Source organism: Actinomycetota bacterium (assembly GCA_005888325.1).
Lineage (GTDB): Bacteria > Actinomycetota > Acidimicrobiia > Acidimicrobiales > AC-14 > AC-14.
Map to the genome: position 1 here is coordinate 1 of VAWU01000072.1, position 57,671 is coordinate 57,671.

51 protein-coding genes and 1 pseudogene (1 of these 52 running past the window's edge) are annotated in these 57,671 nt (G+C 69.3%); 20 read left to right on the forward strand and 32 right to left on the reverse strand.

Features of this window, described 5'->3' with window-relative positions; translation table 11 throughout:
- Positions 1–353 precede the first annotated feature (353 nt).
- On the forward strand, positions 354–1,697 hold the full coding sequence (locus E6G06_21275; GenBank protein TML86015.1) for a hypothetical protein: 1,344 nt from the start codon (positions 354–356) through the stop codon (positions 1,695–1,697).
- On the opposite strand, the gene E6G06_21280 is transcribed toward E6G06_21275, so the two are convergent.
- Genes E6G06_21280 through E6G06_21300 form a run of 5 tightly spaced genes read right to left on the reverse strand, consistent with a single transcriptional unit; the run spans position 1,669 to position 5,208 of the window.
- A complete protein-coding gene (locus tag E6G06_21280) occupies positions 1,669–2,838 on the reverse strand; it encodes a xylose isomerase (protein TML86016.1) in 1,170 nt (389 codons plus the stop codon). The two genes, E6G06_21275 and E6G06_21280, sit on opposite strands and share 29 nt — an antisense overlap.
- Before the next feature lie 48 nt (positions 2,839–2,886).
- Positions 2,887–3,660: a UDP-galactose-lipid carrier transferase gene (locus tag E6G06_21285; protein TML86017.1), complete on the reverse strand. Its 774-nt coding sequence runs from the start codon at positions 3,658–3,660 to the stop codon at positions 2,887–2,889.
- Complete coding sequence (locus tag E6G06_21290; protein ID TML86018.1) at positions 3,638–4,231, reverse strand: hypothetical protein; 594 nt, start codon at positions 4,229–4,231, stop codon at positions 3,638–3,640. Before E6G06_21290 ends, E6G06_21285 begins: the two co-directional genes overlap by 23 nt.
- A 42-nt stretch (positions 4,232–4,273) precedes the next feature.
- Entirely contained in the window at positions 4,274–4,594 is a 321-nt protein-coding gene (locus E6G06_21295) for a hypothetical protein (GenBank protein TML86019.1), read from the reverse strand.
- Between the two features lie 56 nt (positions 4,595–4,650).
- Entirely contained in the window at positions 4,651–5,208 is a 558-nt protein-coding gene (locus E6G06_21300) for a hypothetical protein (GenBank protein ID TML86020.1), read from the reverse strand.
- Positions 5,209–5,363: 155 nt separating this feature from the next.
- Between E6G06_21300 and E6G06_21305 the strand changes: the two genes are divergently transcribed.
- Both E6G06_21305 and E6G06_21310 read left to right on the forward strand, forming a co-directional pair.
- Complete coding sequence (locus tag E6G06_21305; GenBank protein ID TML86021.1) at positions 5,364–6,500, forward strand: DUF1565 domain-containing protein; 1,137 nt, start codon at positions 5,364–5,366, stop codon at positions 6,498–6,500.
- Between the two features lie 3 nt (positions 6,501–6,503).
- Positions 6,504–7,457, forward strand: a pseudogene (locus E6G06_21310) (NAD(P)/FAD-dependent oxidoreductase).
- Between the two features lie 789 nt (positions 7,458–8,246).
- On the opposite strand, the gene E6G06_21315 reads toward E6G06_21310, so the two are convergent.
- The 9 genes from E6G06_21315 to E6G06_21355 all read right to left on the reverse strand — a co-directional run bounded on the left by E6G06_21315 (position 8,247) and on the right by E6G06_21355 (position 21,663).
- Complete coding sequence (locus E6G06_21315; protein ID TML86022.1) at positions 8,247–9,386, reverse strand: thiolase family protein; 1,140 nt, start codon at positions 9,384–9,386, stop codon at positions 8,247–8,249.
- Positions 9,383–9,814 (reverse strand): DNA-binding protein, encoded by a 432-nt coding sequence (locus E6G06_21320; protein TML86023.1) that lies wholly within the window; start codon positions 9,812–9,814, stop codon positions 9,383–9,385. Before E6G06_21320 ends, E6G06_21315 begins: the two co-directional genes overlap by 4 nt.
- Positions 9,807–10,199 carry a hypothetical protein gene (locus E6G06_21325; protein ID TML86024.1) on the reverse strand — a complete coding sequence of 131 codons (393 nt, stop codon included), beginning with the start codon at positions 10,197–10,199 and terminating at the stop codon, positions 9,807–9,809. Before E6G06_21325 ends, E6G06_21320 begins: the two co-directional genes overlap by 8 nt.
- 73 nt (positions 10,200–10,272) lie before the next feature.
- A complete protein-coding gene (locus E6G06_21330; GenBank protein TML86025.1) occupies positions 10,273–12,783 on the reverse strand; it encodes a hypothetical protein in 2,511 nt (836 codons plus the stop codon).
- Between the two features lie 56 nt (positions 12,784–12,839).
- Entirely contained in the window at positions 12,840–14,291 is a 1,452-nt protein-coding gene (locus tag E6G06_21335) for an aldehyde dehydrogenase (protein TML86026.1), read from the reverse strand.
- 59 nt (positions 14,292–14,350) lie between these two features.
- Entirely contained in the window at positions 14,351–15,787 is a 1,437-nt protein-coding gene (locus tag E6G06_21340) for an aromatic ring-hydroxylating dioxygenase subunit alpha (protein TML86027.1), read from the reverse strand.
- Positions 15,696–17,411, reverse strand: coding sequence for a D-aminoacylase (locus E6G06_21345; protein TML86028.1), 1,716 nt, complete (start codon positions 17,409–17,411; stop codon positions 15,696–15,698). The genes E6G06_21340 and E6G06_21345 overlap by 92 nt, the downstream gene beginning before the upstream one ends.
- Positions 17,412–17,463: 52 nt before the next feature.
- A complete protein-coding gene (locus E6G06_21350) occupies positions 17,464–18,588 on the reverse strand; it encodes an LLM class flavin-dependent oxidoreductase (GenBank protein ID TML86029.1) in 1,125 nt (374 codons plus the stop codon).
- A gap of 171 nt (positions 18,589–18,759) precedes the next feature.
- On the reverse strand, positions 18,760–21,663 hold the full coding sequence (locus tag E6G06_21355) for an EAL domain-containing protein (protein TML86030.1): 2,904 nt from the start codon (positions 21,661–21,663) through the stop codon (positions 18,760–18,762).
- 248 nt (positions 21,664–21,911) lie between these two features.
- On the opposite strand from E6G06_21355, the gene E6G06_21360 reads away from it, so the two are divergent.
- Together E6G06_21360 and E6G06_21365 are read left to right on the forward strand one after the other, a co-directional pair.
- Positions 21,912–23,465 carry a carbohydrate kinase gene (locus E6G06_21360; protein ID TML86031.1) on the forward strand — a complete coding sequence of 518 codons (1,554 nt, stop codon included), beginning with the start codon at positions 21,912–21,914 and terminating at the stop codon, positions 23,463–23,465.
- Between the two features lie 28 nt (positions 23,466–23,493).
- Positions 23,494–24,885: an aspartate aminotransferase family protein gene (locus E6G06_21365; protein ID TML86032.1), complete on the forward strand. Its 1,392-nt coding sequence runs from the start codon at positions 23,494–23,496 to the stop codon at positions 24,883–24,885.
- 27 nt (positions 24,886–24,912) lie between these two features.
- On the opposite strand, the gene E6G06_21370 is transcribed toward E6G06_21365, so the two are convergent.
- Positions 24,913–26,052, reverse strand: a complete 1,140-nt coding sequence (locus tag E6G06_21370) for a PQQ-dependent sugar dehydrogenase (GenBank protein ID TML86033.1) — start codon at positions 26,050–26,052, stop codon at positions 24,913–24,915.
- A gap of 87 nt (positions 26,053–26,139) precedes the next feature.
- On the opposite strand from E6G06_21370, the gene E6G06_21375 reads away from it, so the two are divergent.
- Positions 26,140–26,772, forward strand: a complete 633-nt coding sequence (locus E6G06_21375; protein ID TML86034.1) for a hypothetical protein — start codon at positions 26,140–26,142, stop codon at positions 26,770–26,772.
- Between the two features lie 84 nt (positions 26,773–26,856).
- Here E6G06_21375 and E6G06_21380 read toward each other — a convergent pair whose 3' ends face one another.
- The gene (locus E6G06_21380; GenBank protein ID TML86035.1) at positions 26,857–27,420 is read right to left on the reverse strand and encodes a class I SAM-dependent methyltransferase; all 564 of its coding nucleotides are present in this window, start codon (positions 27,418–27,420) and stop codon (positions 26,857–26,859) included.
- A 189-nt stretch (positions 27,421–27,609) separates the two neighbouring features.
- Between E6G06_21380 and E6G06_21385 the strand changes: the two genes are divergently transcribed.
- Positions 27,610–27,891 carry a hypothetical protein gene (locus E6G06_21385; GenBank protein TML86036.1) on the forward strand — a complete coding sequence of 94 codons (282 nt, stop codon included), beginning with the start codon at positions 27,610–27,612 and terminating at the stop codon, positions 27,889–27,891.
- A complete protein-coding gene (locus E6G06_21390) occupies positions 27,888–28,988 on the forward strand; it encodes a hypothetical protein (protein ID TML86037.1) in 1,101 nt (366 codons plus the stop codon). The genes E6G06_21385 and E6G06_21390 overlap by 4 nt, the downstream gene beginning before the upstream one ends.
- Before the next feature lie 584 nt (positions 28,989–29,572).
- Here E6G06_21390 and E6G06_21395 read toward each other — a convergent pair.
- The 3 genes from E6G06_21395 to E6G06_21405 all read right to left on the reverse strand — a co-directional run bounded on the left by E6G06_21395 (position 29,573) and on the right by E6G06_21405 (position 31,321).
- Positions 29,573–30,478, reverse strand: a complete 906-nt coding sequence (locus E6G06_21395) for a hypothetical protein (protein TML86038.1) — start codon at positions 30,476–30,478, stop codon at positions 29,573–29,575.
- Between the two features lie 47 nt (positions 30,479–30,525).
- Positions 30,526–30,852 carry a hypothetical protein gene (locus tag E6G06_21400; protein ID TML86039.1) on the reverse strand — a complete coding sequence of 109 codons (327 nt, stop codon included), beginning with the start codon at positions 30,850–30,852 and terminating at the stop codon, positions 30,526–30,528.
- 112 nt (positions 30,853–30,964) lie between these two features.
- Positions 30,965–31,321, reverse strand: a complete 357-nt coding sequence (locus E6G06_21405; protein TML86040.1) for a helix-turn-helix transcriptional regulator — start codon at positions 31,319–31,321, stop codon at positions 30,965–30,967.
- On the opposite strand from E6G06_21405, the gene E6G06_21410 reads away from it, so the two are divergent.
- The 6 genes from E6G06_21410 (at position 31,277) to E6G06_21435 (ending at position 35,840) form a co-directional block, all read left to right on the forward strand.
- The gene (locus tag E6G06_21410) at positions 31,277–32,257 is read left to right on the forward strand and encodes a hypothetical protein (protein TML86041.1); all 981 of its coding nucleotides are present in this window, start codon (positions 31,277–31,279) and stop codon (positions 32,255–32,257) included. The genes E6G06_21405 and E6G06_21410 overlap by 45 nt on opposite strands.
- A gap of 14 nt (positions 32,258–32,271) precedes the next feature.
- Positions 32,272–33,243: an MOSC domain-containing protein gene (locus E6G06_21415; GenBank protein TML86042.1), complete on the forward strand. Its 972-nt coding sequence runs from the start codon at positions 32,272–32,274 to the stop codon at positions 33,241–33,243.
- Positions 33,244–33,417: 174 nt separating this feature from the next.
- A complete protein-coding gene (locus E6G06_21420; GenBank protein TML86043.1) occupies positions 33,418–33,894 on the forward strand; it encodes a hypothetical protein in 477 nt (158 codons plus the stop codon).
- Positions 33,891–35,120: a divalent metal cation transporter gene (locus E6G06_21425; GenBank protein TML86044.1), complete on the forward strand. Its 1,230-nt coding sequence runs from the start codon at positions 33,891–33,893 to the stop codon at positions 35,118–35,120. The genes E6G06_21420 and E6G06_21425 overlap by 4 nt, the downstream gene beginning before the upstream one ends.
- A complete protein-coding gene (locus tag E6G06_21430; protein ID TML86045.1) occupies positions 35,120–35,512 on the forward strand; it encodes a hypothetical protein in 393 nt (130 codons plus the stop codon). The genes E6G06_21425 and E6G06_21430 overlap by 1 nt, the downstream gene beginning before the upstream one ends.
- The gene (locus tag E6G06_21435; protein TML86046.1) at positions 35,499–35,840 is read left to right on the forward strand and encodes a hypothetical protein; all 342 of its coding nucleotides are present in this window, start codon (positions 35,499–35,501) and stop codon (positions 35,838–35,840) included. The genes E6G06_21430 and E6G06_21435 overlap by 14 nt, the downstream gene beginning before the upstream one ends.
- Positions 35,841–35,864: 24 nt before the next feature.
- Here E6G06_21435 and E6G06_21440 read toward each other — a convergent pair whose 3' ends face one another.
- Entirely contained in the window at positions 35,865–38,162 is a 2,298-nt protein-coding gene (locus E6G06_21440) for a hypothetical protein (GenBank protein TML86047.1), read from the reverse strand.
- A 99-nt stretch (positions 38,163–38,261) separates the two neighbouring features.
- Here E6G06_21440 and E6G06_21445 point away from each other — a divergent pair, with 99 nt between their 5' ends.
- The 4 genes from E6G06_21445 (at position 38,262) to E6G06_21460 (ending at position 42,888) form a co-directional block, all read left to right on the forward strand.
- Entirely contained in the window at positions 38,262–38,939 is a 678-nt protein-coding gene (locus E6G06_21445) for a response regulator transcription factor (GenBank protein ID TML86048.1), read from the forward strand.
- On the forward strand, positions 38,939–40,303 hold the full coding sequence (locus E6G06_21450; GenBank protein ID TML86049.1) for a HAMP domain-containing histidine kinase: 1,365 nt from the start codon (positions 38,939–38,941) through the stop codon (positions 40,301–40,303). Before E6G06_21445 ends, E6G06_21450 begins: the two co-directional genes overlap by 1 nt.
- A gap of 48 nt (positions 40,304–40,351) precedes the next feature.
- Positions 40,352–41,797 (forward strand): hypothetical protein, encoded by a 1,446-nt coding sequence (locus E6G06_21455; GenBank protein ID TML86050.1) that lies wholly within the window; start codon positions 40,352–40,354, stop codon positions 41,795–41,797.
- A 149-nt stretch (positions 41,798–41,946) separates the two neighbouring features.
- Complete coding sequence (locus E6G06_21460; protein TML86051.1) at positions 41,947–42,888, forward strand: hypothetical protein; 942 nt, start codon at positions 41,947–41,949, stop codon at positions 42,886–42,888.
- 9 nt (positions 42,889–42,897) lie between these two features.
- On the opposite strand, the gene E6G06_21465 is transcribed toward E6G06_21460, so the two are convergent.
- The 6 genes from E6G06_21465 to E6G06_21490 are packed head-to-tail and all read right to left on the reverse strand — an operon-like array spanning position 42,898 to position 48,970.
- On the reverse strand, positions 42,898–44,136 hold the full coding sequence (locus E6G06_21465; protein TML86052.1) for a cytochrome P450: 1,239 nt from the start codon (positions 44,134–44,136) through the stop codon (positions 42,898–42,900).
- 10 nt (positions 44,137–44,146) lie between these two features.
- Positions 44,147–45,397 carry an amidohydrolase gene (locus E6G06_21470; protein TML86053.1) on the reverse strand — a complete coding sequence of 417 codons (1,251 nt, stop codon included), beginning with the start codon at positions 45,395–45,397 and terminating at the stop codon, positions 44,147–44,149.
- A gap of 1 nt (position 45,398) precedes the next feature.
- A complete protein-coding gene (locus tag E6G06_21475; protein ID TML86054.1) occupies positions 45,399–46,175 on the reverse strand; it encodes an acetoacetate decarboxylase in 777 nt (258 codons plus the stop codon).
- A 25-nt stretch (positions 46,176–46,200) separates the two neighbouring features.
- The gene (locus E6G06_21480; GenBank protein TML86055.1) at positions 46,201–47,442 is read right to left on the reverse strand and encodes an amidohydrolase; all 1,242 of its coding nucleotides are present in this window, start codon (positions 47,440–47,442) and stop codon (positions 46,201–46,203) included.
- Positions 47,443–47,455: 13 nt separating this feature from the next.
- Positions 47,456–48,331: an SDR family NAD(P)-dependent oxidoreductase gene (locus E6G06_21485; GenBank protein TML86056.1), complete on the reverse strand. Its 876-nt coding sequence runs from the start codon at positions 48,329–48,331 to the stop codon at positions 47,456–47,458.
- A gap of 24 nt (positions 48,332–48,355) precedes the next feature.
- Positions 48,356–48,970: a TetR/AcrR family transcriptional regulator gene (locus E6G06_21490; protein TML86057.1), complete on the reverse strand. Its 615-nt coding sequence runs from the start codon at positions 48,968–48,970 to the stop codon at positions 48,356–48,358.
- 80 nt (positions 48,971–49,050) lie between these two features.
- On the opposite strand from E6G06_21490, the gene E6G06_21495 reads away from it, so the two are divergent.
- The gene (locus E6G06_21495) at positions 49,051–50,124 is read left to right on the forward strand and encodes an amino acid ABC transporter substrate-binding protein (GenBank protein ID TML86058.1); all 1,074 of its coding nucleotides are present in this window, start codon (positions 49,051–49,053) and stop codon (positions 50,122–50,124) included.
- A 148-nt stretch (positions 50,125–50,272) separates the two neighbouring features.
- Here E6G06_21495 and E6G06_21500 read toward each other — a convergent pair whose 3' ends face one another.
- From E6G06_21500 to E6G06_21510, 3 genes are all read right to left on the reverse strand, one after another.
- Positions 50,273–50,749, reverse strand: coding sequence for an HNH endonuclease (locus E6G06_21500; protein ID TML86059.1), 477 nt, complete (start codon positions 50,747–50,749; stop codon positions 50,273–50,275).
- A 312-nt stretch (positions 50,750–51,061) separates the two neighbouring features.
- On the reverse strand, positions 51,062–51,967 hold the full coding sequence (locus E6G06_21505; protein TML86060.1) for a hypothetical protein: 906 nt from the start codon (positions 51,965–51,967) through the stop codon (positions 51,062–51,064).
- A gap of 51 nt (positions 51,968–52,018) precedes the next feature.
- Positions 52,019–53,257 (reverse strand): EAL domain-containing protein, encoded by a 1,239-nt coding sequence (locus E6G06_21510; GenBank protein ID TML86061.1) that lies wholly within the window; start codon positions 53,255–53,257, stop codon positions 52,019–52,021.
- A gap of 231 nt (positions 53,258–53,488) precedes the next feature.
- Here E6G06_21510 and E6G06_21515 point away from each other — a divergent pair, with 231 nt between their 5' ends.
- Positions 53,489–55,705, forward strand: coding sequence for an EAL domain-containing protein (locus E6G06_21515; GenBank protein TML86062.1), 2,217 nt, complete (start codon positions 53,489–53,491; stop codon positions 55,703–55,705).
- Between the two features lie 57 nt (positions 55,706–55,762).
- Here E6G06_21515 and E6G06_21520 read toward each other — a convergent pair whose 3' ends face one another.
- The 3 genes from E6G06_21520 to E6G06_21530 form a co-directional block, all read right to left on the reverse strand.
- Entirely contained in the window at positions 55,763–56,074 is a 312-nt protein-coding gene (locus E6G06_21520) for a hypothetical protein (GenBank protein ID TML86063.1), read from the reverse strand.
- A 115-nt stretch (positions 56,075–56,189) separates the two neighbouring features.
- On the reverse strand, positions 56,190–56,654 hold the full coding sequence (locus tag E6G06_21525) for a hypothetical protein (GenBank protein ID TML86064.1): 465 nt from the start codon (positions 56,652–56,654) through the stop codon (positions 56,190–56,192).
- A 60-nt stretch (positions 56,655–56,714) separates the two neighbouring features.
- On the reverse strand, positions 56,715–57,671 hold the 3' portion of the coding sequence (locus E6G06_21530; protein TML86065.1) for a hypothetical protein. The gene runs 840 nt beyond the window's last position; only the last 957 of its 1,797 coding nucleotides appear in the window; its start codon lies off the right edge, out of view — the gene reads right to left on this strand; the stop codon is at positions 56,715–56,717.

Genomic DNA, 57,671 nt, shown 5'->3' on the forward strand with positions numbered 1-57,671 from the left:
GCGACGCAGTGGGTGGCGATACGCCGCCTTCGTCGGGGGGAAGGCGCGCCTTGGGACCGGGTGCTCGGGGGTCTGGGCGCGACCATGGTCGTCGGATACTTCGCGGAGGCGCTCGTGCGGCGGCGGTTGCAGCGATCGGGCTACGACGCGGTGGAGACATCGTTGGTCGCCGTCGCCATCACCCTTTCGGGCGCGATGGCCGTGCTCGGGCTCAGGTCGCGAAGCAACGAGGGCGTTCGCACTTGACGGACCTGCACGACACAGGTGCGCCCGTCACCGTTGAGGCACGGCGCACGGGCCCGACGTCACGCGGCCCTCTCGGCGCAGTGTCGCCGGCGCAACGTCTGGCGCTCGTGGTCATTTTCGGGGTCGCCCTCGCGCTGCGGATCGCCTGGTGCGTCCACTCGGCTCGACCACCGCACATCGGCGACCCGGTCGCCTACTACTTCTACGGCAACCAGATCGCAGAGGGACACGGCTACCACAGCTTCACCATCTTCCTCGGGCGGATCAGCGAGATCGCGCACGGAGGGCCCCGCGTCTTCCCCAATCACAACGTTCCCACGGCCATGTTCCCGCCCGGCTATCCCGCCGTGCTCGGCGCCCTGTTCTGGTTCGTCATCCACTCCCCACTTCCCGACAACCTGGTCGCGGCCGCGGTGTCGCTCAACGTCGCGCTCAGCGTGGCGACCGTGCTTCTCGCGTTCGAGATCGCCCGCCGACTCTTCGACGTTCGCGTCGGGCTCGTGGCCGCTGCGCTGCTGGCCGTCTACCCGAACCTCATCTACTACACCGCCACGCTCCACTGGGAGACCACCTTCGTCTTCATCGCGTTGGCCACGGTCCTCGTGGTGCTCAGACAACCGTGGGTGGACGGTCGTCTGCCGACGCGCACCCTCGTCGCGTTCGGCGTGCTGCTCGGGCTCTCCGTCCTGATCCGCCCGATGTCGCTCGGCTTCGTGGCGGCCCTGTTCGTCGCCTCGACGATCGCCGGCGCGGGGATGCGGCGCGCGTTCACCCAGTGCGGGATCGTCATGGGCGTGGTGGCGCTCATGGTTCTCCCGTGGACGGTCCGCAACATCGTGAAGATGCATTCGCCCGTGGTGATCGCCACCGAGCTCGGACCCACGTTGTGCGTCTCGCGTCAGCCCGGCGCGCGCGGCGACAAGGACCTTTCGTTCATGCACCGGTACTGCGAGCCCCCAAGCACCCAATTCCCGATCGAGCGGCGCGAGGTGAAGGCCAACGACCACGCCTTCGCAAAGTCGATCGAGTTCGTCGTCCACCATCCGCTCCGCGAGCTGCGGCTCTGGGTGCCGCGCACGCGCTACGCGTACGAGCAGGACCACGACGCGATGGACGACGTGAGCTGGTTCATCTCCCCCCGCTCGGTGCGTGCTTTGAGCCGAGTCGCCGACTGGTTCTACTTCGGCGTGCTGACGCTGGCGGCCGCAGGCACCTGGGCGTTCGCGCGCCGAGCCGAGCCGCGCCGGATCTTGTTCCTCATCGCGGCGGTCTCACTCGCCGCGACACCGATCTTGCTGTACGGCGCGCCCCGCTACAAGGTGCCGGCAATGCCACTCATCACGATCGTCGCGGCCGCCGGGGCGGTGACGATCGTCGACGGGCTGCGGGCTCGAGCGGCTCGGCCACCGACCGCGTATCCGGCTACCGCGCGCCGAGAAGCAGCTCGTTGACCAGTTGGTCGAGACGTTCGTGGCCGTAGCCGCGCCCGGCCAGCGCATCGAGATCGAACCGCTCGGCGCGCAGAGCTGCGAGCGCTCTGGCAGACGGCCCCTGAGGCAGGGTCGGCTCGCGTAGGCGGTCGACCTGCGCGACAGCCAGCGCGGCGGTGATCTCGGGGTCCTCCCGGAAGCGACGGGCCTTCTCGGCCAGGATGAGGTACGTGCGCATGCAACCCCTCGCGAAGTCCCACACGCCGGCCGCATCCTCGGTGCGGTAGGCGTGCGCGTCGAAATGACGCATGCCCGGCCAGTCCGCGTCCTCGAGGAGCTTCACCGTGTAGAACGCGTCGCGCGCACCCTCTGCGCCGAACCTGAAGTCCTGGTCGAACTTGCCGATCCGCTGGGCGTTGAGGTCGATGTGGAAGAGCTTGCCGGCCCAGAGCGCCTGCGCCACCCCGTGGTGGAACGACAGGCCCGACATCGTCTCGTGGGCGAACTCCGGGTTGAGGCCGACCAGGTCGCGGTGCTCGAGCCGCTCGATGAACGCGAGCGCGTGCCCGACCGTGGGGAGGAACAGGTCGCCGCGGGGCTCGTTGGGCTTGGGCTCGAGCGCGAAGCGCAGCTCATAGCCGCGATCGACGACATAGGCACAACACGCGTCGACGGCCTCGGCGTAGCGGTCGAGCGCGGTGCCAACGTCTTTGGCCGCGTCGCACTCGACACCTTCGCGCCCACCCCACATGACGAAGACGTTGGCCCCCAGCTCGACGCCGAGCTCGATCGCCTCGAGCGTCTTGGCCAGCGCGTAGCGACGCACCGAGGGTTCGTTGGCGGTGAAGGCGCCATCCTTGAACACCGGGTGGCTGAAGAGGTTGGTCGTGGCCATGGGCACCTTCATGCCGGTGGCGTCGAGGGCCCGGCGGAAGCGCTTCACGATCGACTCGCGCTCGCTCGGCGACGACCCGTCCGGCACCAGGTCGCTGTCGTGGAAGTTCACGCCGTACGCGCCCATGCCGGCCAGCTCGTGCACCGCGTCGACGGGGTCGAGGACGGGGCGCACCTCGTGGCCGAAGGGGTCGCGCCCACGATTTCCCACGGTCCAGAGGCCAAACGTGAACCGGTGCTCGGGCCGAGGCTCGTACGCGTCGTTCATCCTCGCGACGGTAGCGTTTGCGAGCTCAGGGCAGGACCGAGCTGACGGTTATTTCAGCGGCAACCCGCGCGCGGCCATGCCGTCCTCGATCGATCGGCACACCGTCTCGATGACCCGCACGCGCGCGTAACGCTTGTCGTCGCCCTCGACGAGGTGCCATGGCGCGGCGTCGTGGCTGGTACGGACGATCATCTCCTCCACCGCCCGTTCGTACTGCTTGCGCTTCTTCCGGTTGCGCCAGTCCTCGTCGGTGAGCTTCCACACACGCAACGGATCGTCTCGTCGGCGCTCGAAACGGCGCAGCTGCTCGGCATCGGAGATGTGCATCCAAAACTTCACGAGGATCATCCCCTCGGCCACGAGCGACTCCTCGAACTCGACGATCTCCTGGTAGGCGCGCGTCCACTGCTTCTCGGTGGCCAGCCGCTCCACCCGCTCGACGAGCACGCGCCCGTACCAGGAACGGTCGAGCACGGCCATCCCGCCCCAGCCCGGTAGCGCGGGCCAGAAACGCCAGAGGAAATGGTGACGTTTGGCATCTGGCGTCGGCGCTGCGAACTGCGCCACGCGCACGTGCCGGGGGTCGAGGCGGGCCACCAGCCGCTTGATCGCCCCGCCCTTGCCCGAAGCGTCCCAACCCTCGAACAGGACGCACAGCGGCGGGCCGAGCCCACCGCCGCCGATGAGGCCGCCGAGGACGAGACGAAGGTGCAGCAGCCGGAGCTGAGCCCGCTCGAGCCGCTCGGCCTCCTCCCGACGCGACAGCTTCAGACTGAGGTCGAGCTTGGCGAGGACCCGGTCAGCGCGGTCGCGTGTCGGCATTCTGGATCGCGCGGATGACGTCATCACCGACGGGCAGCGGATCGCACCCGTGGGTGTGCTCGCACACCATGTCCCACTTCGCGTCGGCCTTCGCGTGACAGCCGAAGCAGTTGCCTCCGAAGCGGTTCACCGTCTCGGTGGCGCCGCGTGTCACGATCTCGGTGCCTGCCGCCGATGTCTTCATGAAGAAGAACTCCCAGTCGTGTGTGGTCGGGTTCCAGCCCCTGGCCCGTTTGACCATCGCCTCCTGCGGGACGAGCTGGAGGATCGTGCCGACCGGGTACACGCCACCATTGGGCGAGTTCGCCACCCGCAGCGCCTCCGGAAGGTGCCCCAGGCGGTTGTCGACGAAGAAGCCGCGCACCTTCGTCATCGTGCTGAGGTTCCGGAAGTCCGCCGGTTTCATGTCGAGGTCCTCGGGGGGCGCGGTCGACGACGGGCGCGGCGCGACCGCGTGCTCAGTGCCTCCCCCGCCTCCGCCGCCACACGCACCGACCCCGGCTGCAACGACGACCGCCATCGCGATGCTGGCCGCCCACACGTTGACTCCCTGCCTGAGGTCGCTGCTCATGGTCTTCCTCCACGGGCCCCAGACGGTCGTCGGTCGAGGACCTCAGCAGGGTCGCTTGCCCCCGGTGAGCTGCAGGCAGCGCTGCTCGGCCAAGCGTCGCGCCTCGGCGGCCTCGAGGAAGGATTTGCTCAGGGCCAGGCGCACCAGCGGCGGCACGGTGCTCGTGGTCGCCGGGACCGTCGTGGTGACCCGCGCCGGCGTCGTGGTCGTGGTCGTCGTGGCCGCCCTTGCCTTGCCGGTGGCCACCGCCGCCCTGAACCACCCGGCCACCTGTGCCTTCGACGCTTCCTTCTTCTTCCCCGCGCACCCGATCAGCCCCGGCACCAGAGCTATCAGCAGCAGTACCCCCGCCATTCGTCGCACGGCTCCAAGGTAGCGGCCGCGGAACGATCCGTCCTGCCGGGCTCGGCTTTTGTGGTCTACGGGTGGCGGTCGAGCACCAACCGGGCGAGCGGGATCAACCGCTGCTCCCCGTCGGGCTCGGGGACGAGCGCGGGCGTGGCCGCGACGTCGAAACCGAACACGCCCCTACGTACCCACAACCGCCCCATCAGCGCGCTGTAGTACGCCTGATCGCCGACACCATCGACGTCACGGACGCCGCCAGGTGCGGTCAGCTTCCCGGTCTCGAAGCTGGCGATCGTGACCTCACCCTGGATGTGAAGCGTCACCACGGGCGCCGCCGGGTCGACCGGGCTCGCCCCGGCTCGGAACTCGCACTGCGCCACGGCGCCGGCCACGGGTGTGCCTGTCGCGAATGGCATGCCGAGGGCGTTGCTCACGTCGGTGTGCGTCAGCAGCTTGCACGGGTCGTCGCCCGGGAGGTCGGTCGTCGAGGTGGTTCTGACGGGGTGCTTCGGGAGCACGATCTTGTTCGGGCCACCGCCGCACCCCGCGAGCGCGGTCGCGACGACGATCGCAGATCCCGCCGCGACGGTGTGCCAAACCCCACGCCGGGCAACCCGGGTGCATCCCATGACAGCTCCTGACCACCGACTCCCTGGCGTGGGGTTCTACCAGACAACCGCGCTTCGCTGGTGGCACCGCCGGGTTCGAACGTGGCGCGTGTTTGACCGGTCGAGACGGGCCCGCGTAGGTTCGACCGCTCGCGGCGATTCCGAGGAGGGGAAACATGCGACGTCCGTTCAGTACCCGTCGCGCGGCCGCGATGCTGGCCGTGGGGATGGCCACCGCCATCGTCGGCGCGGGCGCGCCGGCTTGGGCCGACCGGACCACCCACACGGTGCACCCGGGTGAGTCCATCCAGGCCGCGATCGACGCCGCCCAGCCGGGCGACAAGATCCAGATCCGGGCCGGCACCTATCACGAGAACGTCTACGTCACCAAGGACGACATCGAGCTCGAAGGCGCGGGCGCGCACAAGACCACCCTGCTCCCGCCGGCCGCGGCGACACCGAACCCGTGCGTGCAGGACGACGGCACGATCTTCGGTGGCGTGTGCGTGGGCTTCTCCCAGAACGCGATCCGGGGCTTCAAGCTCCAGGACATGACCATCGAGGGTTTCGCGAACGGTGCCTTTCTGGTGAACACCAAGGACGCCGAGGTCAAGCGCATGGTGTTCGCGAACAACGAGGTGTACGGGAGCTTCTACAACAGCTCCACCGGCGGTGACTTCCACGACAACGTGGCATACGGCAGCGAGGAGGCCGGGCTCTACTTCGGCGACGCGCCAAACGCAGACGTGAGCGTGAAGGACAACGAGGTCTACGACAACGGCAACGGCATGTTGCTGCGTGACGCCTCGAACGGCAGGGTCGAAGACAACGACGCGCACGACAACTGCATCGGCGTTCTGGTGGTGAATACCGGCGAGCCCGGCGACGCCAGTCGCTGGAGGCTCGAGGACAATAAGGTCGTGCACAACGACAGGGCGTGTCCCGCAAGCGACGAGGCTCCTCCCACCTCTGGGCTCGGCATCGGGCTCGTGGGCGCGACCGAGGTCGTCGTCGACGACAACGTCGTGAACGACAACGTGGCCTCCGGCCCCTCGCCGTTGGCGTGGGGGGGGGTCGCGGTGGTGTCGTCGATCCCCTTCGGCGGCTCACCCGCGTCGGACAACCGCATCACCGACAACCGTCTCCACGGGAACGAGCCCTTCGACCTCAGCGACGACGGTGCGGGCACGGGCAACCGCTTCGACGGGAACCGCTGCGACACGTCGAGCCCGGCGGGCCTCTGCGACCACCGGAGCGGTGACCACCACGAGGGTGACGACCACGACGGTGACGGCCACGACGGCCGCGTCTGACCGGTGATCGACGGGGAGGCCGCCCGGGCCCGCCTGGGCCGGCTCGGCCTCCCCGCACCGCTCACCGAGCTGGCCGCTCGATCGTGGGACGCGATCGTGGTCGGCGGCGGGCACAACGGCCTCACCGCCGCCGCCTACCTGGCGCGTGCGGGCCATCGCGTCCTCGTGCTCGAGCGACGTGAGCAGATCGGGGGGGCGTGCACCCTCGAGCAGCCGTTCGCCGACCCCGACTGGCTGGTCAGCCCGTGCGCCTACCTCGTCGGCCTGCTCCATCCGCTCGTCGTCCACGAGCTCGATCTCGCCCGCCACGGCTACCGCGTGCAACGCGCCGACCCGCACCTCTGGTGCCCGTTCGAAGACGGCACGTCGATCGCGTTGTGGGACGACCGCGAGCGCTCGGCTGCGGCGGTGGCGGCGCTGTCGCCCGCCGACGTGGACGGCTACCTCGCCTATTCCGATTTGTTCACGCGCATCCGTCGGGCGCTGCGCGATCGGCAGCCCGAACGCGACACATGGCTCGGCGACGCTCCGGCGCGCGACGAGATCGAGGCGCGGCTCGGCCACGACCGAGAGGCGATCGACGCGCTGTTCCACGCCTCGATCGCCGACGTCGTCGAGCACCACGTCCGCGACGAACGGCTGCGCACCGCCCTGCACGGCCAGGGCATCATCGGCACCTGTGCCGGCCCGCGCGACGCGGGCACCGCCGGCATCCACGCCCACCACTCCCTCGGGATCCTCGACGGCATGGAGGGTGGATGGGGCTTCGTCGACGGGGGCATGGGGCGCGTGTCCTTCGCCCTCGCCGATGCTGCGCGCGAGGCCGGCGCGCTCATCGCGACCGGCGTCCCGGTCGCCGCCATCGTCCCCGGTGAGGGCGTGGCCCTCGAGGGCGGCGAGCGGCTCCGCGCCGCCGCGGTGATCTCGAACGCCGACCCCAAGCGCACCCTGGCCCTGTGCATGGCCTCAGCGGCCGGGAGCGGGGGCATGGCCTCAGCGGCCGGGAGCGGGGGCATGGCCTCAGCGGCCGGGAGCGGGGGCATGGCCTCAGCGGCCGGGAGCGGGGGCATGGCCTCAGCGGCCGGGAGCGACGGCGTGCCCGACGAGTTCCGAGCCCGCGTCGACGCCTGGCGCACCGACAGTCCGGTGCTCAAGGTCAATTGCGGCTTGAGCCGCCTTCCCCGCTTCACCGCCCGCTCCGACGACGCGGTCCCCCACCGAGCCATGGTGACCATCAGCACGAGCGTCGACGACACCCAGGCCGCGTGTGAGGCGAGCAGGCAGGGCCAGCCCGCGCCCGCGTGGTGCGAGCTCTACTTCCAGAGCGCGTACGACTCGAGCATCGCCCCCGCGGGCAAGCACACCATGAGCGTCTTCGCCCAGTACGTGCCGTACACGCTCGCCGACGGCAGCTGGGACGATCGGCGGGAGGAGATCGGCGACCGCGTGCTCGCCACCATTGCCCGCTTCGCTCCCGACGTCGCCGATGTCGTCGAGGCGCGCGAGGTGCTCGGGCCGCCCGACATCGAGGCGCGCATCGGGCTGACGGGAGGCCACATCTTCCAGGGCGACTGCCTCCCGGACCAGATGTGGGCGCATCGGTTCCCGCCCCGCACGCCGGTGCCGGGGCTCTATCTCTGCGGTGCCGCGACGCATCCCGGCGGCAGCGTGATCGCCGCCAACGGGCGCAACGCGGCAATGGCGGTGCTGGCCGACCTCGCCGCCGCCCGACGCTGAGCGCCGGCGTCAGGCGTTGGCGCGCAGGATCACGACACACGCGTTCGCACCGCGTCCCACGGTGTGAGCCAGCGCGACGCGGGCCCCGTCGACCTGCCGGCGGCCGGCGCGACCGCGGAGCTGGAGGACCAGCTCGACGACCTGGCCGAGCGCAGACGCGCCGAGCGGCTCACCCTTGGAGAGCAGGCCTCCGCTCGGGTTCACGGGCAGCCGGCCCGTCATCGCGGGGGTGCCCGCGTCGAGAAAGCGCGCCGCGTCACCCGGCGCGCACAGCCCGAGCTCCTCGTAGGAGAGCAGCTCACGCGCCGCGTCGGTGTCCTGGCACTCGACCACGTCGAGATCGCCGGGCTCGATTCCCGCCTCGGCGAACGCGGCCTGGGCGGCGAGCCCGGTCGGAGACGGGAAGCTGTCGTCGACGAGGCCGGCCATCGGTGTCGCCTCCCCGAGCACGCTCCCCGGGAGATGGGAGCGCAGTGCCGCGGCTTCGACGGTGACGCCGGGCCTGGAGCTCGCGCGCCTCAGCACGACCGCGGCCGCGCCTTCGTCGGGCGAGCACAGCATCCACAGTCGGAGCGGCTCGCACACGACGCGAGAGGCCAGCACGTCATGCGCGCCGACGGCCGACCGAAAGAGGGCGTCGGGATTGTGGACCCCGTTGTGGCGGTTCTTCACCACCACCTCCGCCAGGTGGTCGACCGTTACGCCCGAGTCCCGCATCAGCCGCTGGGCGCGGAGGGCGAAGTAGGCGGGTGTGGCCGCCAGGCCCGCCTCCTCGCGCCAGGGCTCGAAGAACGACGAGCGGATGATGCCCTTCGGCATCTTCTCCATCCCGAACACGAGCACCGTGTCGTACTGGCCCGACCGGATCGCGCCCGCGCCGAGCATGAGCGCGGCACCACCACTCGCGCAGCCGGCTTCCACGTCGACGATGGGCATGCCCGTCAGGCCCAACGCCCCCAGCACCTTGTGGCCGGCCGCGACTCCCGAGTACGCGGTGCCGCAGAACGCAGCCTGGAACTCCCCGCGACCGACGTTCGCCTCCCGCAACGCGGCCCGCACCGCGATGACGCCCAGGTCGGTGACCGTCGCCCCCGCGAAGCGACCGAACGGATGGAGCCCGATGCCGGCGACCTCGACGGCCGGGCTCACGGCCGGTCACCGACGGGCGCGAACGCATAGGTGACGACGGACCGGCCTTCGTCGTCGACGTGCAAGGGTGCGATCACCAGGCGCATCGCCTGGCCCCGCTCGAGCCGGTCGGGCGCGGGCTCGGTGAGGCGGGTGACGACCCGGAGGCCCTCGGGCAGCTCGACGATGCCGAACCCGAAGGGCACCTCACCGCGATACCCGGGCGGCGCGGTGGTGACGGCCGTCCATCCCCAGAGCGAGCCGACGCCCGATAACCGCGCCTCAGTGACCGCTTCCGACGAGCAGTACGGGCAGGTGGTCAGGACGGGGAAGTGGTACCGGTGGCAATCCGCGCACAACCCGCCGATGAGTCGCGGCGTTCCGTCGTCGGCGGTCGTGAACAGCCCGTCGCGTACCGGCGCGATGCCGAGCGCGCCTTCATCAGACATGCGGGTCGTAGATGAACCCGAACAAGTGCCAGTAGATGCCGATCGAGGCCGCAATCACCAACACCGCGAGCACGATCACCACCTTCGTGACCGTCAGTCGAAACTGCACCTTGTCGCGGCAGACGACCAATGGCGTCTTGTGGGTGACTGCGGTGATCGGATACGCGTTGACGATGATCAGCGTGTCGCGGGCCCACTGCGTCTTGAGCGCCTTGGGGCTCCGATAGCGGTGGAACGGCGAGCCGCAGTTGTAGGATCGCTCGCCCTTGAATGACGCGTGGACGGGGAAGAACGAGCTGGCGAGCGCGAGCACGATCACCGCGGCGCCGGCCGCGCTGAGCATGATCAACTGCCGCTTGCGTTTGACGTCGGGGTCTCCGGCCACGACTCTCGAGCATAAGCGACCCGGCCCCACCCGTCGGCTCGTTCGGGGCGCCGTCGCTGCAGTTGTCCCACGGTCATGCCTGTGCGCCGACTGCTCCGATGCGTGCCGGTTCAGGAGGCGCGACGACGGCTTCGTCAACGACGACCGCCCGGTCGGGCCGCGAGCGGGCGATGACAGCCATTGCTCCCGCAGCCATCGCGTATGCCACGAAGCCGCACCAGAAGGCGATTGAGATCCCGAAGAAGACCGCGATGACCATCCCGAACACCGAGGCGCAGACCGATGTCGCACCGTTGATGCCCCACAGGAACGCGGTGGGCGCGCCGGGACGGGACGCCGCGACACGCATGCCGATCGCGAAGGGCATCCCCATGAGGAAGCTGAGTGGCGCGAGCAGGCCGATGGCCGTCGCGATCCGAACGGGTGTGGTCGCCGCGTCCATGCCGTGCACGACGGCCGGGGTCAGGACCCCGAATGCCGCCACCGCGCCCAACAGCACGATGAGCGGCACCACCATCGAAGTCGGTCGGTCGGCGCGTATCACCCGTTCGGTCGCCATGCTCCCGAGCCCGCTGAAGAAGAGCACCGAGAACAGCACGACCGTGAGCGCGTAGATCGGATGCCCGAGGAAGATGCTGAGCCGCTGGAGCTGTGACACCTCGACCAGGAGGAAGCCCAGACCGATGCCGGCGAAGTACGTGTAGAAGGGACGCATGCCCCGATGTGCGGTGCGCTTGGTCGTGAGGAGCAGGGGCACGACGATGCAGCCGATGGCGAGGCCGAGCACCGTGATCGCGAGCATGCCGAGCACGAGCACCGGCCGCGTGGCGAAGTCGTCGCGGAAGCCGCCGCCGCTCAGGAAGGTGTGGAGGTTGGCCATCTGGAAGAAGAACGGTCGGTTGTCGCTCGGCGGGGAGATGTCCTCGGAGAACGCCTTGACCGCGGCGCCAGGGCCCTTCGGCGAGGTGAGCGCCGCGAAATGCGGGTCGACCGCCTCCCGACGGGTGAGCACCGGTGTGAACTCGAGTCGTTGCGCCTCGCGCGCGATCGTCGTGCGGGTCGCCTGCGAGAAGGGCTGAGGGCTGACGAGGATCGTCGCCGTGTTGACGTTGTTCAACCCGACGCTGTACTCGGGTCCGTGGTAGATGAGGATGTGATCGCGGGGATTGGCGACCCCGCGCTCCTTCAGCGTCTGCGCCGCGAGCGCCGTCGTCCGGTACGTCTCGAGGGGTTTCTGACGGTACGACAGTTCGTACCAACGGGAGACCGAGAGGACGCCGCCCGGCTTGAGGCGGTCGAAGAAGATCTTCCAGGCGTCGGTCGTGTAGAGCGAGTTCTCGGTCAGCGCGTACGCCCCCGCCGACGTCGCCGCCCAGGTGTCGATGAGTGAGATCTGGATGATGTCGTACTTGCGATCGGTGCGCGCGAGGTAGCTGCGCGCCTCGTCGTTCACGAACTTGACGCGGGGATTGCGGTCCAGGTGTCCGGTGAAGTCGCCGTACTTGTGGTTGGTGATGTTGAGGATGTTGTTGTTGATCTCCACCCCGGTGACCGACTTCTGCCCGAACTCCAGCGCGCCGAGGATGTCGCGCCCGCCCCCGACGCCGATGACGAGCACGTCGCCGTGAGGCTTGGCCCAGTGCGCCAGGTTCGTGATGTCGTAGCGGAGGAAGTCGGTCTCCGCCGGGTTGCCGGTGTACCGGGTGAGCATCGTGCCCGCCGTGCTGTCGATGACCATCCCCAGCTGGTTGACGCGGAAGTCACCGGGAAGCTTGGTGCTGTACCCGTACCCCGCGGGCGGCTGGGCGACGTTCTCGAAGCCGTCGACGGTGACGCGCGAGAAGGCGTTCCACTTCTCGTACCTGTGCTTCACGTCGGGGGCCTCCTTGGCCCAGATGATCCGCAGGAAGGGATTTCCCCTGGAGTGCAGATATCCGTTGAAGGCACCGAAGCCGCCGAGCACCACCACCACCCCGACGGCGAGGCGAACGCCGCGCCGGCTCCCCGCGTCGGACGCGAAGGCGACCGCGCCCAGGCCCGCGAGCGCGCCCACCACGATGACCGAGCTGGGCCCGTCGAGCCGGCTGAGCAGCACGACGAGCAGGACGCAGCCGATGGCGGCACCGATGAGGTCCGCGGCGTAGAGCCGGTTTACGCGACCGGGGAACCGGGTGAGTGCGAGGCAGACGACGATGCCGCTGAACACGAAGGGGATCGAGATCACGATGCACGTGACGGCGATCGACCAGAGACCGACGAGCGTGCCGTGCGGGGAGAAGGGGATGGCCAGCTGGGTGACGAAGCAGACGGCGAGCGAGACGCTGAAGAGCAGCGACGACCTCCAGAGATGCCGCTTGACGTCGGCGTCGCGGAACCGCTCCGGCAGGAGGTAGACGAGCAGGGCGCCGATCGTCATCCCGAAGAGGGCGACGGAGATGGCGACGAACGCGAAGTGGTACCACATGGTCACGCTGAAGATGCGCGTCAGCGCGATCTCGTACATGAGCGTGGCGAGCGTGATCGCGAACAGACCCAGGTAGGTCTTCGCTCGCACGTCGACGCCCCCGCGGGCGGTGGTCGTCAATTGGGCCTCCTCAGCGTCGTGCCGGTCCAGTTGTACCCGACGCGGGATGCCCGAGGCTAGGGCTCGAAGCCCGCCGGCAGGCTGATGGACTTCGCCTCGAGGTACGCGGCAAGGCCTTCGGGGCCGAGCTCGCGGCCGACGCCCGACTGCTTGAACCCGCCGAAGGGGCAGGAGAACTCGAGCATGAAGCCGTTGACCGTGTAGGTGCCCGTGCGGACCCGCCGGGCGACCTCGAGGGCGGCGGCGTTGTCTCCGCTCCACACCGAACCCGAGAGCCCGTAGTCGGAGTCGTTGGCGATACGCACCGCCTCGTCGACGCCGTCGAACGGGAGCACCGTCAACACGGGCCCGAAGATCTCCTCGCGCGCGATCGTCATGTGGTTGTCGACGTTCACGAACACGGTCGGCTCGACGTACCAGCCCGTGGCCTGGCTCGCGGGGCGCCCACCGCCGACGGCGATCTTCGCCCCCTCCTCCTGGCCCGTCGCGATGTACCCCTCGACCCGCCGGCGTTGGCGCTCGGCGACGAGCGGCCCCACCGTGGTGGCGGGGTCGAGCGGGTCGCCGACCTGTTGTTGGCTGACCGCGTCGCAGAGCGCGTCGACGACTTCCTGGTACCGGTCGCGGGAGGCGAGGATGCGGGTCTGGGCCACGCACGCCTGGCCGTTGTTCATCAGCGACGCGCCGATCAGGTTCGGGATGACCGTACCGATCTCGGCGTCGTCCATGATGATCGCGGCCGACTTGCCGCCCAGCTCGAGCGTCACCCGCTTCAACTGCTCGCCACACAGCGCGGCGATGCGCTTGCCGGCGGCCGTCGAACCGGTGAAGGCGATCTTGTCGACGCCCGGGTGGGTGACGAGATGCTCCCCCACCTCGCGCCCGGCCGGAACGATGTTGACGACGCCGGGCGGCAGCCCGGCTTCGTGCAACGCCTCTGCCAGCAGGTAGGCGTCGAGCGGCGTCTCCGGCGCGGGCTTGAGCACGACGGTCGCGCCCGCCGCCATCGCCGGGGCGAGCTTGAGCATGGTGACGAACAGCGGGACGTTCCAGGGCACGATCGCGCCCGCCACGCCCACCGGCTCCTTGCGGACGATGGCCTTGTTGCCGAGGACGCCGTCGCGCAGCTCCTCGAACGGGTAGGTGCGGGCGAGCCCGGTGTAGTAGTCGAGCACCATGGTCGAGGCGAACACCTGACCCATGATCGACCACGAGATCGGCGATCCCATCTCGCGCGTGATCGTCTCGGCGTAGTCCTGCGAGCGCGCCTGGATGGTCTGGCTCACCTTGGCCATGACGTCCGCGCGTTCGGCCGGCTCCATGCGCGGCCACGGACCTTCATCGAACGCGACGCGCGCCGCCGCCACCGCGTTGTCGACGTCCGCCGGGCTCGCCTCGGGAACCCGGGCGATGACCTCCTCGGTGTGGGGGGAGGTGACCTCGATGGTCGCCGAGGTGGCCGGGGCCACCCATTCGCCACCGATGAACAGCTTGTCGTGTACCTGCATGTGCGCTCCGCAGTTTCGAGTGATGGGCAGTTTCGAGTGATGGGCTGGAGGCTGTGAGCCTAGGAGGTGGGCTCACCGCCGATGATCTCGGTCGGCGAGATGCTCAGGTAGCGCTCGAGGTTGCGGTGCAGGTTGATGATCCGGCACTCCTCGCTCGAGAGCGTGAGGTGGGTGAAGCCGGGCTGGTGCATCCCGCGCTGCACACGTTGGAGCGCGACGACGTCCTGGTTGAGCACGAGCCCGAAGTCTGCGTCGCCGGGCGCCACCGTGACGTCGACCGGACGCGCCGGTGGTGAGGTGTCGGCGCGCGCCCGTCGAGCGAACACGAGCGCGTCCATGATCGTCGTGTCGGGTGTGTCACCCGGGCGGGACTTCACGACCTGGAAGAGATCGGGGAACACGAGCACGGTGGCGTTCGGGAACAGGTTGTACTGCTGCAGGTTCAGCAGCTGGTCGTCGGTGAAGTTCGAGAGGTCGAGCCCCTGGTCGACACCCACCGCTCGCACCATGTCTGCGAGCACGCTGCGCAAGCTGCCGCCGTCCGTCACGTGCGGCGCCGGGCCGGCATCGTCGACCGACGGCTTTCCGATCCGCGTCCCCATCACCGCGATGAAGGCCGCCCACACGGTCTGCGCGTCGACGCCGCCCCCCAGACGGGGGCTGGGGACGCCATAGGGTTGCTCGAGCTTGCCGTGGTGGTCCCAGAGCGTCTGGGGCGAGTTCACGTCGTCGACCATCGGCAGCATCTCGCGGTGGATGCCCTGCACGTGGTACGTCTCGCTGAAGCCGTCGATCAGCGTCTTCCAGTTGCATGGCATCGGCACCGCGATGTTGTAGGTGCAGTGGAAGTCGTCGATCCCGGCCCACTCGATGTCGGCGGGCACGCCCTCGAGGAACGCTTCGAGCGGTCCCGCGTCGAGGTCCATGTTGACGAACACGAGCGGACCCCACGTGGCGACCTGCACGGGAAGGAGCGGGAAGTCGTCGTTCCGGAGCGCGCCGAAGCCCTTGCGCGACGGCACCTCGCGGAGGCGCCCCTGCAGGTCCCACGTCCAGCGGTGGTAGTTGCAGCGCAGCTCCCCGAGCCCTCCGCCCGCGCCCTCGCAGAGGGCGTTGCCGCGGTGGCGGCAGACGTTCTGGAAGGCGTGCAGGTCACCATCGTCGCCGCGCACGATGAGCACGGAGTAGGGCCCGACGTCGTAGACGAAGTAGTCGCCGGGCGCGGCCACATGGTCGACCGTGCACGCGATCTGCCAGACGTGCGGCCAGAGATGCGTGAGCTCGCGCTCGGCCCACTCGGGCGACGTGTAGCGCGACGCGGGAACACGCGTCGGTGTTCGCCTCCGGGTGACGCTTGCGATGGTGGAACCGACGGGCGCCTCGTCGGTGAGCTCGGTCGACACGTCAGCGCGCGCCACGGACCAGCCGCCCCGGGCGGGCGCCGGTCTCCCGACCGTTCTCCATGACGACCTCGCCGCTGACGATCGTGGCGACATAGCCCTCGGCCCGCTGGAGAAGACGGCGGGCGCCGCCGGGGAGGTCGTACACCATCTCCGGGCGTCCGAGGCGCAGCCGCTCGAGGTCGATCACGTTGAGGTCGCCCTTCTTCCCCATCGCGATCACACCCCGGTCGCCGAGCCCGTAGAGCGACGCGGTCTCGCTCGTCATCTTGCGCACGACCCACTCCAACGGCAGGCGCTTGCCGCGGCTGCGGTCGCGGACCCAGTGCGTGAGCATCGTGGTCTCGATGCTCGCGTCGCAGATGGCGCCGACGTGGGCCCCGCCGTCGCCGAGCCCGAGCGCGCTCGTGGGATGGAGCAGCATCTCGCGGATGGCGTCGTGGTTGAAGTTGCTGTAACCGAGCAGCGGGCGCATCAGGAGCTGGCGGCCGTCGTGCTCGAGCAGCAGGTCGTAATAGAGGTCCCAGGGGTCACGCCCCTCACGCTCGGCGCGTGCTGCCACGCTGACCTCCGGCGCGGGCTCGTAGTCGGGCGGCTCGCCGAGCGCGAACATGCGGTCGAGGCCGAGGCCGATGAACGCCATGCGATCGTCGTGCACGCCCCGCTCCGACAGGATCGACTCGCGCACCTTCGGATCGCGCATGCGCTCCACGCGCTCGTCGAGCGGCAGCGCTTCGATGGCGGCATAGGTGGGCCGGTCTCGGAGGGGGTGGAACGTCTGCAGGCCGAGGAGCAGCCCGAGTGGCCGGCCCGCGACCTGCGGCCGCATCGGGACACCCTCGTCGAACGCCTCGAGGGCGAGATCGAGCACGTGTCGCCACTGATCGGGGGCCATGTCGTGCTGTGACACCGCGAACGTGATGGGCCGGCGCGTCTCCCGGGCCAGGCGCCGCATCCAGTCGACCTCGCGCTCCGGCGCGGCGAGGTCCTCACCCATGACCCCGGCGGGCGCGAGCTCGAACACGCCGGCACCGGCCTGCGCCAGTGCCCGGCCGAGCCCGAAGAGCTCGTCCTCCGCGGCGAACGTGCCCGGCACGGGCTCGCCGTCGATGGCGCGGTGCGCGATGGTGCGCGACGTCGACACGCCCAGCGCGCCCGCCTCGATTCCCTCACGCACGATGCGCGCCATCGCCGCGATGTCGACGGAGGTGGCAGGCTCGTTGCGCGCCCCCCGCTCCCCCATCACGTAGCCCCGTACCGAGCCGTGCGGCACCTGCGTGCCGACGTCGATCGCGAGCGGCTGCGCGTCGAGGAAGTCGAGGAACTCGGGGAACGTCTCCCAGCCCCACGTGATGCCAGCGGACAGCGCCGCGCCGGGGATGTCCTCGACGCCTTCCATGAGGCCGATGAGCCAGTTGCGGCGCTCGGGCCGGACGGGCGCGAACCCGACGCCGCAGTTGCCCATCACGACGGTCGTGACGCCGTGCCAGCTGGAGGGGACGAGGAGCGGGTCCCACGTGACCTGCCCGTCGTAGTGGGTGTGGACGTCGACGAAGCCGGGGGTGACGATGCAGCCGCCGGCGTCGACCACGTCGCGGCCCTCGTCATCGACGTGCCCGATCTCGGTGATGCGCCCCCCATCGACCGCCACGTCGCCCGCAAAGGCCGGCGCACCGGTTCCGTCGACGATCGTCGCGCCGCGGATCACCAGGTCGTGCATGAGCCCCTCCTGAGGTGCGGTCCTGCGCGTTGTTCGAAGAGTGACACGCGGGTCAGCCGCCGGTCACGGTGGCGCGTTGGCGCGTCGTGCGGTGGATCGGGTCCTTGTCGAACTCACCGATCACATTGTTGCCGAAGAGCTCGATGCACTCCATGGCCTCGTCATGCTCGAGATCGCTGGGGACACCGAACACCAGTTGGTCGACTCCGCTGCGCTCGTAGGCCTGCAGTTGCTCCGCGACCTCCTCGGGCGTGCCGCAGAGGAGGGCGCCGGCGGCGATGGCCGCGTCGACCGTCTCACGGTCGAGCACCCGCGGCTTCTCAGGCCACACCGGCGCCCAGTCCGGCTTCGGGAAGGTGTCGTGGTACAGGCACACGAGTGAGTAGAGATAACCGCGGTTCGGGCGGGTCGCGATGTCCCGGGCGCGGTCACCGTCCTCGAAGCAGAGCACGGCGTTGGTCACCATCACGTTGTCGTTCACGTAGCGGCCGATCGGCTCCTCGCACTCCGCGATGCCCTTCTTGTACGCCTCGATCATCGGCCGCATCTCGTGGATGGGCGAGAAGTTGAACCCGAGCGCGCCGATGCCGAGCCGGCCCGCCTTCCCGAACGTCGGCGGGTTGCCACAGGCGACCCAGATCGGCGGGTGCACGTTGCGATAGGGCTTCGGGAGGATGTTGTGCGGCTTGTCGATCTGGAAGTGCGCACCTTGGAACGTGTACGCCTCTGTCTCCCACATCCTCGGAATCTCGCGGATGACCTCGTCCCACTCCGCCCGCGTCGATGACGTGTCGTCGATGTTGAAGGTGGCGACCTCGTGGGAGCCGGCTCCCCGCCCGGTCCCCCACTCGAAGCGCCCTTCCGAGACGTGATCGAGCATGGCGACCCGCTCCGCGTTGCGCACCGGATGGTTCACACGCGGGCTGAGGTTGAAGATGCCCGAGCCGAGGTGGATCCGCTCGGTGGCGCGGGCGAGGTAGGCCATCATCACCTCGCTCGACGACAGGTGGCTGTACTCCGTCAGCGCATGGTGCTCCGAGAACCAGGCGTACTTCCAGTTGGTGCGGTCGGCGAGCACCACGAGCTCGACCTCTCGCAGGAACGCCTCGTGCTCGCGGTCGGTGTCGTGCGCGGCGGGCCCCGGGACGTACCCCTGGAGGAACAGGCCGAACTCCATCACGGTCTCCTGACGCTTGCGGTACGAGACAAGAACGCGTTCTAATTTCTACCACGGCTGCCTCGCCGCCGCCGAGTTCCCCGACGCGGCGCGCGCGACCTCCAGGCCCGCGACCGCAAGGTCACCGCGTCGACGTCGCTGCGCCTCAGCGGCGGAGGTCGGAGCGGAACCTCATGCGAATCGGCGCGGGGGCACGCGGCGGCGTAGCACGTCGGTGAAGTGCTCGACGTCCATCGGGCGGCCGAACAGGTAGCCCTGTGCGAGGTCACAGCCGTGGCGCCGGAGGAAGTCGGCCTGCTCGGTGCTCTCCACCCCCTCGGCGACGACGGACAGCCCGAGGTCGCGCGCCAGGCCGATCATCGCCGCGAGAAGGGGAACGTCGGGCTGGTCGCTCGTCACCTCCTGGACGAACGTCTTGTCGATCTTCAGCGTGTCGACCGGGCAGTTGCGCAGGCTGCTCAGCCCCGAGCTCCCGGTGCCGAAGTCGTCGACGGCCAAGCTCACGCCGAGGCCCCTGAGCCGGGACATGGCGTCGAGAACCTGATCGGAGCCCGCGCCGACCACCCGCTCGGTCACCTCGAGCTGCAGGCGCGCCGCCTCGAGCCTGCTCCTGCCGAGCGATGTCGCGACCGCATCGACGAGTGCAGGATCGTGAAGGTCGCGGGTCGACAGGTTGACCCCGACGCGAAGCGGCGGAAGTCCGTCGTCGAGCCAGCGCCGGGCCTGGCTGCACGCCTCGCGCAGCACCCATGCGTCGATCTCCACGATGAGCCCGGTCTCCTCGGCGATCGAGAGGAACGAGTCCGGGCCGAGCAGCCCGTGCTGGGGGTGCTCCCAGCGGACCAGCACCTCGACCCCGGCCACCTCGCCGTCGACGAGCGAGACCTGGGGCTGGAAGTAGATGCGCAGCTGGTCGCCGGCGAGCGCCCCGTGCAGATCGCTCTCCAGCTTGAGGAGGTAGGACAGGTCCTCGTGCAGTGATGGGCTGTACGCGGCGTAACGGTTGCGACCCTGCTGCTTTGCCCGGTACATGGCGATGTCCGCATGCTTGAGCAGGGTGTCGTAGTGGTCGCCGTCGTGGGGCGCGACCGCCAGCCCGATGCTCGACGTGATGAAGAGCTGCTGGCTACCGAGCAGGAACGGCTCCTGGAGCGCGGCCCACACCTTGTCGGCAATGACCGTTGCGACGTCGACGCTCTCGATGCGGGGCAGGAGGACCGCGAACTCGTCACCGCCGAGGCGCGCCACGGTGTCTTCCTCGCGGAGGGTCGCCAGAAGACGTTGAGCCACCTGCTTCAACAACTGGTCTCCGACCGCGTGGCCCAGGGTGTCGTTCACGTTCTTGAACCGATCGAGGTCGAGGAAGAACAGGGTGAAGCCGTTGCCGGTGCGCTCTGACTGCGCGAGCGCGGCCGCGACGCGGTCTTCGAGCATGCGCTTGTTGGGAAGCCCGGTGATGAGGTCGTACATCGCCTGATGGCGGATGTGTTCGACCAGGCGAGAGTTCTGCAGGGCGGTGGCGGCGATGTCGGCCAGGCTGGTCAGGCGCTCCAGCACGTGCCCGGCGGCACGCAGGCGCTCGGGGTTGTGGGTGACCGCCGCGTTCACCACGCCCAGGAGCTCACCGTTGGAGACGATGGGTACGACGACCGTCGCGATCACACCGGTGGCCGACAGCAGGTCGCGCAGGAACTCATCTGTGGTCGAAACATCGAGGAACTGGGGCTCCTGGCGTTCGAGCATCGCGCTGAGACGAACGGCCATCGCACGCAGCCTGTCCTCGACATCGGGTGCCACACCCGTGCACGCCGCCACCCGTAGGACGGCGCTTTCGCCGTCCCACAGCCCGACGACCGAGGTGTCGCAGTCCACGACGGCGGGCACCGCGGTGGCGAGGCGCCCGGCGACGTCGTCGGACGTACCGACGTTGGCGAGCGCGCGAGCCAGGTCGAACAGGGCGCGGGCGCTGGCTGCCTGGGCGCGTGACTCCTCCAGCGCGGTCGCGCTGTCGAGCGCGGCCGCGGCCAGGCGCGCATAGACCGCCAGCTGCAGGTGCTCCGTCGGCAGGAACGTGATGCCCTCGTCGTACACCGCGGCGAGGCGTCCGTAGCGCCGCCGGGCGGAGGCGACGTCGGCAATCAGACGCGAGCCCCCGTGGTCGTCGGGTGCGTCGCCCATGAGCTCGCTCGCGACCTGCTTCGCGTCCTCGTCGCGGAAGCCCTGGTGGTGGATGTGCAGGGGGGCATCGGGAGTGGTCTGCACGACGAGCAGGTGCCGGGGGGCGCGCACGGCGAGGCCGGCGCGAGCGGTGATGCGCGAGAGCACCGTCGCCACGTCGTCCGCGGAGACCAGGTCGGCGGCGGTGGCCTGGAAGGTCTCGACGCGCGCCGCGAGGACGGCCAGCTCTGTCGCCTCGTTTGACAGCTGCGCCGGCGCGACGCGGTCCGCCTGCTCCTGCTCCCACACGACTCGAAAGACGCAGCGGGGGTCGCCTCGGAGCTCGCACTGCTCCTCGGTGACGGTGGCGGGCGGCAGGTCGAAGGGCAGGGGCGCCTGGGACAGGAGCCCGATCGTGAAGTCGCACAGGAGCTCGTAGCGCGGGTACCCCTCGACGCTGACCGCACCGATGAGGGCGTGGGCGGCGCCGATCTCGAGCGCCTCCATCTTGACGACGGTGCAGAACTTGGGCGCGACCTGGGCGATGCTGCGCAACAGCTCGCCCGGCGAGCCCAACGAGCGCAGGAGGGCCGCCACCTCGCTGGTCATGTCGGCGCGGGCGATGCTCGCCCCGACGTGTCTCGGCGCATGTGGGTCGTCCAGCACCTCGGCGGCCGCCTCGAAGAGCGCCTTGCCCTGCCAGAACGAGCTCCACGTGGCGTCGTCCTCGAGCTCGCTCGCGCGACGCGACTCCCCGGCGACCTCCAGGAGGCGGCGAACCCCGTCCTCCCCCAGCCGCCGGCGCACCAGGTTGACGATGTTCCAGGTGGTGCTGCCCGAGATGTGGCGCGCCCCCGCCTGCTCGCCGGGCGCGTCTTCACTGGGAGGGGCCAGCAGTTGGCTCTGCGGCTCGACCATGGTGGAGCCATCGGCGGGCGTGAGCCGCGGGTTGAGGCGCCCCGTCGAAGGGCCGACTCCGGCGAGCGACCGAGGGGGGAACCGAGGCCGCCCGCCGGAGCGGGACAGGACAGTCTCCTTAGAAATCCCTTAGGTAGTCAACCCGTCACGCCGACGGGGAGGGAGCAGGCGGTCAGGGGTTCCGCGCCTGCGCGGCCCATGAGTCCACCGGCGGCGGGCCGACTACCGTCTCCGCAGCGATCACGTGGATGGACGGACGCACGGGAGCCGGCATGCCTCACGCCATCGGAATCGACGTTGGGACGACCAACGTCAAGGTCGCCCTGGTCGACTCCGAAGGCAAGCTCTTCGCATCGGCGGCTCGCACGATCCCGACCCGCCGCGCCGGCGAGGTCGCGGAGCAGGATGCGGGTGCGCTCTGGAACGCCGTGAAGGGCAGCATCGCGGAAGCGGCGGCGGCCGCGCCGTCGGCCGCGAGCGAGGTCGCAGTCATCGGGTGCTGCAGCCAGTACTCGTCGATCGTCCCGGTCGATGGCGACGCGGCACCGGTCGCCGACATGGTGCTCTGGCAGGACAAGCGCGGCACCGACCACTCGTGGGAGCTGCTCGGTCGAGAGGGGGTGTTCGAGACCTGGCTGACGCGCCACGGGATCCCGCCGGTGGGCAATGGGCTCTCGCTCGCCCACATCCTGCACCTGCAGAAGGACCGGCCTGACGTCCATGCCATGACCACCGCCTACCTCGAGCCCATGGACTACGTGAACGCCCGCCTCACCGGCCGCATCGTCGCCAACCAGTGCACCATGTTCATGAGCCAGCTCTGCGACAACCGCCGCCTCGGTGTGACGGAGTACGACGAGACGCTGCTCGAGCTGGCGGGCGTCGACCCGCGCAAGCTGCCCCCGCTCGACGGCCTCGCGGATCCGGCCGGAACGCTCCTGCCCGCGCTGGCGGCCGAGCTGGGCCTTCCGGAGGACGTCGTCGTCATGGGCGGGATGAACGACAGCCATGCCGACGTCGTCGCCACCGGCGCACTGATGCCGGGACGAGCCGGTCTCGCCATCGGTACGACGACCGTGCTGGTCGACGTGGTCGACCGCCACGGAGTCGACCTCGACCACGAGGTCCTCTCGATGCCGAGCCCGTTCGGCACCTATCTCGTGTGGGCCGAGAACGGGATGGGTGGCCGGGCGCTCGAGTTCGTACTCGACTCGATCGTCCACGCCGCCGACGAGCTGGGCGACCACACCAGCGCCGACGTGTTCGCCGGCCTCGACGCGGCCATCGAGCGCGCGCCGGCGGGGAGCAACGGCGTGCTCTTCCTGCCCTGGCTCAACGGCTCGCTGTCGCCCGACGCCAACCCCTCGATGCGCGGGGCCTACCTCAACCTGTCCCTCGAGAACCGGCGAACCGACCTCATTCGGGCGGTGACCGAGGGCATCGGGCACAACCTCCGCTGGCTCGTTCCCATCGTCGAGGCGTTCACCAACCGGGGCATCGACGAGCTTGCGTTCGTCGGCGGCGCCGCCCGCTCGCCCGCCTGGGGTCAGGTCCTGGCCGACATGCTCGGTCGCCCTGTGCTGCCGATGGTCGACCCCGACCGCGCGGTGGCGCGAGGTGTGGCACTGTTCGCGCTCGAGCGTCACGGTGACCTCGATCGCGACGACCTCGGCCGCCTCGCGGTGACGGCGCGACGCTACGAACCGCGAGACGAGCATCGGGCGGTCTACGACGCGATGCACGAGCAGTTCCTCGCTTCGTTCGAGGCCCTGCGGCCGATCTTCGAAGCCCTCAACCCATGACCGGACCCATCGTCCCACGGAGCGTTCCATGAGCAGCACCTATCCCTACACCGAGCGGTTCGATGTCGTCCGGGGCATGCCCTCCGAAGGCCGGTCGCGGCGCGCCATCCTCGACGACCTGGCCACCATGGCGAGCGAGGAGGACAAGGCCTGGGAGAGCGGGCAGTGCAGCGGGACGATGTACTGCGGCGACCACGATCACTACGCGTTCATGGCCGACGCGTTCAAGCTGTTCGCGCACGTGAACGTCCTACAACGCGACATCTGTCCGAGCGCCAGCAAGTTCGAGGGCGAGATCATCGCCATGACCCTCGACATGCTCCACGGTGACGCCGTCCACGACACCACGCCCGCCGGTCTCGTCACCAGCGGAGGCAGCGACAGCATCCTCCATGCGATGTACGCCTACCGAGAGCACGCCCGTCAGCACCGTGGCATCGAACGGCCCAACGTGATCAAGCCCGAGACGGCGCACGCCGCGTTCGACAAGGCGTGCCACCTGCTCGGGATCGAGCTGCGCCGCGCGCCCATCGACCCGGCGACGACGCGGGCAGACGTGGCCTGGATCGCCGAGCACGCGGACGCCGACACGATCGCAATCGTCGGGTCTGCCTGCAACTACGGCTACGGCACCATCGACCCCATCGAGGAGATGGGCCGGCTGGCCCTCGAGCGAGGCTTCGGCCTCCACGTCGACGGCTGCCTCGGCGGGTTCATCCTCCCGTGGGGCCAGGAGCTCGGGTACGACATCCCGCTCTTCGACTTCCGGGTGCCGGGCGTGACGACGATCTCAGCCGACACCCACAAGTACGCGTACGGGTTCAAGGGCACCTCGGTGCTGGCGTTCCGCGACATCGACCTGCGGCGCGACCAGTACTTCTTCCTCACCGACTGGAGTGGCGGCAAGTACTGCTCGCCGGGCATCGCCGGCAGCCGGTCGGGCGGACTGCTCGCCGCGACCTGGGCGGGGATGACGAGCCTCGGGCGCGAGGGGTACCTCGGTTACGCGAAGGCCATCTTCGAGACGTCGTTCGCGATGCAGGACGCAGTCAAGGCCCATCCCGAACTGCGGCTGATGGGCGAGCCGACCTTCTGCTTCTCGTTCACGTCCGACGAGTTCGACATCTACCACGTGAACGACTTCATGCGGCTACGCGGGTGGCGGTTCAACGGACAGCAGTACCCGAACTGCATCCACATGGCCGTGACCCGCCCCCAGACCCAACCCGGTGTCGCCGAGCGGTTCGCCGACGACCTGGCCGAGGCTGTTCCGTATGCGATCGAGCACCGCGCCGACGCGCCGAAGAGCGCTTCGATCTACGGCGGCGTCGAGGGCGGGATGACCGACGAGGCCGACGAGTTCATCCGCGCAGTGATGGCGGACATGCTCGACAAGCACCAGGGCCTGCCTCCCGCCTGACCGCGGTCGACCGACGGCGTCCAGCCGTCAGATTTCGAGCCGGTAGATGGCGCTCGGGTCGCTGAAGTACACGGGTTGACCCGCCCGGGTCTCGAGCGCGAGGACGTTCGAGGTGTGGTCGAACAGGAGGTCGTCGCCCACGACCCCGGTGCGCCCCGCGTTGAGGGTGAGACGGTGGATCTGGCCGTTGTTGTACGAGCTGATCAGCAGCGCGCCCTCGACGAGTGAGCCGGCGCCACAGCTCGAGCAGAAGCCGAGCCCGGTGATGCCGATGGTGGACGCGTAGAAGTGCTTCGGCTTCCTTTGCGGCAACGGGCCGTCCTGGTTCGTGTTGTCGGGCGCGGCGAGGGGGCCCGAGCACGTCTCGTGGGGACCCCACGCGTAGTTGCCGCCCTTGACGATGCGGTCGACCTCGTCGTTGCACTCGGGCCCGTTGTCGTTCGCCCACAGCTGGTCGTTCGTCGGGTCGAAGCCGAAGCCGAACGAGTTGCGGATCCCGTAGGCCCAGATGGTGTTGCCCGCGATGGGGTTGTCGGCCGGCACGGCGCCGTCGGGCGTGATCCGGTGGATCTTGCCGGCCTTGTTCGTGGCGCTCAGGTCCTGGGCGTTCGCCGGCACGGTGTTCTCACCGACGACGATGTACAGCATCCCGTCGGGACCGAAGTGGATCCGCCCGCCGTTGTGGAAGCTGCCGGCGCTCGCGTCGAAGATGACCTGGCTGGCGACGCCGACACCATTCGAGATCGTGATCTTGAGGACCTGGTTGCGCGCGACCCCTCCCACCTGACGGGTGGCGTACGCGTACAGATAGGGCGACGCGGGGTAGTTCGGGTGCAGCGCCACGCCGAGCAGCCCTTGCTCGCCGGCGGTCACGACGTTGGGCACGGTGAACACGACCACGTCGTTGTTCGTCTGAAGGTTGCGGCGATGGATCTCGCCGTTGAAGCGCTCGGAGTACCAGATCTTGGTGTTGTCGGGGGTGACGAAGAAGCCGCTCGGGAAGCTCAGCCCGGTGATCACGGGGACGGAATGAGGCGGCGGGTCACAGCCGGTCAACGCACTCCCCGCGAGCGCGACGCCCACGATGACGGGGACGAGGCGGCCGACGGACGTCCGCGGGAACCGCAGGTGACGGGCTCGAACGGAAAGCGGCGCTGCAACTCGCATCGGTTCGCCTTTCTCGAACTCCCGATGCTACAGGCCAGGAGGTGGGTCCTCCGGGCCGCCCGCTGCGCTCGCTCGTAGTATCGGCCGATGGCCGACTGGACCACGATCTCCGCGCTGTCGACCGCGGGCGGGACGCTCGTGCTGGCGGCCGCGACATTCGCTTCGGTCCGTACGGCGCACCGCGCTGCCCGCGCGACGGAGCGGGCGTTGTTGGCCGGGATCCGGCCCGTGCTGGTCCCGTCCCGGATGCAGGACCCGCCCGAGAAGGTCGGCTTCGTCGACGACCACTGGATCAGGGTCGACGGTGGCCGGGCTGTCGTCGAGGTCACCGAGGAATCGATCTACATCGCGATCGCGCTGAGAAATGTGGGCAGCGGTCTGGCGGTGTTGGACCGCTGGGACCTCTTCCCCGGGCGAGCGACGGGCGAGCGCCCACACGGCGAGCCCGGTGCCTTCCGGCGCCTGACTCGCGACCTCTACGTCCCGGCCGGCGATCTCGGCTTCTGGCAGGGTGCCCTCCGCGACCGCGCCGATCCCCTCTTCGACACCATCCGCGACGCGGTCGACGAACGGGGGCCCATCACCGTCGATCTCTTGTACGGCGACCACGAGGGTGGCCAGCGGACGATCAGCCGTTTTGCCCTGATGCCCCGTGACGACGGCCAGTGGATCACGGCGGTGGGCCGCCACTGGAACCTCGACCGCGCCGACCCGCGGTGAGCCGTCACGCGGCTGAACGACGTCGGCTTCTCGTCGCGCTCGACCACCGTGACGGTGGTTGAGCGCGACAAGAAGGAGAGGTGATCAGGGCTTGGTGGCGTTGAAACGGACCTGATAGTCGGCGACCTCGATGCCCACGTCGGTGAAGCCGACGGCCTCGAGTCGGGAGCCGAGGGTGTCGGGGTCGACGGGTACGAAGACGTCGTCGACGTGGAACATGCGGATCGGCTCGGAGTCGACGGAGTCCGTGGCGACGAAGGCTCCCGAGGGACGGAGCATCCGGTGGAGCTCGGCGAACAGCCGGTCCTGGAGCTCAGGCGACGGCACGTGATGGAGCATCGAGAAGCACGTGGCCGCGGAGAACCGGTTCGAGGCGAGGCCCGACTCGGTGGCGTCGGCGTGGATCACCTCGACGTTGGTGCCGGCCAGCCGGGCGGCGAGCGCGGCCGAGAGCTCGGGGTCGAGCTCCAGCGCGGTGAGCTTCCGCGTCCGCTGCCGGAGCAGGTCGGTCGTCAGACCCGGGCCCGGACCGACCTCCAGGACGTCGTCGCCGAGGTCCGCCACCTCGAGGAGCCATGGCAGCAGGTCGGTCTCGAGCATCTTCGCCCACTCCGGGCTGGCCAAGAACTCGAGATGCATCTCGTTCATCGTCACCCCTCGACTCGGAAAGTCAGTGCGCGAGGGCACCGTAGACCGCGGCACCCGGCGTCGGATCGTGCGCTCACAGGAAGCTCTGGGGTCGCGGGCAGGGTGCCCCAAGGTGGACCCGCGAAGCTCAGGCCGGCGGTGCGCCGCCAACTCGACTCTCCACATCGACAGCGTCACGAGGAGGCCATCTTGCCCGAGCACTCCAGACCCAGCCCTCTGCGCCGATGGGCGGTGATCGCCGGCATCGCCGGCACACTTGGAGTGGGTGCCTACGGCCTGTCGGCCGCGGCCGCCGCGGCGGCGCAGTCGAACACACCGTCCACGACCCAACCACCGGCGACAGCCCCGGCTCCCACCCCCAACCAACCGGGCAACGGCAACTCCCGCGGGCCGGGCGGCAACCCCAACTGCCCGAACATGGGAGGACAGCAGAACGGCGGCGCGTCGTCGTCGTCTTACGCTCCCGTGTGACGGGCGTCCGAACCGAGCCCGCGCCGACCGGCGGGTTGGCGCGGGCTCGTCTCATCGCCGCGCTGGTGGCCGTCGGCCTCATCGCCGTGAGCTGCGGCGGCACCTCACACTCACCCGCGGCGGCATCGGGCGACGGATTGGTACCTGTCGGCGCGGGGTTGCGCGGGCTCGCGGGGCTGAAGGCGAGCGCGTACACGCGGGGAGTGCCGAGCGTCGCCGCTCTCGCGCTCGATCCACAGGGCCGGATCTGGGCCGCGACCGCCGATTACACGGACAAGGGCAACGACGGCGTGTTCGTCGCGGCGCGGCCCGGCGCCCGAGCGGTCAAGGTCGTGGCGGGGCTGCACACGCCGCTGGGGCTCCTCTGGTACCACGAGTCGCTGTACGTCGCCTCGGCCGGACGGGTCGACGCGTACAGCGATTTCGACGGAAGCACGTTCGCGACGCGACGCACCATCCTCACGCTCCCCGCCGGGACCGGACAGAACAACGGCATCGTCCTCGCGCCTGACGGGCGCATGCGGATGGGGATCTCCGCGCCGTGCGACCACTGCACCCCCGCGTCGACGTGGGCGGCGTCGGTGGTCTCCTTCCTTCCGGACGGGAGCGACCTCCGGGTCGACGCGAGCGGCATCCGTGCGCCGATCGGGCTCGCCTACTACCCGGGCACGAGCGACCTCTTCGTGACGATGAACCAGCGCGACGACCTCGGCGCCCGAACGCCCGGCGACTGGCTCGCCGTCGTCCGCCGAGGGCAGGCCTGGGGCTTCCCCTCCTGCTACGGACAGGGAGGCGCCGCGTGCACGGATGCGCCGCACCCGACGGCAGTGCTCGACAAGCACGCCGCCGTCAGCGGCCTGGCGATCGTGACCGGCCGGCTCGGCCGTACCGCGGGGAGGTCGGCACTCGTAGCGGAATGGGCCAAGGGCAAAGTCCAACGCGTCGCGCTCCACCGGAGCGGCTCCGCCTACAAGGGATCTGTCGCGCCGTTCCTGACGGGGATGAAGAGCCCCGTACCCGTGCTTCTCGGCCCATCGGGAGCGCTGCTCGTCGGAGACTGGGCGACGGGAACCGTGTACTCGATCTCGGCGCGTTGAGGTCGCGGCGCGGTGGCTCGAAGCGGGGCAAGGCGGGGCATGCCGCCGAGGTCGACCGGCTTCCGCCGGCGGCCGCCCACGACCCGGGCGGCAGTGAGCAGCACGACCGAGACGGTGGTCAGCGCGGCGCCGTAGCGCATCAAGAGCGCGGCGCGGTCGGTCCCGGCCGAGAGCGCGTGCGTCGTCGCGAGCGCGAAGAGCGGAAAGCTCGCGAAGTGCGTGGCGCGCCGCAGGCGCTTCGAGAGCTGCTTGCGCGGAGGGACGTGACCTCGACCGCGAGGACGAGATAGAGCGCCACGATTCCCCACGCCACGGCCACCGGGTGCGAGCTGCTCGCGAGCGGCACGAGCACGTCGACGAGACCGAAGTGCACGTAGCTGTCGAGCCGATGGACGCGACGTGGATCCCGGTGAACACCACCGCCGCCCCACCGAGGAAGCGGTGCAGGTCGAGCACCCAGTTGGGTCGAGGCCGCTTGCCGAGCAGCTTGGTGCTCAGCACCAATCCCCACAGGACGCCCGCATTGACGAGCGCCCAGGCCACGATGCCACTCGACCGAGCGGTGTACCACAACAGCTGGCTCTTCACCGTCTTGCTCCGCTCATGAGGCCCGCGACCGCCGGGCTGACCGGAACGCGGTCGACCAACCGCGCACCACCCAGATACGTGGCCAGCCCCGCGGACGCGCGCACGTAACCGGCGTCGTCCACGATGAGCGCCTCCGCGCCGATGCCGTCGATCAGGTCGAACGGATGCGTCGAGCCGCGCAGCAGCACGGCCTTCGCGAGCACCTCCGCGGTCCAGGCCGAGCCGGCCACGACGGTCACGAGCGTCAGGTCGCTGTCGGAGCTGAGCCCCGTGAAGGGGTCGATGAGGTGATGACGGAGCCGGCCGTCGACCTGCCAGCGGCGCCGGAGCGTCGTCGAGGTCGCGACCGCACCGTCGCGCAGGCCGACGTACGCCAGGGGCCTCGCCGCCAGGGGATACTCGACGGCCACCGTCCAGGCCGCGTCGGTGGGATCCAGGCCGGTGACTCTCAGATCGCCACCGAGGTTCAGGCACACGCGCGCCGCGCCGGCCGCCATCGTCTCGGCGACCACCATGTCCGCGGCCAGGCCCTTGCCGATGCCACCCGGATCGAAGCCGGTGCCGGCAGGGAGACGGACCTCCCGCCCGTCGACCTCGATGTCGGTGCAGCCGAGCAGCAGCGGGCTGCGGCCCGGCGCAGGGCTCGGACCGACGTCGTCGAACGGCCGGTCGTAGCCGGCGCGGATGACGTCACCCAGCACGGTGGGATCGAAGCTCCCCCGTGAGCCGCCACGCCTCGATGGCCCGCTCGACGAGCAGCACGGTCTCCTCCGACACCGCGACAGGCGTCCCCGTGCGCCGGGTGAGCTCGGTGACCTCGCTGTCGGGAAGGAAGCGGCTCCACCGCCGCTCGAGATCGTCGATTCGGCGACGCGCCCCCTCGACGAGAGCCGGGACTCCACCCACTACGATCACGTGGGCATCGCTGCCCATGGCTCGGAAGCGAAGCTCAGCTGCCATGGCTCGACGTCGTGACTTGGGAGGTCGGGGTGGCCGCCTGCGCGCTGCGGTAGCTCGATTGCGCCCCGGCTGAAGAGACAGTGCTGGCCGAAGATGCAGTGCCCGAGCCGGCGGCCTGCGTGGTCGTGACCGCGGCCGCGCGGTTGGCGGTCGCGGCAGTCGTGTTCGCGTGCGCGCCGGCCGCCATCCAGCCGGTGAGCGCCAGCATGCCGGCCGCGCTCGCCGAACCGGCCGCGAGACGCGCCCGGCGGGCCGGATGCGCCTTCGGCCGGCGCTTCCTAGGGACCGCCTCGGTCGTCGTCGGTTTCGTCTCCATCGGTCTCCCTTCACGGGTCCGCCACGGGGGGTGGCGCCTCGTCTTCCATGATCGAGGTGATTCCTCAGACCAGGCTCAGGGCGCGCTTGGTCTTCTCTGGGCTCCCGTCTGCTCAGAGCTCGCGGGCGAGCGACGCGCCCGGCGTTCTGCCGGTACAGCGCTTGAACATCTCGATGAACGCGCTCGTCGACCCGTAACCGAGGTCCATGGCCACGCGCGTGACCGAGTGCCCGCTCGCGAGCAGGACGAGCGCGTGCTTGACGTGGTGCAGCGACCGCCACGTCGAGAAGGTCACGCCGGTCTCCTGCTTGAACAGCCGGCTGAAGTGGCGGGTGCTGAGCGCGAGACGGCGCGCCCATTCCTCCGCGGCAGTGGGGTCTGCAGGGTCGAGGTCGAGCGCGTCGGCAACGCCGCGCAACAACGGATGCTCGATCTGCGGGAGCCACACCGATGTGTCCGACGTCGGCATGCTCGGCAGCAGTTGAACGATGAGGCTGACCACCGCGGCGCCCACGCCGCCATCGTCGTCGAAGTCCGTGTAGTGTCGGCCGGCCTCGCGAATCAGCTCGTGGAGCAGCTCGCTCACGTGGAGCGTCACGAGGTCGGTGACGAGCGTGGGATGTCGGTCGGGGTCGACGAACACGCTCCGCAACGAGGCGTTGCCGTGGGCTGCCACCCGATGGTCGAGCCACGGTGGGATCGCGAGGGCGGTGAGCCTGGTCAACACCGAGGTGCCGGTGGACGCCTCGACGGACACGACGCCCCGCACCGGATAGACGACCTGGGCCAGGCGATGTCGGTGGGTGTGGCCCGGGTAGCCCTGCGGATACTCGAAGGCGCGCACGAACACGGCGCGGGGCGCGTCGGGGGCGGGCGCGGGCAACGCTGCCGCGATCGCCGGAGGGATCTGTCCGACTACGGACACTCCCTGGCCGATTCCCGGTATCTACCGGCGAGACACGCCATTACGGTCATCGACGAAGGCTACGCAAGGAGGTTCGCCATGGCCACCGCCCCCGTGTTCGAGTCCAGGGCCCGCAACGCCGAGCGGGTCCGGAGCGCGTCCAGCATCATCTTCGTGGACGACGTGCTGGCCACGCTGCTCTGGTACCAGGACAAGCTGGGCCTGCAGGTCGAGTTCGCGTGGGGCGACCCCGTTGTGCACGGCTCGATCGTCGCCGGCAACTCGACGTTCCACTTCTCGCGAGCCGACCCCACCGAGCCCCGGACGTCGTACATGACCGTGTACGTGACCCAGCTCGACGAGTACTACGACGACGTGAAGGCGCAGGGCGTCGAGATCGTGCAACCACCGGGAACGATGGAGTGGGGCATGCGTGCGTTCATGATCAACGACTGCAACGGAGCGCTGGTGATGTTCGCGGATCCGTCCACCGGCGAGTAGGGCAGACTCGTCCGGTGCCGAACGAGACGTGCGACGGGTGCGGGTTCGACGCCGCTGACTACAGCCACGAGGATCTGCTCGGCACGGTGCGCGCGCTCGCCCCGATGTGGCGGCACACCACCGAGGGCATCGGCGAGTCGGTCCTGACCACGCGGCCCGCTTCCGGAGTGTGGTCCGCACTCGAGTACGCGAGCCACTCACGCGACGTCACCGGCGTGATGGGTTACCTCCTGCACCTCGCGCTGACCGAGGACCACCCGGTGCTCGAGCCACCGCCGCCCGAGACACCCGAACCGACGGTGCCGGCGACCCTCGAGCACGCGATCCGGGAGCTCGACAAGAACGTCGCACGGCTGAACGCGAAGGGCGCTCGCATGAGCGACGGTGACCGGTCTCGCCCGATCACCCTCGGCGACGACACGGTCGACGCCGGGTGGATCATCGGTCATGCGGTGCATGACGCGACGCACCACCTGCGCGACGTGGGCCGCGGGCTGCACGCGCTCGGCGCCGGCGCGCCGAGCCAGCAGGGAACGCTCGTGCAGATCAACTCGTCGAGCGGGGGCGTGCCCAAGACCGCGTTGGCGTCGGCCACGATCGGTCGCAGGGGCGTGGCCGGCGATCACCAAGCCGAGCGACGCCACCACGGCCGCCCATGGCAGGCCCTCTGCATCTGGTCGCGTGACGTGATCGACGCGCTCGACGCCGAGGGTCACATGCTCTTTCCCGGAGCGGCCGGCGAGAACCTGACGGTCTCCGGCATCGATTGGGCCACGATCCGGCCCGGAGTGCGTTTGACGATCGGCGCGGCACTGGTCGAGGTGTCCGCGTTCGCCACCCCCTGTGCGAAGAACGCGCGCTGGTTCTCCGACGGCAAGTTCCGGCGCATCGACCACAACCTTCACCCGGGCACGAGCCGCGCGTACGCCTGGGTGCTCGAAGGGGGCACGGTCGCACCCGGCGACGCCGTCCTGGTCGAGCCCTGAGCCGTCGAGGCCCGCGGCGACCGGCGCGGTCGCCGAAGCCTCAGCTCCTGATGAATGTCAGGGAGATCAATGGGGAAGGGGTCCGGCCATTCGATGCCGACTCTCGCCCGACCGGACTTCCAGGAAGCGCCCACCGCCGGCCACCCGCGCGTCGTCTGAGCACGAGGTCGACCCGTGACCCGTCACCCGGTCCGCGGTGCTGTCGCGATCGTCGCCACCGTTGCGCTGCTCCTCGTCCTCGCGACACGACTCGTGCCGCACCCCGTGGGACCGGCGCGCACGTTCGACAAGTACCGGGGGAAGGCCGTCACCACGGCCAAGAGCGCATTATCCAGCGTGGCCACGGTGCGGCTCGCGGCACGGGCGGGCAGCCGCGACCGCGCCTTCGGGCCCTACCTCTCGGTCCTGATCTCCGACGCCGAAGCCTCGATCAGCGGCGTGCAGGGGACGTTCGACTCGATCCAGCCCCCGGACGAGCGAGCCGACGGCCTCGCCCGCGAGCTCGACCAGGTGCTGAGCGACGCCCTCGAGCACGTCCGCGACGTACGGGTCGCGGTGCGGCGGGGCGAGCTCCCGGACCTGGCGAAGACGGCCGCGCCGCTGGCGGACGACGTCCGCAAGCTGCAGCGCTTCCAGGAGCAGCACCGGTGAAGAAGGTCGCCCAGATCACGCTCGGCATCCTCACGGCCATCGGCGGCTTCGTCGACATCGGCGACATGGTGGCGAACGGCGCGACCGGTGCCCGCTTCGGGCTCGGTCTGGCCTGGGTGGTCGTGGTCGGCGTGATCGGCATCATCGTCTATGCGGAGATGAGCGGGCGGGTGGCGGCGGTGGCGGGACGGCCGGTGTTCAACCTCGTGCGCGAGCGGCTCGGTCCCGGCTTCGGTCTCGCCAACCTGCTCGCTTCGTCCTTCATCAACCTCCTGACCCTCGCGGCGGAGATCGCGGGGGTCGCCATCGCGCTCTCGATGGCCGCCAGCGTCCACTACCTCCTCATGGTGCCGCTCGCCGCAGTGGTGATCTGGGTGGTGATCTGGCGACTGCCGTTCGAGTGGATGGAGCGAATCTTCGGGCTGCTGGGCCTGGCCCTCCTGGCCTTCCTCGTCGCGCTCGTGAAGCTGGGGCCCGACTGGGGACACCTGTTCTCCCAGGCCGCGCACCCCTCGGTCCCCAAAGAAGAGACGCCCTTCACCTACGCCTACTTCGGCATCGCCCTGTTCGGCGCGGCCATGACCCCGTACGAGGTCTTCTTCTTCTCCTCCGGCGCGGTCGAGGAGCACTGGACCGAGTCCGACCTGGCGGTCAACCGAGCCAACGTCTACATCGGCTTCCCCCTCGGCGGGCTGCTGTCCCTGTCGATCATGGCCCTCACCGCGCTTGTCTTCGCGCCCCAGATGATCACGGTCGACACGCTGCCCCAGGTCGCGCTCCCGGTCAGCATCGTCATCGGCAAGCTCGGGCTTGCCTGCCTCATCGTCGGGATCTTCGCCGCCACCTTCGGCGCCGCGCTCGAGACCGCGTTGTCGGCGGGCTACTGCGTGGCCCAGTACCTGGGGTGGCAGTGGGGCAAGTACGTGCGCCCGCGTGACGCGTCGCGGTTCCACCTCGTCGTGCTCGTCGCGCTGCTGCTCGGCGCGCTGGTGGTCATGACCGGCGTCGACCCCGTGAAGGTGACGGAGTACTCGATCGTGCTGTCCGCCGCCGCCCTCCCGCTCACCTACTTCCCCATCCTCGTCGTCGCCAACGACCGCGAGTACATGGGAGACAAGACGAACGGCCCGGTGCTGAACACCCTGGCGACGATCTACCTGGTGATCCTGGTGCTGGTCTCGTTGGCCACCATCCCGCTCATGATCATCACGAAGGGAGGGGCGTGATGGAGGCTCGGCACCTGTGGGCCGGCCTGCACCTGCTCGACCGTCAGCTCGTCGATCGCGACGGCCGCATGGCCGGGATGGTCGACGACCTCGAGCTTGACTACACCGAGGACGAAGGCCGGCTCTACGTAGCCGCGATCCTCTCGGGCCCCGGCGCGCTGGCGAACCGTTTCAGGCGCGACACCTTCGGCGGATGGATGCGCTTCGTGCACGCAATCGTGTCCCCGGGCGAGCGCGACCCGGCGCGCATCGCGTTCAACCTGGTGCAGGACATCGGCAACCACATCACGCTCGCGGGCAACCGCGACGAGGTCGGCACCGCATCGGCTGAGCGATGGTTCCGCGACCACGTCATCGCCCACATCCCGGGAAGCGGCCATGCGGCTGAGTGAGCTGCTCCACTCGGTCGTCGTCGACGCCGACGGCGTGGAGCTCGGCTCGGTCGACGACGTGCGCCTCGTGCAGGACGGCCCGATGTTGTTGCCCTTCGGCGCCGCCCTGCGCGTCGAGGGCCTGGTCGTGGGCCACTCGGCCGTCGGCACCCGGCTCGGCTTCGGGCGCAAGAACGTCGCCGGCCCGTGGCTCCTCGTGCGGATCTTCGGCGCGCTCGAGCGTCGGGCGCGCTACGCGCCCTGGGAGCTCGTGGAGGCGTTCGAGGACGACGTCGTCCGGCTCCGAGCGCCCCGATCGCAGCTCGGGCCGCCTCCGCGCGCTGCTTGAACGGGCCGCCTCAGCGCCGCGTGGCTATGGCCCCGACTCGCACGTCGCGAAGTGGAACGGGTTGGGATCGGAGCAGGTGTCGGTGCCGTCTCCGCCCTGGAGGGAGTCGAGGCCCGCGCCACCCTTCAGGGTGTCGTTGCCGCTCGTGCCGAGGATGGCGTCGTTGCCCTGACCGCCGACGAGGGTGTCGTCGCCGCCATCGCCGATCAACAGGTCGTTGCCGTCCAGGCCGTTGATGGTGTCGTTGCCGCCCTTGCCGCAGATGATGTCGCTCCCGTTGGTGCCGTTGAGCGTCTCGGGTGCGTTGGTGCCGGTGATCGTGCAGGCCTGGAACGTCGTCGATGCCGCGTTGGTGCTCCAGGGGAAGAACTGCACGTTGGCCGACACCTGGTCGCCCGACCCGATCGACCAGCCCGAGGGCCCGCTGGCGTTCCCCCACCAGTTCTTGCGGGCGTCGACGCTCGTCGAGCCCGTGTTGTTGACTCCGACAAAGTTGCCGGTGATCTGGTTCGAGGCCAGCGCCACGGTAGCCACCTTGCCGTTGGTCTCGTCGACCTCGAGGCCGGTGTCCGCGTTCTGCAGCTTGTTGCTCGTGAAGGTGGCCTTGACGTCGGCTTCGGCGAAGCCGAGCTGGTCGGTGGTGACGAAGGCGCCCGTGCTCCCGGATGCGTGCAGCGCGTCGACGGTGTTGTTGGTGAACGCAGTGGTGACCGCATTCCCGCCGTCGCCGAAGTCGGCGAGGCCCACCGCGCATCCCGTGATCGTGTTGTTGTCGACCGTGGGCGCGATGTAGGGAACGAACACCCAGGTGCCGTAGCCGTCGGGGAGGCAGTTGGACACGCTGTTGCCCTGGATGACGTCGCCGGTGCCTCCGCCGTCACCCGCGTTGTCGGTGTGCACGCCACTGGCCGACTGGGTGATGACGTTGTTGAGGAAGGTCACGCCGGACGAGTGGTTCGACGAAATGGCGTCGTTGGTGAGCCACACGGTGTTGCTCGACATGTTGCCCGACCCGCCGAAGTTGAAGATGCCGATCGAGCCCGAGTCGCCCCGCACGTTTGTGACCTTGTTGTGGTTGAAGTCGAACGTGCCGCCGTTGCTCGCGTAGATGCCACGGAGGAAGACGCTGTTCACGTTCACGTCGTGGACAACCAGGTTGTCGAAGGTGCCGCCGAGCTGGTTGTTGGTGATGATCCCGTTGCGGGCGTCGATGTCGACCCCGCCCACCACCACGCCCGAGGTCAAGCTCGGGTTGTCGCCGTTGACTGCGAGCCCCGTGATCGTGACGTTGGCCGACTCCGCCAGGAAGACGCTGCTGGCGGCCCCGCCGCACAGCGACGAGCCTGCACACGGGTTGGGAGCGGAGACCGCGGGGCGAACCTTGGTCGTGGCCGCGCCGGCGCCGCTGATCGTGACCGCCTTGTTCACCACGACGTTCTCGGTGTAGGTCCCCGCCGCGAGGTGCACCGTGCCGCTCGGCGAGACCGCGCTGATCCCCGCCTGGATGGTCTTCTTGGCGTCGCTCGGGGCGCTGCCGCCGTTGTTGTCGTCGCCGTGGGCGGCGTCGACGTAGCAGTTCGTGGTGCAGGCCGCGGGCTCGAAGTCATAGGTCGTCGTGTTGCCGCTCACGCCGAGCTGCACGTTGTCGACGTTGGTCAGGACGCCGCTGTAGCCCGACCCCAGGTTCGGCCCGAACCCGTACTTGATGGTGGCGTTGGGGTTGGCCGCGACGATCGTGCTCCAGGCAACGGGGCAGCTGAAGGCGCAGACGCCGGGGATGGTCCGGGTGGAGATCCACACCCCCGCGCCGCCGTTGTACGCGTCCCAGGTCTGCCAGGTGTTGTCGAGCACCCCCCCACCGTTGTAGGAGGGGTCCCAGACCAGAGACGCATAGTCGGGCGACGCGTTGCCCGACGGCCCGTCAGGATCGATCTCGATGTTGTACGAGGGCACGATGTTCGGGGTCACCGATGCGCCATCGCGGTAGGTCGAGTAACCGATCGCATCGATGTCGGCCAGCTTCACGTCGGGCGCGGGGAAGAAGAGGCCGTCGTCGTAGTTGTAGAGCGCGATGTGGCTCGCCGTGCCCGAGACGGTTAGCCGCAAGCTTCCCGTGCCCAGCGGAGGGGTGCCGGGGCCGGTGACGAAGCCCGTGGTGTACGAGCCGGTCTGACTGGTCAACGCCCAGTGCTGTCCGGGCGGTGTGCCGACGTCGCTTCCCTTCACGACGACGGTGCTCGATGCCACCGCGGCGCCCGGCATGAACGCCAGGCCTCCGGCAACGACGAGCGAAACGAACGTGGATGCCCAGACTCTCCGCACTGTCTTCTCCCCTTTGCCCGTGGCCCCCTGCTCGAGCGGTGGCAGGTCTACCACTTGATGCACCTGCGCGCTCAGGGACGCGCGTGAGATCGTTTTCGGGTGCGAGTGCTCATGGTCGAGGACGAGGCGACCGTCGCGGCGGGCGTCAAGCGCTGTCTGTCCGCGGACGGGTTCGACGTCGAGATCGTGCCCGATGGCGCTGCCGGCCTGGCGCGGGCAAGGGCCGAGCATTTCGACGTCATCGTGCTCGACATCATGCTGCCATCGATGAACGGCTACCGCGTCTGTCGGTCGCTCCGCGCGGATGACGACTGGACACCCATCCTCATGCTCACGGCGAAGTCCGGTGAGTACGGCGAGGCGGAGGGGTTCGACACCGGGGCCGACGACTTCCTCTCCAAACCGTTCTCGATGGTCGTCCTGCAGGCTCGGTTGCGGGCACTGCTGCGACGGCCGCAACGGCGGGTGGAGTGGCCGGCGGTCGGCGATCTTCGCCTTGACCCGCTGCGCCGGCGCTGCATCCGCGGCGGGTGCGCGGTCGATCTGACCGCCCGCGAGATGGAGGTCCTCGCCTATTTCCTCGACCACGCGGGTCAAGCCGTCGGCAAAGGTGAGCTCCTCGATGCCGTGTGGGGATCGGCGTTCGACGGAGACCCGAACATCGTGGAGGTATACGTGGGCCACCTCCGCCGGAAGCTGGACGAGCCGTTCGGCCGGCGCAGCATCGAGACGGTGCGCGGCCGTGGGTACCGACTTCGTGTCGAGGAGGCCGACTGATGGCGGGCGGACTCCGCCGTTGCCCGTCGCTGCGACTGCGGATCACGGCGGGCGCGCTGGTGGTTGTCGTGGCGGCTTCCTGTGGCGCGGCGCGTGTCGTCGTCGGTGTGGTCGAGCGGAAGATGGTGCGGCAGATCGACTCCACGCTCACCGCGAACACCGACTTCATCGAGCGCTCGATGAAGCGGGGCACTGGTCTGCCCATGGGCGAGGGTCCGACCGACCTCTACGTCCAGTTCGTGGCGGCCGACGGCCGAGTGCTCGGTGCGAGCACCGCTGCACAAGGCTTGCCGGCGTTGGCGCGACCCGGCCGGTCCGCCGGGGGGCTCGTCAACCGGCACGACCGTACCCTGGGCGAACTGCGGGTTCTCGCCCGGCCGGCGCCCACGAGCTCGAGGGTGACCTTGGTCGTGGCCCGGTCGGCGGACAGCGTCTCGGACATGCGCGCCTCGCTCTTCCGCTTGCTGGTGATGATGGTCGCCGCCGGGAGCGTGCTGCTGGGATGGGTCATCTGGATCGTCGTCGGCCGCGCGCTGAGGCCAGTCGACGTCATGCGCCGGACCGTGGGCTCGATCAGCGAACGGGATCTCCGGCGGCGGCTCGACCGGCCCGGCACCGGCGACGAGCTCGACCGGTTGGCGGACACGTTGAACGAGCTGCTCGCGCGACTCGAGCGAGCTCTCACTCGCGAGCGCCAGTTCGTCGCCGACGCCAGTCATGAGCTGCGCACACCGATTGCCGGGGTGCGCGCGCTGCTCGAGAGCGAGCCCGCCGACCCGGTCACGGTGGTCCCGGTTCGAGCCGAGGCCCTGGCACGGTTGGGCGCGCTGCAGGATCTGGTCGACGACCTCCTGGTGCTCGCCAAGGCGGACGGATCGGTGCCCGACGCATCGGTCGGCTCCGTGGATCTCGACGACCTGGTACTGGGTCAGGCCCGCCAACTCGAGCACACGACGAACCTTCGCATCGACACCTCGAAAGTCTCGGGGGGGCAAGTCGCGGGTCGTGACACCGACCTCGGCCGCCTGGTGGAGAACCTGGCGACGAACGCGGCGCGGTACGCGAGGAGCACAGTGACGTTCTCGATCCGCCAGCTCAACGGCATCGTCGAGTTCACCGTAAGCGATGACGGACCGGGAATCGCGGTCGCGGACCGGGAGCGCATCTTCGAACGGTTCACCACCCTCGAGGGCGCTCGATCCCGGGCACGCGGCGGGGCTGGGCTGGGCCTATCGATCGCGTCGACGATCGTGGCCGCCCACCACGGCTCGATCTGCGTCGACGACGCGCCGGGAGCGGGTGCGACCTTCGTCGTCCGCCTACCCGCGCAGGCGACACCCATCTCCGTCACCGCGCCCGACTGAACATTCGTTCAGCAAGCAGGCGGCACCGCGCGGCGACAGCGTGGTCTCATGCAGGCTATGGCCTCGAAGATCGCCGTACGCCGCGCCGCGATGGCTCTCCTTTGCACCGTCGTCGCAGGTGCGTGCAGCTCCAACGGCGAAACGCGCGAATCGGCGGCCACCACCGTTCTACGAGGATCGAAGGCTGACTCGGGTCGCGGCACGACCTGGCCCGTCTACGGCCATGACCTTTCGAACACGAGGCTGAACCCGAATGAGACCCAGATCACCGCGACCACGGTGACAAAGCTGACCAAGAGTTGGTCGAAGGACGGGCTGGTCGGCGTGACCGGCACTCCGACCGTGGCCGGGGGTATCGCGTACTTCGGTGACTGGAAGGGCACGCTCTGGGCGCTCGAAGCCGACACCGGCCATGAGGTTTGGAACGCCAAGGTGCCCGGTGGCTTCATCGTCGACGCGCCTGCCGTCGACGGCGACGCGGTGTACATCGCGAACGGCCACACGCTTTACCGGTTCGACCGCGGCACCGGTGCGCTGCAATGGCAGGCCACCACCGATGACCACCCGCAGGCGCAGATCAACGCGTCGCCGGTCGTCGTCGGCGGTCTCGTGCTCCAAGGCACCGCCAGCTTCGAGAACATGGTGAACAAGGCCCAATACACGTTCCGCGGATCGATCGGCGCCTACGACGCCGCCACAGGCAAACAGAGGTGGAAGTTCTTCACGACGCCGAACGACGCCACCGCCGGCGCGGGCGCCGGCATCTGGTCCACACCGGCGGTCGACGTGAAGCGCGGGCTGCTCTACGTGGGCACCGGGCAGACCCTGTCCGAGCCGACCGCGCCGCTCACCGATTCCCTGCTTGCGATCGACTACAAGACCGGCACGCTCAAGTGGTCGAAGCAGTTCACCTACCCCGACGTGTTCAGCGCGGCGCACCCCAAGGGCAAGGACGCCGACGTCGGCGCGTCACCCAACCTGTGGACGTCAAACGGCCGTGACCTCGTCGGCGCGGGTGACAAAGGCGGTACCTTCCATGCCCTCGACCGGACGACCGGCAAGGTCGTGTGGGAGACCCAGCTGACGCCGGGGAGCTTCTTCGGTGGCCAGATCGGTTCGTCCGCGTTAGTGGACGGCAAGCTCATCGCGACGTCCAACGTCGGCGACCCGGACACGAACGCACCGACCGATGTCACCAAGGTCTTCGCGCTCGACCCCGCGACGGGGGCCATCGAATGGACCGCCGACGAGTTCCCCGGCAAGGTCTTCGCCCCGGTCAGCGCGGTACCCGGCGTCGCTTTCGTCGGAACCGACAAAGGCACGATGGCGGCTCTCGACACGCGCACGGGCCGGAGGCTGTGGACTCTGCAGGCGCCGGACAAGACCGCGTGCGGTCCGTCGATCGTCGACGGCCGGGTGCTCTGGGGCTACGGCTTCACGCTGTTCGCGGGCGCGGGGCCGGGCGGCGTCATCAGCTTCACGGCGGCGCCGTGACGACGGACACAACCGCGATCGCCGCACGCGACCGACAGATCACCTACCGCACGACGCTCACAGGTCTGCTGCTCGCCGGTGTTCTCGTCGTCGGCGCCTGCTCGTCGAGCACCGAGAAGACCGGCGCCGCGTCGAGCGGCCCCCGACGCGTGCCGACGACGGCGACAGGCGCACCGGGTCACACCCCCGGCCCGTCTGCATCGCCCGGCTGCACCGCACCCGTGCTCGTACAGCCGGGTGCGTCCGATCACACGATCACATCGGGTGGGGTCGAGCGCGTCTACCAGCTGGTGGTCCCCGGCTCCTACGACGGCAGGAAGCCGTACCCGATCGTCCTCGCCCTGCACGCCTTGACCGTGACCTACAAGGTCATCGCATCGATGACAGGCTTCGGCGACATGGCCCCCAAGTACGACTTCATCGGTGTCGCACCGTCCGGTCGGGTCGACGGCTCGACGCCGTACTGGATGGCCGCGCCGACCGCCGACAACTACGACGTCGCCTTCATCGGTCAGCTGCTCGACGAGCTCGAAGCCACCCTGTGCATCGACACGTCGAGGGTGTTCTCGACGGGGATGTCGAATGGCGCGCAGATGTCGTCGCTGCTGGCCTGCCGTATGTCCGATCGGATCACGGCGATCGCGCCCGTGTCGGGAGAGGAGTTCCTCGAACCGTGCAACGGCCGTCCCGTGCCGATCCTGGCATTCCACGGCACCAGCGACCCGATCCTGCCGTACCGCGGAGGTGGGCTGAACGCCACTCAGATCGCGAACAGCCACTTCTGGAAGTCCAAAATCCCTGCAGGGATGCCGAAGCCCCTCGGCGTCGACGAGTCCATGCGCCTCTGGGCGAGACACAACCACTGTGGCTCGAGCTATGTCGAGGAACGGGTTGCACCCGAAGTCCGCAAGCGCACGTGGAAGGGCTGCGCGGCCGACACGACGCTCTACATCATCGACGGCGGTGGCCACGCGTGGCCGGGCAAGCCGGTACCCCAGTTCGAGCAGTCGTTCGGCCACGGCACCACCGAGATCGACGCCACCGACCTGATGTTCAAGTTCTTCTTCGACGCCCCCAGGCTTCGTCGGTGACGGTGTTCCTCACACCTCGATCGGGACGTGGCTCGGGCCGCGGACGGTGGACGTCGTGACCAGCCGCACCGCCTGCTCGTCGACGGTCCACTCCGGGAAGCGCCGCAGCATCTCGTCGAGCACCACCTTGCCTTCGAGCCGGGCGAGGCTCGCGCCCAGGCAGAAGTGGATGCCGTAGCCGAAGCTCACCTGGCGATCGAACCGGCGCCCGACGTCGAAGCGGTCGGGCTCCGGGTAATGCCGCTCATCGCGCCCCGCGCTGCCGGTCAGCAGCGCGATCTTCGAGGCCGCGGGAACGGTCCTGCCGTACCACTCGGCGTCACGCGTGACGAAACGCGCCTGGATCGGCGAGGGGGCCTCGTACCGCAACAGCTCCTCGACGGCGTTCGGGATGAGGTCGCGGCCGGCCACGAGGCGCGCCCGTTGCTCCGGGTGACGCGCGAGCAACACGGCCGCCCACCCGAGCATGCGGGCGGTCGTCTCACTGCCGGCGAGCTGCAGCAGGAAGAAGAAGGCCATGACCTCGTCACGCTCGAGCCGGCGGGTCGCACCGCTGTCGAGCGTGATCTCCGCAGTGAGGAGATCGGACACCATGTCGTCGCGTGGTGCGCGGCTTCGCGCGTCGACCATCGCGTTCATGTACTGGCTCAACGCGCCGATGGCGTCGCGCTTCTCGGCGCTCGTGCGCTCACCCTCGTACCGCATGAGGAGGTCACCCCAGATGCGAAGCTGGTCCTGATCCTCGTTGGGGACACCGAGCAGCGCGCCGATGAGCATGGTCGGGATCTTGGCGGCAAACTCCTCGACGAAGTCGAACGTGCCTCCGCCAACGTGTGGCTCGAGGAACTCCGCGCACAGCTCACGAGTGCGCACCTCGAGTGCGGCAACGCGTCGGGGCGTGAACGCACGGCTGACGAGCCGACGCAGAGCGTCGTGCTCGGGTGGGTCCATGAAGATCATCATGCCGAGCCCGGCCCCTGGTTCCGCGTCGAGCCCGGGCCGCGAGGCGTCGATCAGCTCGAGGACGGTGCCCCGCGCCGAGCTGTAAGTCTGCCAGTCGAGCGAAGCCGTGAGGACGTCGTCGTACCTGCTCAGCGCGTAGAACCCGTGGCGCTCGTTGAAGTACAGCGGAGCCTCGTCGCGCAGGCGGCGCCAGACGGGATGGGGGTCCGCGTCGATTGCGACGTCGTACGGGTCGTAGTAGACGTCGTCCGCCTCGGTTCCGAACGGAGACGGGCGGGTCGACATGCCGCGACGGTTACGCGTCGAGCCCGTACTCGGCCCTCCACCAACGAGCTCGCCGGATCTCCTCCGGATCGCTGCGCGACGCCGGATCCTGGCCGAGGCCGTCGGGAGTCGGGCCGATCCGGTCGGCGATCGGGCGGAGCGCGTCGAGGTCGAACCCGTAGCAGCGGGCCGCAGTCTCGCCCAGCAGCTTGGCGGTGTCGTCGACGGGCAGCCCGCAGAAGTCGCTGCGCAGCCGTTCCACGGTGTGCGGCCAGGTGCCCTCGGGATGCGGGTAGTCAGTCCCCCACATCATCACGTCACAACCGATCACGTAGCGCCGGCGGAGCTCCTCCTTCGACATCGTCGAGGCACCGATGAAGAGGTTCGTGCCGAAGTAGTCGGAGGGAAGGCGTGAGATCTTGCCCGCGAGCAGGGCTGCGAGCTTCTTCGTCGTGTGCCCGCCCCCCATGTACTGGTCCCATTTCCACATCATGTCGGCGGCCCAATAGGCGGCCGACTCGGTGACGACGAACTTCAGCTGCGGGAACCGCTCGAACGCCCCGGAGAACAGGAGGTGCCACATGGGGCGGGCCGGCCACCACGCCGCCTCCGCGAGGTAGATGCCGATGTTGTCGTTGTACTCCTCCTGCGGCGCCTCACCCGAGTGGGTGTGCACCGGGAGGCCCGCCGCCTGGCACGCTGCCCACACCGGGTCGTAGGCGGGATGGTTGTACGGCAGGTGGTCGCGCCACATCGTCGGCACCATCACGCCGCGGATGCCCGGTTGCTGCGCGAGCCACTCGATCTCGTGCACGGCGCGCTCGACGTCGTGCGTGATCGGGACGAGCCCGACGCCGCCACGGCGTTCGGGTCGATGGCCACACAGCTCGACCAGGAAGCGGTTGTGGGCACGCGCGCCCGCGAACGCGAGATCGGGCTCCGTGATCTCCCCCGCCGACAGACCCGCACCGAACGGCGGACCCGCCATCCCGGTGATGGCGTCGGCATCGGGAAAGATCACCTCGGCTGCCACGCCGTCGGCATCGAGCTCCTTGTCGCGCTGCTGCGGGTCGAACGCGCCGCGCAGGCCTTCGGCATTGTCGGTCTCCCAGCCCATGATGTACTCGTAGTTCATCTTCAGCATCTCGTCGCGACGCGCGTGCCGCTCCGCGAGGAACGCGTCGAACGCCTCGTGGTGCCGCGCGTCGAGGTAGGGCCGGTACTCCTCGGACGGCAGCCCGGCATGGGTGTCCGCCGAGATGATGAGGTAGCGCTCGCTCATCTCAGCTCTTCCCTCCGAGGACCGAGAGGTCGTCGTAGCGCTGGTGGACGAAGGGGGCCAGATCCGCGCGCGGCACCGGGCCCACGATCTTGCCCACCTGCACGGTCGCCCGCTCCGTCCAGTTGAGGTCGACGAGGCGCCGGATCACGAGCTCGGCGATCGGATCGAACGGCGAGTCCTTGACGATCACCTCGCCGTCGACGGTCTCGTGCACCCGCGCCTTCTCGCTCTTCTCGCCATAGACGAGCAACGGATCTTGGTCGAGCTCGCCCGCGGTCTCGGCCGACGGAGAGAGCTTGAACCAGAAGTCGGTCTTCTGCTTCTCGTATGGCTCCCGAGCGTGCGTCACCCGCCCTCGGATCTCGCAGACCACGAACCCCATGCGGGCGATACCGGCCTCGACGTCGTCGCCGTCGCGGCGCGCCCAGACCTCACCGATCTTCTTCGGCTCGCCGTAGGTCTCGCGGCCGCCGATCGTCGACTGCTCCGTGGTCATCGGCATGAAGAGCGGGTACTCGCCGATCCGGTCACCGTGACGCGCCTGCACGCCGAACCAGCCTGCGCCGAAGGCCGGCAAACCCGGGATCTCGACCGTGGTGATCGTGAGCCGCACGAGCGGCTCGGGACCCGGCGCCAACGGGGGTGGCAGCACCGCCGCGACGAGGTCCGGATCGGTCTCCCAGATCGCGGTGACCGCGTGCGACCAGATCTCGGCCCTCGTCGCCTCGATCTCGCGGCTGCGCTGCTCCCGCTTGGCTCCGTACCGGATCTCGACCATCACGTTCCGCCTTTCCGAGTGTCTGTCACCACGACTTGATCGCGAGCTCGCGCTCGAATGCGTTGCACGTGGAATCGGCCGGGTAATCCTCCACGGGCAGGGTACGGCGCACTTCCTCGACCGTCGGCCCGATGCGACCTCCGATCGGGCGCAGCCGGTCGAGGTCGAAACCGTAGAAGCGCGCCGCGTTGGTCTCGACCATGGCCCGCACGTCGGCGGGGTCGAAGGAAGAGAACGCGACTCGAAGCGCCTTGGACGTGTGCGGGTACGAGCCCTCGCTGTGCGGGTAGTCGGCGCCCCACATGATGCGATCGACGCCGATCTCCGGGACGAGCGGCGCTTCGCTCGGGCGCAGGAAGCTCGCGCCCGCCCAGACGTTGCGCGCGAAGTACTCGCGGGGAGTGAGCTTCAGCGCCGAGACGGAGGCGCCGAAGAAGCTCGCCTCGGCGCTGCCACCTCTCGTCATCCGGGCGAAGAACCACTCGAGGGTGTCGATGCCGCGTGGCAGCCAGGCGATCCCCTGCTCGGTCAACGCGACGCGCAGCCGAGGATGACGGTCGAGCACCCCGCCGAACATGAGGTGCCACAGGGGTCGGTGCGCGAACCACGGCAGCTCGACGAGCATGATCGCCCGCGCCGCGTCGAGCTCGCCGAAGTCGGGCATCCCGCTGCCGCTGTGGACGTTCAGCGGGAGATCGAGCTCCTCGCACAGGTTCCAGAGAGGCTCGTAGTAGGGGTCCCAGAGCTCGTGGAGCCTTGAGTTCGGCGGCACCGCCGGGAGGAGCACGCCACCGCACACCTGCATCTGCCCGCGAATCGCTCGGATCTCGGCGCACGCGTCGTCGATGTCGTTGACGAAGATCTGCACGACACCGGCGCGCCGGTCGGGAGCCGCAGCACAGAAGTCGACGAGCCACCGGTTGTGAGCCTGCACCCCCGCCCAGCGCGACTGGTACTCCTCCTCGGTGGGCGGGAGCGCGGTGAGGTTGCTCTGCGCGAAGAACGGCGGCACGGTGTTGGGGAACAGCACCTCGGCTGTGATTCCGTCGCGCTCGAGCTCGGCGAGACGGCGCCCGCTCTCCCAGTTGCGATACGCGGTGGGAGCGAGAAGATCGGCGAACGGGTTCGCGTATGCGTCGGCCCAGGCGTCGAACTCGTCGTGCCAGCGGCTCGGGAGGTACGCCTTGTAGTCGAGCAGGTCGGCGCCGGCATGCCCGTCGGCCGAGATCACCGTGTAGCGCTCGGAGGCCTTCGTCGCCGTGGTCATGGCTCGCTCCAGCTCAGAGGTTGTGGTGGGGGGGAAGGTGACCGCTCGCGATCGCGTCGGCGCGCGCGTGCAGGAGCGCGCCGGCCTCGTCGAGGTCGTGGCCGATGACGAAGCGGCCCCGCCGGATCTCGCCGAGGACGAAGCGGCCGAGCTCGCGCAGGTCCATGACGTCGGCGTTCTTGCCCGCCGCGGCCAGCCGTTCGCGGAACTCGGCGAAGGTCACGACCGGCCCTCGTGCATGTTCCTTCTCGCGGGCCAGCTGGGCCGGCCGGTTGCGCTGCGCCGTCCACAGGCCCGTGTCGAGCAGGCCGCCCGACGGATAGAAGACGGCGGCCCGCACGTTCGTGCCGTTGTCGGCCAGCTGGTGGGCGAGCGCCTCGGTGTAGCAGGTGATCGCAGCCTTGCTCGCGGCATAGACCGCGGCATACGGAACCGGCGCGATGCCGCCGTCGCCCGACGACGTGTTGACCACCACGCCCGGCTCCCCCGACGCGATCATCCGGGGCACGAACGCGAGGACGCCGTTCGCCACGCCGAACACGTTGACCCCGAAGCACCACTTCCAGTCGTTCGGCTCCTGCTCCCACGGCAGCCCGCCGCCGCCCGATGTGACGCCGGCGTTGTTGAACAGCAGGTGACACGTGCCGTAGCGGTCGAACACGGTCTTCGCCAGTGCTTCCACGGACGCAGGGTCGGAGACGTCGGTGCCGACGCCGGCGACCTCTCCACGGTCGCTCAGCTCGGACACGGCGCGATCGAGGACGGGCTGCTCGATGTCGGCGATGACGACCCGCGCCCCTTCTTCGAGGAGCGCTTCGACGATCCCCCTCCCGACGCCGTTCGCGCCGCCGGTGACAACCGCCACCTTCTCCCGCAGGTCGGTGATCATGCGCGTCCCCCTTGCGGATCCACGCTACGTCGCAACGCCCACGCGGATCGGCACGATCACTGGAGCCACCCAGCGGCGCAGGTACTCGCGTTGCTCCGCCGGCGACCGTGCCGGATGGCCCGGGTCAGCGATGAACGACTGGAGCAGGCGGAGCATGAGCTCCACGAGGCCGTCGATGTCGCGATCCCGGTAGCCGAGCGCTTCCCAGTTGATGGGTAGCCGGCGATACATGCGGCGGCCCAGCTCCATCGCGGTTGGCGACGTGGCCCCGACGACGAGGATGTCTCGCCGGCCGACGGCGGGCAGCAACGACAGGTAGCGCTCGTTCGGCAGCTGGTCGAGGCAGAACACCATCGCCTCGATGATGACCTCGGCCGGGTCGACCAGATCAGCCACGTGCGAAACCACGCGGTCGATGAGGTCCTTGGCCGCGACGGCACCGGTGGCCCGAAAGAGCTGCTCGGTGGTCGGGAAGTAGCGGTAGACGGTCTGGCGGGTCACGCCGAGCTCGGTTGCGACGTCGGCCAGTCCGGTCTTCGCGCCGTAGCGATCGACGCAGGCCATGGTGGCGGCGACGATGCGCGCGCGAGCCTCGTCGTCACTCTTCGGCGGGGATCCGTTCCACCCGTGCGTGCGCACCCCGAGGAGCCTAGAGCATACGACGGGACGAGATTCGCATGTTCGTGTAGCGTGGCGCCCCGCCACGGAAAGGGGCGGTCATGGAGCCGATCAAGATCGGATGGTTGGGCGCCGCGCTCGACGGACCCGGCGGCGGCTACGACCGCATCCACCGGATGGCCTTCGACGAGGCGATCGAGCAGGGCGTCCTGAACCGCCCCGTCGAGTTCGTCCTGCACGCCGAGAACGGGTTGCCCCGCGGCTCGGCCAAGAACGCCGTCGACGGGTTCAAGTGGCTCGTCGACGAAGGCTGCATCGGCGTGGCCGGTGCCTACAGCTCCGACAACGCCATGGTCGTCGGTCCGATCGCAAACGAGCTCCAGGTGCCCCTGATCAGTTGGTGCGGCACCGAGCGCTTCCACGGCGAGTACTGCTTCCGGCTCGGCAACGGTGACTGCGGTGGCGATGCGGCACTCGTCGTCGCGTGGCTCAAGCGCAAGGGCTACGAACGGGTCGCTGTCCTCAGCGAGGTCTCTCCCAACGGCGAGGAGTACTTCCGCTACTTCCGCCAGGAGTGCCGGCGGCGGGGCGTGTCCATCGCCGCGGTCGAGACCGTGAGCCAGACTCCCGACGACCTCGCGGCCAACCTCGCCAACCTGCGCGGGGTGAGGGCCGATGCGCTTGCGTACATGGGCTACGGGCTGCTCGCGGCCGAGGGCCGCCTACGCGAAGCCCTCGACAAGCTCGACTGGGACCCACCCCGCATCATGAGCACCGCGTTCATGTGGTACCTCGCCGGCTTCGAGAAGTTCGAGGGCTGGGTGGGCATCGACCAGCTGTGCCCCGCGAATCCGCTCGTCGAACGGTTCCATCAGCGTTACGTGGAGCGGTACAGCGAAGACCCACCGATGTGGCCGAACGCGATTCCCGGCCTCGCCTACGACACCGCGCGCGTCCTCGCCGAGGGCCTGCACCGCGCACCCGTCCTCACCGGGTTCGGGCTCAAGGCCGGGCTCGAGCAGATCCGGTTCCTGCCGAGCACCACGGGCGGGCCCCACACGCACATCGCGGGCAGCCCCTACGACCACCAGCTGTTCAAGGGCGACTGGCTGCTCTACGGGCGGATCGAGCACGGCAAGCTCGAGTTCGAAGGGCTCTTCGAGGCCTGGGAGTAGCACTCCGAAGTTGCGGCACGAGGCACTCGTTGTCGCTGTCCGTCTCATGCGTTCGCGTGCCGGGCCGATGGCGCCGCCTACGTCATCGGCGCGCTCGAGACACCGGAGGTGGCACTCGCCGGCCGGTCGAGACGCGCGTCTTTGGGCACTAGGTCGTGCAGTCGCGCAGCATGTCGTCGAGCGCGCGCACCTCTGGGCGATCGGCCGTGAGCCCCCATTTGAGCTTGGTCCTGACCCACCCGATGCCGAACTCGCACCAGCTCGCCCGGTTCGGCGGACGCCAGCTCGCCGGGTCGTGATCACCCTTGGATCGGTTGGCCGCGGCGGTCACGGCCACCAGTTCCCCCGGCTGATCCAGGTCGTTGGCAAACGCCCGTCGCCGTCCGTCGTCCCAGGCCGCCGCGCCCGAGCGCCACGCCTCGGCAAGCGCGACGACGTGGTCGATGTCCAGCGCGGCGGGGTCCTCCGTCGTACGACCGTCGTAGCTGCTCAGCCACTCGCCCGCCACCACCGCGCAACGGGTCGACCTGGGGCGGTACTCGGCTCTGACGCAGCAGGACCTCGGCCCGCGTGTCGCACCCGTCCCCGTCGGCGTCGATCCAGGTGCCGAAACGGGCGCGGTCATAACCGCCCATCGAGCCTTCGGGCGCAACCGCCAACCGGCTCACCAAGGCGCTCGCACTCTCTCCGGAGCGCGGTGGGGCGAGAGCGGTCGTTGCCGTCGTCGGCGGCAACGTCGTGGCCGCGTTTGGGTGCAACGACTTTGGTGACGCGTTCCCACCAACGCATGCCGAGACGACGAGACACAGGAAGGCGCCGACCGTCACGCCCGCCAGGGCGCGGTCGAAGTGCCTCACGCGAGTTGCATGCACGCGCTGCTCCTCGCTCGCAAATGCCACAAGCCAAGCACGGCGTGAACCGGAAGAGACGGAGGGGCTCAGTCGACGGTGCTGCCGGTACGGGCGGCGTGCTTTCCGACGCGAACGCGGACGGCCGCGGCGCGCGTCGCCCGCTCAGCACCCGTTGGCACTCCGCCCTCCCAATGCTCGAGCGTCTGCGCCGCCCAGTACACGGCGAAGGGAAGAAGCTCGAGGATCTCAACCCACAGGATCTGATGGCGCCACTTGCCATCGACCAGCTTGCCGATGACGACCGCCGCGGCGGACAGCGCCATTGCCGTCGCGGTCAGCGCGTACAGCGGCCGGTATACCGGTCGAGCGCTGCGCGCGTTGATGGCCATGACGACGCCGACGATGAAGAACATGGCGATTGCCGCGCCACCGTGCGCGTGATCGAGGAAGCTGTCACGAAAGGCGACGTACCAGACCAGTCCCACGACCAACAGCACGACGCCGAACACCAGCCCGACGACCGACGGAGGGTCGACTTTGCGGATCCTGGCCTTGCCCATCACCCTCGCGACCACGTAGGCGATGGCGATCGCGATGCCGCCGCCGATCGCAAAGGCCAGCACGTTGTTGTCGATGTACGCCTTGGCGTCGACGCCGGCGAAGGCGGTCGATGAGCAGTTGGGCGACGGAGTCGAGGTGGGGACGAAGGCCACGATCGGTGCCAACACGCCTGCCACGTTGAGGAGCATGTCTTCCACGTCGGTGCTGCCCTTGATGGCGATGAGGCTGACGCCGATCGCGACGAGCGCGCCGACAAAGATGGCGTGGACAGGTGTGTAGTAGTACGCGCTGATCGACTCCTGCCAGCAGCTGACCTGGAACCTCTCGATCAGCACCGACGCCATCAGCGAGAGCACCAGGACGACGATGGCGAGTCGCAGATAGCGGTACGACTTGACCGCGAACGGGACCAGCTCTTCTCTGTCCGACATGCGCGTCCCCCTACAACCCTCGCTTCCGGAGCTCGTCGCGGAACGACTGGTTCATCCGCGGAGCCAGTGGGAGGGCTCGTTGTTCGAGAGCCGGCGAGACCGCTCCGCACGCTGTTCATCGAGTGCTTCGCTGATGCGGTCCGGTACGGCTGGGGCGCCGAGATGGAATCCCTGCCCGCCGTCACAGCGCATGGCTTTGAGCAACTCGAGCTGGTCAGCTGTTTCGATGCCCTCGGCGACCGCACCGAGCTCGAGCGTGTGGGCGAGCAGGATGATGCTGCCGACGAAGACCTGCCCGCGCTCGCTGTCGGTGATCCGAGCGGTGAACGAGCGGTCGAGCTTGATCGATTGCACGGGAAACAGGTGCACGTACGACAGGGAGCACTGGCCGGTGCCGAAGTCGTCGATCGCAAGGTTCACGCCCTGTGCGCGCAACGCAGCCAACTGCTCCAGGCACAGGTCCATGTCCTCCATGATCGCCGACTCGGTGATCTCGAAGGTGAGCCGCTGGGGCTCGATGCCGTAATCCCGGATCGCAGCCGCCACCCGAGAGACAAGCGCGGGATCGGCCAGTTCGCGAGCCGACAGGTTCACCGACACCGCGAATCGGGTGTCGCCCGAGAGGTCGGCCCAGTGCGCGACGCGACTACAGGCATCGCGCAGGACAAAGCTGCCGATGTCGATGATTCGACCGGTGGCCTCGGCCGCCGAGATGAACTCCATGGGCGGTACCAAACCTCGTTTGGGGTGACGCCACCGGATGAGTGCCTCAGCGCCCACGACCCGCCGACGCCGGCCGAGGATGTCGAAGATCGGCTGGTAATGCACCTCGAGCTCACTCCATGCGAGCGCGCGGCGCAGCTCCCGATCGATGCGTGCGATTCGAAGTGCGCTGAGGCTGTGCGCCCGAGGCTGGTGGACGAGCAGGGCCACGACCTGCCCGATGCCGATGAAGAACGCGGCGCGCATGCCCCAGTCGCTGAGCGCCTGGTGGGTGCCGGCACGCACGTCCAGCGGAAGCAGCGGCCCGGCCATCAACCCTGAGACGACCGAGGTGAGCAGCGTGCCCGGCCACCCGAACCGGAGGGCAGCGAAGATGATCGGGATGTAGAACCAGTGCGGCGGGACCGACCCCGCACCGCCCAGAGCGCGGGCGACGCCCCAGAACACCCCGACGAGCCCCGCGATCACCGCTACCCCGACCGTCGGGGACGTGCTCGCTGCCAGGCCGGCTACCTGCGCGGCCACTCTCCGGCGCCGGTGGAACTCGAGAGGTGGCTCCGGACCCATGTCCTTCTCCCCTTCAAAACGGCACAGGGATTGCAATGACGGGCATCGTCTCGATGTCGCCCACGCTTGAGGCCGCCGCCTCCGCGCTCGACTCCCAAACACTGCGGGTGGGCAGAGAACGTCGAAAGGTCGGTCAGGGAGGAGCTTGCGCGCGCCGACATCACCAGGGTGGATCGCAGGCCAGCTCGGCGCAGCCTCGTAGGCCTTTCCGCCCGCTCGTCCTCGTTGTGGGTGTCGGTCGCGCTCACCGGCGTCGCCTTCGCGCTGCTCTACCGCCTGGAGCTCGTCGGCGACCTCCCTCTCGTCGCGCTACTCATACTACTCGGCGTCGCGTCAGCGGCAAGCGAGGCCGCTGTCCGTCGGTGGCGGGACAGTCCCAGCCCTCGTCAACTCCACGCGCTCGTGGCGGTTCAGATGGTCGGCACCACCGTGATCATCTACGCCATCGGCTGGGGCCCGACCCTCGCCCTCGGCTACCTCTTCATCCTGGCCCGGGACCTCGAGGACGTCGGCTCCCGTGCCTGGCGTCCCGCCCTCCTCTGGACGGTGCTGAGCATGGCCGGCGGTCAGGCTGCCATCGCCACCGGGATCGCGTTCACTTACGTCGCCACTCCCTATGTCCACGGCCTCGCAATCCTGGCCGCGCTCGGCGTGGCCTTCGTAATCCACGTCCTCGGGACGAAGACGGCCATCCAGGAGGCGACGGATTCGGAGTTGCGCATGAGCGAGGCCAGCTTTCGCCAGCTCTTCGCGGACAACCCCCAGCCGATGTGGGTCTATGAGGCCGAGACACTCGCGTTCCTCGAGGTGAACGAGGCAGCCATCCGGCACTACGGCTACGCCCGGGAAGAGTTCCTCGATCGACACATCACCGACATCCGTCCCGTCGAAGATGTGCCTCGTCTCCTGGCCGATGTCGCGGGCGAGAGGGATGCACTCCAGCAGGGAGCGTGGCGGCATCGGCTGAAGGACGGGCGGGTCATCGACGTCGAGGTGCGCTCCCATCAGCTGTCGTTCGATTCGCACGACGCTGTCCTCGTCGCGGTGCAGGACGTGACCCACCGAAACGCGCTCGAGTCCGAGCTGCGTCATCAGGCCTTCCATGACTCGTTGACAGACCTGGCCAACCGGGCGCTGTTCGCCGATCGTGTGGACCACGCCATACGTCGCCAGGAACGCGACACCACCACGGTCGCGGTCGTGGTACTGGACCTCGACGGGTTCAAGACCGTGAACGACAGCCTCGGCCACACGGTCGGCGACGAGCTGCTCGTCGCCGTGGCGGCCCGCCTGGAGGGCTGCCTGCGACCCGGCGACACCGCGGCTCGTCTGGGCGGCGACGAATTTGCCATCCTGCTCGAGGACCTGGAAGAACCCGAAGCTGCCGATCGTCTGGCGCAACGCATCATCGACGTCCTGGCCCCACCGTTCTCCCTCTCGGGCAAGGAGATCTTCGTGCACGCCAGCCTGGGGATCAGCCTGGCCGAGGGCGAACGCGAGAGCGCCGACGAGCTGCTGCGCAACGCCGACGCCGCCATGTACCGGGCCAAGGGCGAGGGCAAGGGCTGCTACCGCCTCTTCGACCCCGCCATGCACTCTGCGGCCATGGCCCGGCTCGAGCTCGAGGGTGACATGCGCCGGGCCATCGACGAGGGCGAGTTCGTTCTCCACTACCAGCCCACGGTCTCACTCAGCACCGGCAAGGTGATGGCGCTGGAGGCGCTCGTGCGCTGGCAACATCCCACTCGTGGCCTGATTCCCCCGGCCGAGTTCATCCACCTCGCCGAGGAGAACGGCCTCATCGTCGAGATCGGACGCTGGGTGTTGCGGGAGGCCTGTCGGCGAGCCCGGTACTGGCAGCTTGCCCATCGTGGGTATCGCCTGACCATCGCGGTCAACCTGTCGGCCCGCCAACTCGGCGACCCCCGCCTCGTCGACGACGTAAGCCGCGTGCTCCACGAGACCGGGCTCGAACCGTCGGCCCTCACCCTCGAGATCACCGAGAGCGTGCTCATAGCCGACACCGAAGTGGCCATCTCGCGGCTCCACGCGCTCAAGTCACTGGGCGTCCGGCTCGCCATCGACGACTTCGGGACCGGCTACTCCTCGCTGAGCTCGCTCCGCCAGCTGCCGGTCGACACGCTGAAGATCGACAAAGCCTTCATCGACGGGGTCACCACGGGCGTCGAGGCGGCCGGTCTCGTGCAGGCCATCGTGCGCCTGGCCGGCACGCTCGAGCTCCGGACGATCGCTGAGGGCGTGGAGCGGCGCGACCAGGTGGACCGCTTGGAGGAGCTGGGGTGCTCTGAGGTGCAGGGGTACCACTTCTCGCGACCCCTGGCCCCCGACGACGTCGAGGCGTTCCTGAAGACGCGCGGGCTCGATCGCGCCGAGGCGCCGGCAACGGCACGCCTTCCCGGCGATGAGCTCAACGCTGCCCGGAGCTGATCCCCACCCCGGCACTACAGAAGAGCGCCGTCTGCTTCCTCCTCGGACTGAGCCGCATCATCGACTGACCAGCCGCTCGAAGCCACCGAGCGCCTCGACGATGGCACGGCACAGCTCGATCGTCTGCGCGTGCGTGAGCTCCACGGTGCGATCGTCGAGGCTGAGCACGACGCCATCGCCCGCGGCTCGCACGATCGGCTGTAGCACGGTGCCTTGCCGCGATCCGACGAGCTGCTCAAAGTGCGAGAGGCTCATGATGACGTTGCCGGTGGCTTCGCTGAGCTTCGGCGACACCGACATCGGGTCAAAGCCGGTGCGGTTGAGCGCCGCTCGAAAGCGCGCTCGCTGTTGGTCGATGCCCTCGCGCATAGGGTTCACTCAGTCGTAGTCATCGGTCGATCGCTTCGTTGTCAATGTCGTCGCTCCTGACATGCCTGGTTCACGTGCTGCGCTCCCGCCTCGACGACCGCCGGTGCCGCGCGTCCTACGCGCCGAGATTGACGTAGGTGACGGCAACGAAGTCGGGCGTCGAGGTCGAGCTACTCGGACGCGGCGCGAAGCGCACGACGCCTTTGCCCTCGCCCGGCACGGTGATCGTCGTGGGCACGGGCGCGGTCGCGCCGTAGGTCGTGAGCACAACCCCGACCGAGGTGTCGTCGAGGAACCGGGCCACCACTCGGCTGGCCGCGTCGCCCGTGAACCCGCCATCCGAACGCGTTCTGGTCACCGCCAGCGTCTGATTCTGGAGCGGGTGGGTCGTCCGATCCCCGCCACCCGGTCCCCCACAGGCCACGTAGACCTCGGCATCGACGTGGAGCCCGTTGACCAGCCCCACGAAGTGCTGATGGGGCGCAATGGGCGCTCCCGCTCGGGCTGCCGCCGAGGGCGGGAACGGACCAGTCGCGAGGATCAGCGAGAGACACAACGGCCGGGCCGCACGGCGGAGCATGAGGCGCCTCCTTCCCACGGGAGTCTCGCAAGCAGTATGCGCCTTCCTCACGCCTCAGGGCTACTGCAAGAGCTTGCGCAGCGACGGCTGGTTCGGAGTCACCTGCAGCGAGCGTTGGACGTACACGCGGGCGTCCTGTGACCGTCCGTTGCGCACGAGCAGCGCGACCAAGCGGTTCAACGTGTCGACCGAGTAATGGTTGTCCTCGAGCGCCCGGCGATAGTGAGCTTCAGCGTCGGCGACGTGGCCGGTCTGCTCCTCGGCGAAGGCCAGCTGGGACCACAAGAAGGCTTGGTACGGCTCGCGCTCTGCCGCGATTCTCAGCCAGCGGGCCGCGTCCTTGAACTTGCCGTGGTCGACATCGATTCTGCCAGTGCGCGAATACGCAGACGACCACATCGGTAGCAGCCGGCGCGCGATTCGGGCGTCGGCGTAGGCACGCGACGGGGTGCTCGGCGAGCTCGTGCCATAGACGCTTCCGACCGCGATCACGCCTCCGACGACGACGGCCACGCTGACAAGCGCCGGGCGCAGCGCTCGCGGCACGCCGATGAGGAGGGGGGCCGCGCCGCTCGCCGCCGCGCCGAGGGCGAGGAACAGCAACGGCGTGAGCTCGGCATGTGGGGGCTCCACTCCGTGCAGCGCCAGGGTAAAGATGGCGAACCCGCCCAGCGGTGAGCGCCAGCCGGCCAGCAGCAGCGTCATCACGGTGAACGCGATCAGCAGAGCCGCACCTGGCACGCCGGTCGTCACGAGGTACTCGACGATGAGGTTGTGCGCGTCGTCGAACGTCGGCTCCGGGTCGTGCCTGGAGAACGCCAGGGTCTTGAACCTTTCGGTGGCCGCTTGGACTTGTCCGGGCCCTTGCCCCTGAATCGGACGGTGTTTGATGGCATGCATCGACCACGACCAGATCTCGAGCCGCTGGCTGAACCCGCCGCCGGCGATGCCTTGCCCGGCGCGTGCCGTGGCGCTGGACGCCCCTCCGACCGCCGCCAGCCCGCCGCCGAGCCCGAC

Excerpts from the sequence above, each read along its gene's own strand:
- E6G06_21450 (TML86049.1), top strand. The coding sequence starts at position 38,939 with ATGGCGGGCGGACTCCGCCGTTGCCCGTCGCTGCGACTGCGGATCACG.
- E6G06_21500 (TML86059.1), bottom strand. The coding sequence starts at position 50,749 with ATGACCGCGCCCGTTTCGGCACCTGGATCGACGCCGACGGGGACGGGT.
- E6G06_21485 (TML86056.1), bottom strand. The coding sequence starts at position 48,331 with ATGATCACCGACCTGCGGGAGAAGGTGGCGGTTGTCACCGGCGGCGCG.
- E6G06_21455 (TML86050.1), top strand. The coding sequence starts at position 40,352 with ATGCAGGCTATGGCCTCGAAGATCGCCGTACGCCGCGCCGCGATGGCT.
- E6G06_21400 (TML86039.1), bottom strand. The coding sequence starts at position 30,852 with ATGGAGACGAAACCGACGACGACCGAGGCGGTCCCTAGGAAGCGCCGG.
- E6G06_21350 (TML86029.1), bottom strand. The coding sequence starts at position 18,588 with ATGGAGTTCGGCCTGTTCCTCCAGGGGTACGTCCCGGGGCCCGCCGCG.
- E6G06_21290 (TML86018.1), bottom strand. The coding sequence starts at position 4,231 with ATGAGCAGCGACCTCAGGCAGGGAGTCAACGTGTGGGCGGCCAGCATC.
- E6G06_21410 (TML86041.1), top strand. The coding sequence starts at position 31,277 with ATGCTCGATCTGCGGGAGCCACACCGATGTGTCCGACGTCGGCATGCT.
- E6G06_21435 (TML86046.1), top strand. The coding sequence starts at position 35,499 with ATGCGGCTGAGTGAGCTGCTCCACTCGGTCGTCGTCGACGCCGACGGC.
- E6G06_21320 (TML86023.1), bottom strand. The coding sequence starts at position 9,814 with ATGTCTGATGAAGGCGCGCTCGGCATCGCGCCGGTACGCGACGGGCTG.
- E6G06_21505 (TML86060.1), bottom strand. The coding sequence starts at position 51,967 with ATGTCGGACAGAGAAGAGCTGGTCCCGTTCGCGGTCAAGTCGTACCGC.
- E6G06_21285 (TML86017.1), bottom strand. The coding sequence starts at position 3,660 with ATGCCGACACGCGACCGCGCTGACCGGGTCCTCGCCAAGCTCGACCTC.
- E6G06_21525 (TML86064.1), bottom strand. The coding sequence starts at position 56,654 with ATGCTCCGCCGTGCGGCCCGGCCGTTGTGTCTCTCGCTGATCCTCGCG.
- E6G06_21335 (TML86026.1), bottom strand. The coding sequence starts at position 14,291 with ATGCAGGTACACGACAAGCTGTTCATCGGTGGCGAATGGGTGGCCCCG.
- E6G06_21280 (TML86016.1), bottom strand. The coding sequence starts at position 2,838 with ATGAACGACGCGTACGAGCCTCGGCCCGAGCACCGGTTCACGTTTGGC.
- E6G06_21380 (TML86035.1), bottom strand. The coding sequence starts at position 27,420 with ATGAACGAGATGCATCTCGAGTTCTTGGCCAGCCCGGAGTGGGCGAAG.
- E6G06_21305 (TML86021.1), top strand. The coding sequence starts at position 5,364 with ATGCGACGTCCGTTCAGTACCCGTCGCGCGGCCGCGATGCTGGCCGTG.
- E6G06_21475 (TML86054.1), bottom strand. The coding sequence starts at position 46,175 with ATGGTCGAGATCCGGTACGGAGCCAAGCGGGAGCAGCGCAGCCGCGAG.
- E6G06_21360 (TML86031.1), top strand. The coding sequence starts at position 21,912 with ATGGACGGACGCACGGGAGCCGGCATGCCTCACGCCATCGGAATCGAC.
- E6G06_21510 (TML86061.1), bottom strand. The coding sequence starts at position 53,257 with ATGGGTCCGGAGCCACCTCTCGAGTTCCACCGGCGCCGGAGAGTGGCC.
- E6G06_21345 (TML86028.1), bottom strand. The coding sequence starts at position 17,411 with ATGCACGACCTGGTGATCCGCGGCGCGACGATCGTCGACGGAACCGGT.
- E6G06_21495 (TML86058.1), top strand. The coding sequence starts at position 49,051 with ATGGAGCCGATCAAGATCGGATGGTTGGGCGCCGCGCTCGACGGACCC.
- E6G06_21470 (TML86053.1), bottom strand. The coding sequence starts at position 45,397 with ATGAGCGAGCGCTACCTCATCATCTCGGCGGACACCCATGCCGGGCTG.
- E6G06_21520 (TML86063.1), bottom strand. The coding sequence starts at position 56,074 with ATGCGCGAGGGCATCGACCAACAGCGAGCGCGCTTTCGAGCGGCGCTC.
- E6G06_21355 (TML86030.1), bottom strand. The coding sequence starts at position 21,663 with ATGGTCGAGCCGCAGAGCCAACTGCTGGCCCCTCCCAGTGAAGACGCG.
- E6G06_21405 (TML86040.1), bottom strand. The coding sequence starts at position 31,321 with ATGCCGACGTCGGACACATCGGTGTGGCTCCCGCAGATCGAGCATCCG.
- E6G06_21300 (TML86020.1), bottom strand. The coding sequence starts at position 5,208 with ATGGGATGCACCCGGGTTGCCCGGCGTGGGGTTTGGCACACCGTCGCG.
- E6G06_21340 (TML86027.1), bottom strand. The coding sequence starts at position 15,787 with ATGTCGCCACGATCGTCAGCGGCGAGGTCGTCATGGAGAACGGTCGGG.
- E6G06_21365 (TML86032.1), top strand. The coding sequence starts at position 23,494 with ATGAGCAGCACCTATCCCTACACCGAGCGGTTCGATGTCGTCCGGGGC.
- E6G06_21430 (TML86045.1), top strand. The coding sequence starts at position 35,120 with ATGGAGGCTCGGCACCTGTGGGCCGGCCTGCACCTGCTCGACCGTCAG.
- E6G06_21375 (TML86034.1), top strand. The coding sequence starts at position 26,140 with ATGGCCGACTGGACCACGATCTCCGCGCTGTCGACCGCGGGCGGGACG.
- E6G06_21465 (TML86052.1), bottom strand. The coding sequence starts at position 44,136 with ATGTCGACCCGCCCGTCTCCGTTCGGAACCGAGGCGGACGACGTCTAC.
- E6G06_21370 (TML86033.1), bottom strand. The coding sequence starts at position 26,052 with ATGCGAGTTGCAGCGCCGCTTTCCGTTCGAGCCCGTCACCTGCGGTTC.
- E6G06_21480 (TML86055.1), bottom strand. The coding sequence starts at position 47,442 with ATGACCACGGCGACGAAGGCCTCCGAGCGCTACACGGTGATCTCGGCC.